Origin of the sequence: Micromonospora cremea, assembly GCF_900143515.1 — a bacterium.
In the GTDB taxonomy this organism is placed as follows: Bacteria; Actinomycetota; Actinomycetes; order Mycobacteriales; family Micromonosporaceae; genus Micromonospora; species Micromonospora cremea.
Window position 1 is genome coordinate 2175328 of sequence record NZ_FSQT01000001.1, and the last position, 56706, is coordinate 2232033.

49 protein-coding genes and 1 pseudogene (2 of these 50 cut by a window edge) are annotated in these 56706 nt (G+C 71.9%); 26 read left to right on the plus strand and 24 right to left on the minus strand.

Translation table 11 applies throughout. The features are described from left to right. Both BUS84_RS10045 and BUS84_RS10050 read left to right on the plus strand, forming a co-directional pair. Nucleotides 1–280: the 3' portion of a hypothetical protein gene (locus BUS84_RS10045; RefSeq protein ID WP_074310770.1), read on the plus strand. 125 nt of this gene lie to the left of the window's left edge; only the last 280 of its 405 coding nucleotides appear in the window; the start codon falls outside the window, past its left edge; it ends in the stop codon at nucleotides 278–280. 92 nt (nucleotides 281–372) lie between these two features. Next, nucleotides 373–1388, plus strand: a pseudogene (locus BUS84_RS10050) (methyltransferase). Nucleotides 1389–1487: 99 nt separating this feature from the next. Here BUS84_RS10050 and BUS84_RS10055 read toward each other — a convergent pair. Continuing rightward, a complete protein-coding gene (locus tag BUS84_RS10055; protein WP_074310772.1) occupies nucleotides 1488–2339 on the minus strand; it encodes an alpha/beta fold hydrolase in 852 nt (283 codons plus the stop codon). Between the two features lie 186 nt (nucleotides 2340–2525). On the opposite strand from BUS84_RS10055, the gene BUS84_RS10060 reads away from it, so the two are divergent. The 3 genes from BUS84_RS10060 to BUS84_RS10070 all read left to right on the plus strand — a co-directional run bounded on the left by BUS84_RS10060 (nucleotide 2526) and on the right by BUS84_RS10070 (nucleotide 4077). Further along, complete coding sequence (locus tag BUS84_RS10060; RefSeq protein ID WP_074310774.1) at nucleotides 2526–2846, plus strand: hypothetical protein; 321 nt, start codon at nucleotides 2526–2528, stop codon at nucleotides 2844–2846. Next, nucleotides 2840–3133, plus strand: coding sequence for a hypothetical protein (locus tag BUS84_RS10065; RefSeq protein WP_074310776.1), 294 nt, complete (start codon nucleotides 2840–2842; stop codon nucleotides 3131–3133). Before BUS84_RS10060 ends, BUS84_RS10065 begins: the two co-directional genes overlap by 7 nt. A gap of 77 nt (nucleotides 3134–3210) precedes the next feature. Next, a complete protein-coding gene (locus BUS84_RS10070; RefSeq protein WP_074310778.1) occupies nucleotides 3211–4077 on the plus strand; it encodes a metallophosphoesterase family protein in 867 nt (288 codons plus the stop codon). A 60-nt stretch (nucleotides 4078–4137) separates the two neighbouring features. Here the strand turns inward: BUS84_RS10070 and BUS84_RS10075 are convergent, their stop codons facing one another. Together BUS84_RS10075 and BUS84_RS10080 are read right to left on the minus strand one after the other, a co-directional pair. Further along, the gene (locus tag BUS84_RS10075; RefSeq protein ID WP_074312438.1) at nucleotides 4138–6525 is read right to left on the minus strand and encodes a galactose-binding domain-containing protein; all 2388 of its coding nucleotides are present in this window, start codon (nucleotides 6523–6525) and stop codon (nucleotides 4138–4140) included. A 205-nt stretch (nucleotides 6526–6730) separates the two neighbouring features. Beyond that, nucleotides 6731–8605, minus strand: coding sequence for an adenylyl cyclase (locus BUS84_RS10080; protein ID WP_074310780.1), 1875 nt, complete (start codon nucleotides 8603–8605; stop codon nucleotides 6731–6733). Between the two features lie 453 nt (nucleotides 8606–9058). Here BUS84_RS10080 and BUS84_RS39770 point away from each other — a divergent pair, with 453 nt between their 5' ends. Together BUS84_RS39770 and BUS84_RS10090 are read left to right on the plus strand one after the other, a co-directional pair. Then, complete coding sequence (locus BUS84_RS39770) at nucleotides 9059–9226, plus strand: hypothetical protein (RefSeq protein WP_244298462.1); 168 nt, start codon at nucleotides 9059–9061, stop codon at nucleotides 9224–9226. 46 nt (nucleotides 9227–9272) lie between these two features. Then, the gene (locus BUS84_RS10090; protein WP_143728312.1) at nucleotides 9273–10307 is read left to right on the plus strand and encodes a DUF7507 domain-containing protein; all 1035 of its coding nucleotides are present in this window, start codon (nucleotides 9273–9275) and stop codon (nucleotides 10305–10307) included. A gap of 113 nt (nucleotides 10308–10420) precedes the next feature. Here the strand turns inward: BUS84_RS10090 and BUS84_RS10095 are convergent, their stop codons facing one another. Beyond that, nucleotides 10421–11176: an alpha/beta fold hydrolase gene (locus BUS84_RS10095; protein ID WP_074312440.1), complete on the minus strand. Its 756-nt coding sequence runs from the start codon at nucleotides 11174–11176 to the stop codon at nucleotides 10421–10423. Nucleotides 11177–11246: 70 nt separating this feature from the next. On the opposite strand from BUS84_RS10095, the gene BUS84_RS10100 reads away from it, so the two are divergent. Then, nucleotides 11247–14288, plus strand: a complete 3042-nt coding sequence (locus BUS84_RS10100; RefSeq protein ID WP_244298463.1) for an AfsR/SARP family transcriptional regulator — start codon at nucleotides 11247–11249, stop codon at nucleotides 14286–14288. Between the two features lie 7 nt (nucleotides 14289–14295). Here the strand turns inward: BUS84_RS10100 and BUS84_RS10105 are convergent, their stop codons facing one another. Beyond that, nucleotides 14296–14850: a dihydrofolate reductase family protein gene (locus tag BUS84_RS10105; protein ID WP_074312444.1), complete on the minus strand. Its 555-nt coding sequence runs from the start codon at nucleotides 14848–14850 to the stop codon at nucleotides 14296–14298. A 104-nt stretch (nucleotides 14851–14954) separates the two neighbouring features. Beyond that, nucleotides 14955–15497, minus strand: a complete 543-nt coding sequence (locus BUS84_RS10110; RefSeq protein WP_074310784.1) for a hypothetical protein — start codon at nucleotides 15495–15497, stop codon at nucleotides 14955–14957. Nucleotides 15498–15604: 107 nt separating this feature from the next. On the opposite strand from BUS84_RS10110, the gene BUS84_RS10115 reads away from it, so the two are divergent. Further along, on the plus strand, nucleotides 15605–16231 hold the full coding sequence (locus BUS84_RS10115; RefSeq protein ID WP_074310786.1) for a GNAT family N-acetyltransferase: 627 nt from the start codon (nucleotides 15605–15607) through the stop codon (nucleotides 16229–16231). Nucleotides 16232–16344: 113 nt separating this feature from the next. Here the strand turns inward: BUS84_RS10115 and BUS84_RS10120 are convergent, their stop codons facing one another. The 4 genes from BUS84_RS10120 to BUS84_RS10135 all read right to left on the minus strand — a co-directional run bounded on the left by BUS84_RS10120 (nucleotide 16345) and on the right by BUS84_RS10135 (nucleotide 20203). Further along, the gene (locus BUS84_RS10120) at nucleotides 16345–17208 is read right to left on the minus strand and encodes a hypothetical protein (protein ID WP_143728313.1); all 864 of its coding nucleotides are present in this window, start codon (nucleotides 17206–17208) and stop codon (nucleotides 16345–16347) included. Nucleotides 17209–17311: 103 nt separating this feature from the next. Beyond that, nucleotides 17312–18073, minus strand: coding sequence for a maleylpyruvate isomerase family mycothiol-dependent enzyme (locus BUS84_RS10125; protein ID WP_074310790.1), 762 nt, complete (start codon nucleotides 18071–18073; stop codon nucleotides 17312–17314). 93 nt (nucleotides 18074–18166) lie between these two features. After that, nucleotides 18167–18769: a dihydrofolate reductase family protein gene (locus BUS84_RS10130; protein WP_074310792.1), complete on the minus strand. Its 603-nt coding sequence runs from the start codon at nucleotides 18767–18769 to the stop codon at nucleotides 18167–18169. A 162-nt stretch (nucleotides 18770–18931) separates the two neighbouring features. Continuing rightward, on the minus strand, nucleotides 18932–20203 hold the full coding sequence (locus BUS84_RS10135; protein WP_074310794.1) for an SGNH/GDSL hydrolase family protein: 1272 nt from the start codon (nucleotides 20201–20203) through the stop codon (nucleotides 18932–18934). A gap of 216 nt (nucleotides 20204–20419) precedes the next feature. On the opposite strand from BUS84_RS10135, the gene BUS84_RS10140 reads away from it, so the two are divergent. Beyond that, on the plus strand, nucleotides 20420–23704 hold the full coding sequence (locus BUS84_RS10140; protein WP_074312446.1) for an AfsR/SARP family transcriptional regulator: 3285 nt from the start codon (nucleotides 20420–20422) through the stop codon (nucleotides 23702–23704). 26 nt (nucleotides 23705–23730) lie between these two features. Here BUS84_RS10140 and BUS84_RS10145 read toward each other — a convergent pair whose 3' ends face one another. Both BUS84_RS10145 and BUS84_RS10150 read right to left on the minus strand, forming a co-directional pair. Beyond that, on the minus strand, nucleotides 23731–24213 hold the full coding sequence (locus tag BUS84_RS10145) for an SRPBCC family protein (protein ID WP_074310796.1): 483 nt from the start codon (nucleotides 24211–24213) through the stop codon (nucleotides 23731–23733). Further along, nucleotides 24210–24572, minus strand: a complete 363-nt coding sequence (locus tag BUS84_RS10150) for an ArsR/SmtB family transcription factor (RefSeq protein ID WP_074310798.1) — start codon at nucleotides 24570–24572, stop codon at nucleotides 24210–24212. The genes BUS84_RS10145 and BUS84_RS10150 overlap by 4 nt, the downstream gene beginning before the upstream one ends. A 233-nt stretch (nucleotides 24573–24805) precedes the next feature. Between BUS84_RS10150 and BUS84_RS10155 the strand changes: the two genes are divergently transcribed. Then, complete coding sequence (locus tag BUS84_RS10155) at nucleotides 24806–26884, plus strand: NACHT domain-containing protein (protein WP_074310800.1); 2079 nt, start codon at nucleotides 24806–24808, stop codon at nucleotides 26882–26884. 13 nt (nucleotides 26885–26897) lie between these two features. Here the strand turns inward: BUS84_RS10155 and BUS84_RS10160 are convergent, their stop codons facing one another. Together BUS84_RS10160 and BUS84_RS10165 are read right to left on the minus strand one after the other, a co-directional pair. Continuing rightward, nucleotides 26898–27641, minus strand: coding sequence for a hypothetical protein (locus BUS84_RS10160; RefSeq protein ID WP_143728314.1), 744 nt, complete (start codon nucleotides 27639–27641; stop codon nucleotides 26898–26900). Between the two features lie 195 nt (nucleotides 27642–27836). Then, complete coding sequence (locus BUS84_RS10165; protein ID WP_074310804.1) at nucleotides 27837–28862, minus strand: class 1 isoprenoid biosynthesis enzyme; 1026 nt, start codon at nucleotides 28860–28862, stop codon at nucleotides 27837–27839. A 175-nt stretch (nucleotides 28863–29037) separates the two neighbouring features. Here BUS84_RS10165 and BUS84_RS10170 point away from each other — a divergent pair, with 175 nt between their 5' ends. Further along, a complete protein-coding gene (locus tag BUS84_RS10170) occupies nucleotides 29038–30015 on the plus strand; it encodes an aldo/keto reductase (RefSeq protein WP_074310806.1) in 978 nt (325 codons plus the stop codon). A 47-nt stretch (nucleotides 30016–30062) separates the two neighbouring features. Here the strand turns inward: BUS84_RS10170 and BUS84_RS10175 are convergent, their stop codons facing one another. From BUS84_RS10175 to BUS84_RS10185, 3 genes are read right to left on the minus strand one after another with little or no spacing between them, the layout of a single operon-like run. Continuing rightward, nucleotides 30063–30806, minus strand: a complete 744-nt coding sequence (locus BUS84_RS10175; RefSeq protein ID WP_074310808.1) for a YqjF family protein — start codon at nucleotides 30804–30806, stop codon at nucleotides 30063–30065. 19 nt (nucleotides 30807–30825) lie between these two features. Beyond that, complete coding sequence (locus BUS84_RS10180) at nucleotides 30826–31983, minus strand: winged helix DNA-binding domain-containing protein (protein WP_074310810.1); 1158 nt, start codon at nucleotides 31981–31983, stop codon at nucleotides 30826–30828. Further along, nucleotides 31980–33113 (minus strand): epoxide hydrolase family protein, encoded by a 1134-nt coding sequence (locus BUS84_RS10185; protein WP_074310812.1) that lies wholly within the window; start codon nucleotides 33111–33113, stop codon nucleotides 31980–31982. Before BUS84_RS10185 ends, BUS84_RS10180 begins: the two co-directional genes overlap by 4 nt. A gap of 62 nt (nucleotides 33114–33175) precedes the next feature. Here BUS84_RS10185 and BUS84_RS10190 point away from each other — a divergent pair, with 62 nt between their 5' ends. The 4 genes from BUS84_RS10190 (at nucleotide 33176) to BUS84_RS10205 (ending at nucleotide 36798) form a co-directional block, all read left to right on the plus strand. After that, entirely contained in the window at nucleotides 33176–34144 is a 969-nt protein-coding gene (locus BUS84_RS10190; protein ID WP_074310814.1) for a helix-turn-helix transcriptional regulator, read from the plus strand. A gap of 99 nt (nucleotides 34145–34243) precedes the next feature. After that, nucleotides 34244–35188 (plus strand): RNA polymerase sigma factor, encoded by a 945-nt coding sequence (locus tag BUS84_RS10195; protein WP_084757313.1) that lies wholly within the window; start codon nucleotides 34244–34246, stop codon nucleotides 35186–35188. A gap of 114 nt (nucleotides 35189–35302) precedes the next feature. Beyond that, nucleotides 35303–36187 (plus strand): alpha/beta fold hydrolase, encoded by an 885-nt coding sequence (locus tag BUS84_RS10200; RefSeq protein ID WP_074310818.1) that lies wholly within the window; start codon nucleotides 35303–35305, stop codon nucleotides 36185–36187. A 149-nt stretch (nucleotides 36188–36336) separates the two neighbouring features. Next, nucleotides 36337–36798, plus strand: a complete 462-nt coding sequence (locus BUS84_RS10205) for a DUF5709 domain-containing protein (protein WP_074310820.1) — start codon at nucleotides 36337–36339, stop codon at nucleotides 36796–36798. A gap of 57 nt (nucleotides 36799–36855) precedes the next feature. Here the strand turns inward: BUS84_RS10205 and BUS84_RS10210 are convergent, their stop codons facing one another. The 3 genes from BUS84_RS10210 to BUS84_RS10220 all read right to left on the minus strand — a co-directional run bounded on the left by BUS84_RS10210 (nucleotide 36856) and on the right by BUS84_RS10220 (nucleotide 41213). Beyond that, nucleotides 36856–38436: a DHA2 family efflux MFS transporter permease subunit gene (locus BUS84_RS10210; protein ID WP_074310822.1), complete on the minus strand. Its 1581-nt coding sequence runs from the start codon at nucleotides 38434–38436 to the stop codon at nucleotides 36856–36858. A 533-nt stretch (nucleotides 38437–38969) separates the two neighbouring features. Beyond that, nucleotides 38970–39773 (minus strand): IclR family transcriptional regulator domain-containing protein, encoded by an 804-nt coding sequence (locus BUS84_RS10215; protein WP_074310824.1) that lies wholly within the window; start codon nucleotides 39771–39773, stop codon nucleotides 38970–38972. A 3-nt stretch (nucleotides 39774–39776) separates the two neighbouring features. Beyond that, nucleotides 39777–41213, minus strand: coding sequence for an amidohydrolase family protein (locus BUS84_RS10220; RefSeq protein WP_074310826.1), 1437 nt, complete (start codon nucleotides 41211–41213; stop codon nucleotides 39777–39779). A 194-nt stretch (nucleotides 41214–41407) separates the two neighbouring features. On the opposite strand from BUS84_RS10220, the gene BUS84_RS10225 reads away from it, so the two are divergent. From BUS84_RS10225 to BUS84_RS10255, 7 genes are all read left to right on the plus strand, one after another. Then, entirely contained in the window at nucleotides 41408–42544 is a 1137-nt protein-coding gene (locus tag BUS84_RS10225; protein ID WP_074310828.1) for a CaiB/BaiF CoA transferase family protein, read from the plus strand. Continuing rightward, on the plus strand, nucleotides 42529–43299 hold the full coding sequence (locus tag BUS84_RS10230) for a citryl-CoA lyase (RefSeq protein ID WP_074312448.1): 771 nt from the start codon (nucleotides 42529–42531) through the stop codon (nucleotides 43297–43299). The genes BUS84_RS10225 and BUS84_RS10230 overlap by 16 nt, the downstream gene beginning before the upstream one ends. Nucleotides 43300–43332: 33 nt before the next feature. After that, nucleotides 43333–44199 (plus strand): DODA-type extradiol aromatic ring-opening family dioxygenase, encoded by an 867-nt coding sequence (locus tag BUS84_RS10235; RefSeq protein WP_074310830.1) that lies wholly within the window; start codon nucleotides 43333–43335, stop codon nucleotides 44197–44199. Continuing rightward, complete coding sequence (locus tag BUS84_RS10240) at nucleotides 44196–44558, plus strand: hypothetical protein (RefSeq protein ID WP_074310832.1); 363 nt, start codon at nucleotides 44196–44198, stop codon at nucleotides 44556–44558. Before BUS84_RS10235 ends, BUS84_RS10240 begins: the two co-directional genes overlap by 4 nt. Further along, a complete protein-coding gene (locus BUS84_RS10245; RefSeq protein ID WP_084757314.1) occupies nucleotides 44555–45520 on the plus strand; it encodes a quinone oxidoreductase family protein in 966 nt (321 codons plus the stop codon). Before BUS84_RS10240 ends, BUS84_RS10245 begins: the two co-directional genes overlap by 4 nt. An 84-nt stretch (nucleotides 45521–45604) precedes the next feature. Further along, entirely contained in the window at nucleotides 45605–47029 is a 1425-nt protein-coding gene (locus tag BUS84_RS10250; protein ID WP_074310834.1) for an aldehyde dehydrogenase family protein, read from the plus strand. A 272-nt stretch (nucleotides 47030–47301) separates the two neighbouring features. After that, nucleotides 47302–48135 (plus strand): helix-turn-helix transcriptional regulator, encoded by an 834-nt coding sequence (locus BUS84_RS10255; RefSeq protein WP_074310836.1) that lies wholly within the window; start codon nucleotides 47302–47304, stop codon nucleotides 48133–48135. Between the two features lie 6 nt (nucleotides 48136–48141). Here the strand turns inward: BUS84_RS10255 and BUS84_RS10260 are convergent, their stop codons facing one another. Both BUS84_RS10260 and BUS84_RS10265 read right to left on the minus strand, forming a co-directional pair. Further along, the gene (locus BUS84_RS10260) at nucleotides 48142–48963 is read right to left on the minus strand and encodes an alpha/beta fold hydrolase (RefSeq protein WP_074310838.1); all 822 of its coding nucleotides are present in this window, start codon (nucleotides 48961–48963) and stop codon (nucleotides 48142–48144) included. Nucleotides 48964–49082: 119 nt separating this feature from the next. Next, the gene (locus tag BUS84_RS10265; protein WP_084757315.1) at nucleotides 49083–49940 is read right to left on the minus strand and encodes a helix-turn-helix transcriptional regulator; all 858 of its coding nucleotides are present in this window, start codon (nucleotides 49938–49940) and stop codon (nucleotides 49083–49085) included. 50 nt (nucleotides 49941–49990) lie between these two features. Here BUS84_RS10265 and BUS84_RS10270 point away from each other — a divergent pair, with 50 nt between their 5' ends. Together BUS84_RS10270 and BUS84_RS10275 are read left to right on the plus strand one after the other, a co-directional pair. Next, nucleotides 49991–50413, plus strand: coding sequence for a DUF2000 domain-containing protein (locus BUS84_RS10270; protein WP_074310840.1), 423 nt, complete (start codon nucleotides 49991–49993; stop codon nucleotides 50411–50413). Nucleotides 50414–50509: 96 nt separating this feature from the next. Beyond that, a complete protein-coding gene (locus tag BUS84_RS10275; protein WP_084757316.1) occupies nucleotides 50510–52123 on the plus strand; it encodes a ricin-type beta-trefoil lectin domain protein in 1614 nt (537 codons plus the stop codon). A gap of 52 nt (nucleotides 52124–52175) precedes the next feature. Here the strand turns inward: BUS84_RS10275 and BUS84_RS10280 are convergent, their stop codons facing one another. Together BUS84_RS10280 and BUS84_RS10285 are read right to left on the minus strand one after the other, a co-directional pair. Continuing rightward, entirely contained in the window at nucleotides 52176–54710 is a 2535-nt protein-coding gene (locus BUS84_RS10280; RefSeq protein WP_074310844.1) for an ABC transporter permease, read from the minus strand. Then, nucleotides 54707–55465 (minus strand): ABC transporter ATP-binding protein, encoded by a 759-nt coding sequence (locus BUS84_RS10285; protein ID WP_074310846.1) that lies wholly within the window; start codon nucleotides 55463–55465, stop codon nucleotides 54707–54709. The genes BUS84_RS10280 and BUS84_RS10285 overlap by 4 nt, the downstream gene beginning before the upstream one ends. A gap of 146 nt (nucleotides 55466–55611) precedes the next feature. Here BUS84_RS10285 and BUS84_RS10290 point away from each other — a divergent pair, with 146 nt between their 5' ends. After that, nucleotides 55612–56706, plus strand: the 5' portion of a protein-coding gene (locus BUS84_RS10290) for a sensor histidine kinase (RefSeq protein WP_074310848.1). Its footprint extends 102 nt past the window's final position; only the first 1095 of its 1197 coding nucleotides appear in the window; the start codon lies at nucleotides 55612–55614; its stop codon lies off the right edge, out of view.

Sequence of the window (56706 nt, forward strand, 5' to 3'; positions counted from 1 at the left end):
GCGTAGCGGCCCGTACGAGCCGTGGCAGGTGATCGGCTGCGTGCTGACCCTGGCGCTGCTCGCCGCCCTGGCCGGCACGCGGCTGAGCCCGTGGCTGGTGGCGCCGGTGATGACGGTGGCCTTCACGGCGGCCTGGTCGCGGGGGGCGTTGTCGTCCGACGACAGCGGGTTGTGGGCCGTCGGGGCGATTCTGGTGCTGATCGGGATGGCGATCGGCAGCACGCTGGTCAGCATCGGCGCGCACCGGCTCAGCCGGCACCTGGCCCGCCGACCCAGCTAGGGCCTGCTGGCCGCGGCCGGGTTCGCCCTCGGCCGTCCCCGGTAGACCAACCGCCCATAGTGGACGGATGTCAGGTGTGATCTCGTGTGGCCATGATCACTCCGACTCCCCTCATGCGCCTGGTTGCCGGCATCTGGGGGTTCAAGACCCTCGCGGTCGGCGTTGAACTCGGCCTGTTCACCCGGCTCGCCGGTGGCCGGACGATGACCGTCGAGCAGGCGGCCGCCGAGTTCGGTCTGGCCGATCGGCCGGCGGACCTGCTGCTGGCCGCGAGCGCCTCGCTCGGCCTGCTGGAGAAGGCCGGCGACGGCTACCGCAACTCGGCGCTGGCCGAGCAGTTCCTGGTCGAGGGCCACCCGTACTACTTCGGAGCCCAGGTTCGCTACTCCGACCTGCGTACCTATCTGCCCTGGCACCGCATCGGGGGAGCGCTGCGCACCGACCGGCCACTGACCTGGGACCCGCAGGCCCAGCAGTCGATGTTCGACACCACCGACCCGGAGATGCTGGCGCAGTTCTGGGACGCCATGTACTCCACGTCCAGCTTCACCGCCGGTGCGCTGGCCGAGGCGTACGACTTCTCCGCGCATCACCGGCTGCTCGACGTGGGCGGCGGGGCGGGCGCGTTCCGATCGAGTTCTGCCGCCGCCTGCCCGGGCTGCGGGCGACCGTCCTGGACCTGCCGCACGTCTGCGAACGGGCCGAGGAGCGGATCGCGGCTGCCGGCCTTACCGGGCGGATCGGCACGCTGCCCGGCGACTTCCTCGCCGACCCGGCGCTGCCGGGCGGGCACGACGTCATCCTGCTCAGCATGATCCTGCATGACTGGGACGAGCCGACGAATCGCGCGTTGCTGGCGCGGTGCCACGCGGCGCTGCCGCCCGGCGGGGCGGTCGTCGTCTGCGAACTGCTGCTCAACGATGAGCGCACCGGGCCGCCGGAAGCCGCTCTGATGGGCATGAACATGCTGGTCGAGACTGAGGGTGGCCGGAAATACTCGGGCGCCGTATACAGCGCCTGGCTCGCCGACGCCGGCTTCGTCGACGTTCGCACGGTGCCGTTCGACGCCCCCGGCGCCAACGGCGCGGTGGTGGCCCGCCGGGCCTGACCGTCGACGCCACCCGGCCCACGCGAGCCCGAGGGCCTGCGTGGGCCAGGTGTGGCGGCGGAAACGCCGCGCTGGCGTCCGATCAGATGCCGGTACGGATCAGGCCCGAGCCTTGGCCGGTTGCTTGAGGAAGTTCAACATCGCCTTGTTGACGTCGTCGGCATGTGTCCACGGGATACCGTGCGGCGCACCCTTGAGCGTGATGAGCTCGCTGGTCGGCAGCATCGGCGCGAGCCGCTGGCCGGTCACCGGGAAGGGCAGCACGTTGTCCTTGTCGCCCTGGATGATCAGGACCGGCACGTCGATCTTCGGCAGATCGGGCCGGAAGTCCTCCAGCCAGGCGTCCACCGAGTCGTGGGTAGCCTTGCCGGAGGCCATCGCGCCGATCTGCCAGTGCGCGTGGTACGCCTCCTCGCTGACCAGCTTGCCCTTGTTCTCGCTGTAGTTGAAGAACGCGTCGCAGAACTGGGTCAGATAGGCGAAGCGGTCCTTGGTGATGGCCTTCTGGAACCCCTGGAAGAGGCTCTTGTCGACGCCCTCCGGGTTGTTCTGGGCCTTGACCAGCATCGGTTGCAGCGGGCTGAGCAGCACCGCCCGGCTCACCCGCTGCGAGCCGTAGTTGCCCAGGTAGCGGACCACCTCGCCGGTGCCCATCGAGTGACCCACCAGCATCGCGTCGCGCAGGTCCAGCTCGGTCATCAGGATGTCGACGTCCGCGGCGAAGGTGTTGTAGTCGTACCCGAACGCCGGCTGCGCGGAGTTACCGAAACCGCGCCGATCGAGGGTGATCGTCCGATATCCGGCGTTGAGCAGCGCGTTGGTCTCCTTCTCCCAGGTCGCCCCGTTGAACGGGAAACCGTGGATCAGCACCACCGGCTGACCGGATCCGTGATCCTCGTAGTAGAGGTCGATGGGCGCGGAGTTCTCCGTACCCACGGTGATGAAAGGCATGTTCTTCTCCTGCTCCGGTTCGGGCTATCGGACGTCGGCGCTTTCCCGCCCGATCGCCGGATATGCCGGTTCACCGGGAGGGCCGGACCCTGGGTCGCAGGCCGGCAGGGCGGCCCACTCCATCGACATTTATCAACGTCGCTGTTAGGGTCGCCGGTAGAAAGTTTCGGCGTACGGGAGGTGGGCATGCCCCGTCGGATCCACACCGGCGTCGCCGCGTTGGCCATCGGGGCGGCCACGGCCGCCCTGGGCGCCGCGCCGGCCCACGCCGACCCGGTGGTGCCACGGCACGCCATCGTGGTCTGCCAGAGCGCCAGCTTCTACGCCAACTACGACTCCGCCGGCGGCCCCACGGGTCTGAAACGCACACTCGGGTACGGCAACAAGATCGGCCACACCCCGGGCGCGCACCCGGTCTACAGCGGGTGGGCCGCCTCGTTCGACTTCGGTCCGAACGACTGGGGCTACCTGCGGGCCGAGTGCATCGGCGGGTACGACTCATGGTGAACCGACTCGCCACCCGGGCGACGGCCGGCCTGCTGGCCGGGGTCATCGCCGCTACGCTGAGCGCGCCGGCTCCGGCGCAGGCCGCCAACGGCACCATCGGCCAGCGGGAGACGGTGTGCGCGAGCGACCTGTTCGTCCGCACCCAGCCCAACGGGGCCTGGATGGGCACCCTCTACCAGGGCCAGACCTTCCTCGTCGAGGGTCCCCGCAGCGGCGGTTACATCTACGGCTTCGCCTACGGGCACATCAACCGGCGCGGCTGGGTGCAGGACGGCTGGTTCTGCTGATCCCGTCCGCCCGGCACGCCGCGACACCGGCCGGACAGGGGTGTCCCGACCCGACCGTCGCGGCCTAGCCTCGGGGCGTGATCCTTCCGCCCCGGCTGCGGGCCGTCAGCGACCTGCACATCGGCTATCCGGAGAACCGCTCGTTCGTGCGGGAGCTGCGCCCGGGCAACGACGGCGACTGGCTGCTCGTCGCCGGCGACGTCGCCGAGCGGTACGCCGACATCGAGTGGGCGCTCGGGCTGCTCAGCAGCCGGTTCGCGAGGGTGGTCTGGGCGCCGGGCAACCACGAGCTGTGGACACCGCCCGACGACCCGGTGCAGCTGCGTGGCGAGGAGCGCTACCGCGAGCTGGTGCGGCTGTGTCGGCGGCTGGGGGTCGTCACCCCGGAGGATCCGTACCCGGTGTGGAAGGGCGAGGGCGGTCCGGCCACGATCGCCCCGCTCTTCGTGCTGTACGACTACACGTTCCGGGTGCCCGAGGCGAGCACCAGGCAGGAGTCGCTGGACCTGGCGTACGCGGCGGGGGTGGTGTGCACGGACGAGGCTCTGCTGCACCCCGATCCCCACCCGAGCCGGGAGGCGTGGTGCGAGGCGCGGGTAGCCGAGACCGAGCGGCGACTTGCCGAGCGCAACCCGGCCCTGCCGACCGTGCTGGTCAACCACTATCCGCTGGTACGCGCACCCACCGACGTGCTGTGGTATCCGCAGTTCGCCCAGTGGTGCGGCACCGTGCGCACCCGGGACTGGCACCTGCGCTTCGGCGCGGCCACCGTGGTCTACGGGCACCTGCACATCCCCCGGACGACGTTCCACGACGGGGTGCGCTTCGAGGAGGTCTCCCTCGGCTACCCACGCGAGTGGCAGCGGCGCGGGCCGGTGCCGGACCCGGTGCGCACCATCCATCCGGCGGACGACCTGCGCCGGATGCAGCAGCTGGCGGGCTGACGCACACCGTCGCGACCGGAGGCGGCCACCGGTCTTTTCCGGTGGCCGCCCGCTCGCCGGTCAGCTCGCGTAGACCTCCAGCGCCGCCAGTTGCCCCGCCGGCCAGCCGGTGTTGCCGGTGACGGTGATGCGCAGGTAGCGCGTCTGCGCGGCGGTGAAGGTGAGGGTCACCTGGTTGCCGGTGGCCGGATTGAAGGTGCGCCCGGCCGACGCGACCAGCGTGCCGAAGCTGGCCCCGTCGGTGCTGCCCTGCACCGCGAGGGTCTGCGTCCGGGTGGCCCAGGCCGCCGCCGGCGGCAGCTTGAGCACCACCCGCCCGACCGTGCGTGCCACGCCCAGGTCGACCTGCACCCACTGTGGAAAAGCGCTGTTGACGCTCTCCCAGTAGCTGTTCGGGTCGCCGTCGGCCACGTTGCCCGACCCGTAGCTCTGGGTGTGGCTGCTCTCGGCGGTGGGTCGGCCACGGGCGAGGTCCGCGTTGGCCGGCGCGTCCGTGGTGACCGTGACCGCGTTCGACGGGGCGGAGGTGTTGCCCGCGGTGTCCCGCGCCGTGACGGTGAAGCTGTATCCGGTGGACGGATTGAGCCCGCTCACGGTCGCCGTGGTGCCCGTGACGGTGGCGACCACCGTGCCGCCCTGGCGCACCTGGTAGCCGCTCACCCCGGTGTCGTCGGTCGACACCGTCCAGGCCAGCGACACGCTGGTCGCCGTCCGCCCGGTCACGGTGAGGCCGGTCGGCGCGGTCGGCGGGGTGTCCGGGGTGCCGGTCGCGGCGTACACCTCGACCTGGGCGAGCTGGCCGGCCGGCCAGCCGGTGTTGCCGCCGATGCTGAGCCGGACGTACCGGGCGGCGGTGGCCGGCAGCGTGCGGGTGACGGTGTTGCCGGTCGCCGGGTCGAAGGTGAAGCCGGCGGCCGGGGCGATGGTGCCGAAGGAACTGCCGTCGACGCTGCCCAGCACGGTGATGGTCTGGGTACGCGCCCCCCAGCCGGCGGGCAGCCGCACCACGAGCCGGCCGACCTGGTGACTGGCGCCGAGGTCGACCTGCCACCAGTGCGGGAAGGCGCCGCTGCCGCTCTCCCAGTAGCTGGAGGCGTTGGCGTCCACCGCGTTCGACGCCGGGAACGGGCTGTTCTGGCTGCTCGCCGAGGCGGGACGGCCGGCGGTGAGGTTTCCGCCGGTCGGCGGCGGCCCGCCGAGCATCGGCTGCGTGGGTCGCACCGGGGTGAGCGCGAGCTGGCCCTTGAGCATCCGTCCGCCGTCGGCGGTGATGCGCAGGTAGTAGTCGGAGGAGCAGGCCACGCCGTCCTCGTCCAGGGCCCGGATGTTCGCGCCGGCCGGGGTGGTGGCCTGGGTCTCGGACGTCTTGGCGATCTGGTTGCCCTCGTTGTACTCGTCGAACATGGACACGTAGAGGCCCTGGGAGCCGAGTCGGACCATGTTGTAGATGTGCCGCCAGTAGAAGTCGCCGTGGCGGCGATGCCCAGCGGCGAGGTCACCGGGCATCACGCAGGGCTGGTAGTCGATGCCCCGCGCCGCGCAGTCGGCCATGTCGGGAATGTTGACGTTGTTGTAGTACGAGTCGAGCCCCTCCAGCGTGGTGGTCCGGTAGACCATCCACGGCGAGATCATGTTGAACGCGTGGTAGACGTCGAGGAAGCCGGGGCGGGAGTCCTCGATCCCCTGCCGCCACCAGGTGGGCACGCCACCGATGACGTAACAGCCCTGCGCCTTGAACCAGTTGACGACCTCCAGGCAGGGCCCTGGGATGAAGGGCCGGCTGGGCTCGCTGAAGCCGAAACCCCAGATGCAGACGACCGGCTTGCCGTTCTGTCGGGCGTACGCGCTCGACGCGGTGTGCGCGGACATCTTCGTCGTCCAGTCGGTCTTGATCTCCGACTGCATGTTCAACCAGTCGGTGACGTCGTACATGATGTAGAACTTGCGGCCGTAGCGTTCGGCTGCGGAGCGCACCTTCTGCGTCATCGCGTCGCGGGTCGGCCCCTCGTCGCCCATCGGGTTGAACCGCTGCAACGCGGCGGTGTCGCAGCCGTACTCCTGCATCCAGCGGAAGTGAGTGTCCACGGTCTGCTGGTCGTACGAGGAGAAGAGGGTGGCCGGCGAGCCGTTGCCGAGGTTGGGGTAGGCGGTCGGGTAGCTACGGGTGTACTCGCGCATGTCCGGCCAGGACACGATGGTGGTGTTGCTGGGCGAGGGCGGCTGGAACCGGTCGCGGCTCCAGTGCCACCAGCCGCCGATCGGCGCCGAGTCGCCGGGGCAGCTGAACCAGCCCTGGTAGCCGACCGTCACCTTGCCGACCACGTCCCCGGGAGGACTGGCGGCGCGGGCCGGGCCGCTCAGGGTGGTGAGCAGTTCGGTGGTGGAGGCGGCGGCGAGGGCGGACCCCGCCATCACCGATGTGACGAACCTGCGGCGGGAGACCGCCATGACGACCACTCCTTCGGGACGGAAGGCATTGACGGCCATCGTGGCAGTAGCGGTTGCGGCATCGCAAGAGTTCGACTTATCGATGAAATTATTGGCCAGCAGGTGGGAAATTGGCGAGCACCCCGCCTCTGTCGACCACGCCCGGTGCGACAGCGGGGGCCGGAGCCACGCCGGCTCCGGCCCCCGTTCGATGCGCCCGGGATCCCTACGGAGTCGGGTACTGCGTGACGTAGACCGGCGCGCCGACCTTGGTCATGTCGGCCGCGTCACCGACGCCGTTGACCACGTGGTCGATCGTGCCCGCGCTGAGGTTGACGGTCATGATGTGGTGCAGCCGTACACCCGGGGTGACCGGGACCTCGAAGCCGTTCTCGGTGTGGATCGACGGGTTGTTCTGGTTGAAGACGTAGACCCCGCCGCCGTACAGGGTGTGGTGCCGCACCCGGTCGCCGACCTTGTAGCCGGCCCAACCCTCGACGCCACCGTGCATCCAGTCGGCCTGCGACGGCGGGTCGTACGGCAGCTCGTTCTGGTAGAGGATCGTCGTGCCGTGCTCGCCGTTCCAGACCGTGTTGTACCGCTGGAAGTGCTCGACGAACAGGCCGGCCGCGGTCACGTGGTCGCCGTTGATGACGGCGCCGTAGCGACCGGTGTTGGTCCGCCAGCGGTCCGTGTCACCGTTGACGCCCTCGGTGAAGCCCTCGACGCCGTGGTCGCCGCGCCACACCCAGGTGTGGTCGATGAGCACGTTGTCGCTGTTGACCTCCAGCGCCGTGTTCGCCCGGCCGATGTGCGGGCCGCCGACCCGGAAGTACACGTCGGACAGCGTGGTCGGGTTGCCCGGCGTGCTGACGTTGCGGCCGTGCTGCCGACCCACCCGCAGCAGGACCGGCGACTCGACCCGGCCGGCGTCGATCGTGACGCCGGCGACGACGACACCGGGGACACCGGCGACGTCCAGCGGGATGGCGCCGTTCACCGCGGTGAGCGTGGCGTGCCCGATGCCGAGCACCACGGTGTTGGCACGCCGGACCTCGATGCTGCGCGCGACGTCGTACGTGCCCGGGGTGAGCAGCAGGTGCTTGCCGCGCGCGAGCTGGCTGTTGATGACGTGCACCGGGTCGGACGGCTTGGCGATGAAGAAGTCGTGGATCGGGATCGTCCGGCCCGGCGTCATGCCATCGGCCCAGGAGACGCCCCGGCTGTCACGCTGCGCGGCGGGCACCCGGACGTTGTAGCGACCCTTGCCGTCGACGAAGAGGTACGGCTTCTCCCGGCTCAGCGCGGTGGTCTCCAGCGTCGTGTAGGGCGGGTCCGGGAAGGAGGCGTCGTCCGGCGCACCCTCGACCCCCGCGAAGACCTGGTTCCACACCGCGTTGGACCAGCTGCCGACCTCGCTGTTGCGGGTCAGCCACTGCTGCTGGGAGCCGTTGGTGGTGGCCGGCAGCCGCGAGTCGGCGATGAAGCCGCCGCTGGCGAACTGCGGGCCCGCGGTGCAGTAGTCCATCAGCGACAGCCCGCCACCGCTGATGTTCAGGCGGCGCATGGACACCGCCTGGGACACCGCCCAGAAGTTCGCCGAGGACCGGCAGCCGTCCTGGCCGGCCGCGTTGATCGTGAGCGAGAGGTTGGACAGGGTGCGCCAGAAGTTGACCAACGCGAGGCAGTTGCCGGTGCCGCCGTCGGCCAGGCAGCGGTTGTACACCTCGATCTTGCCGTTGACGGTGACATCGGTGGGCGAGGCGCCCAGGCCGGAGACCTCGGTGTAGTAGCCGACCTTGGCCTGCAACGGCTGCTCGGTCGTCCCGTACGTGCCCGGCTTGAACAGGTAGGCGTGCCGTGCGGTGCCCATCTCGTTGTCGACCTGCCGGGCGTGCGCCGCGTCCAGCGTCTGCTGGATCTCGGCGACCGGCATGCTGGGGTCGAAGATGGTGACGTTGGGCCCAAAGTCCGGGGCGCCGTGCGTCGGCCGGCCGGCGGTGGCGGCGGTGCTGGTCATTGTGACGGCGGTGGTCAGCACCAGCGCGAGGATGACGGTGCGACCGGTTCTCCGGCGTACCCGTCGGGGTTGGGTTGTCATGCGGTTCGTCCTCTCCGCTGGCCGGCGACTGCTCCCGGCACAGCTGGGGCGGTGAGAGCGCTCTCTGGTCCCTCCGGCCGGAGGTCGGGCCGGGACGAAGGGGTTGGCATGTTTCTACCTGGTAAATCGGCCGCACGCTATGACCTCGTACCGCGAAGTTCGGTTCGGGCGGGCGAGAATGGACGATGATGGTGGCGATGCGGGGAGGCGCTGATGCGGATCGACTCGTGCCCGCGTACAACGAACGGGCCGGCATCGTCGCCACGGTCCGTTCGCTGGTGGCCAACGACCACCGGGACATCGAGGTGATCGTGTCGACGACGGTTCGACCGACGGCACGGCCAACCTCGTCGACTCACTGGCTCGATGGCGTCCGGGTGATCCGCAAAGCCCAACGGCGGCAAGGCCGGCGCCCTCAACACCGGGCTCCTGTACGCCTCGCACGACATCATCGTGACCGTCGACGCGGACACCCTCTTCGAACCGAATGCGATCCGACGGCTGATCGAGCCGTTCAACGACCCGCGGATCGGCGCGGTGGCCGGAACCCAAGTAGTGAGCCCACCACGACGTCCACCATGTGGGGGATTCACGCCCGCTTGGCGTGACATGTTCCATTAGCGCTCGTTGCCCCCATTGTCAACGATCCACAACACGGGGGATTTACATGAGCAAGACCTCTGCGTCGCGCAGACGGGTTGGTATTCGTACGCGGCTGGGAGCTTTCGCGTTGCTGGCCGGCGCCCTGCTGCTCACGGCCGGCTCGCCGGCTGTTGCCGCGCCGGAACCGCAGGTGTATCCGAAGCTGAAGCTGACCAAGACCGGAACCCCGGCCACCGGTCTGCAAGCCGGCCACAAGGTCACCTACACCTACACGGTGAAGAACCAGAGCACCGGCACCCACGACCGGATCACCAACATCACCGTCACCGACGACACGGTCACTGGCATCACCTGCAAGGACACCACGCGGTCGGCCATCGAGAGCGAGCATGGTCTTGAGCTCGCGCCGGGAGAAAGCGCCACCTGCACCGGCAAGTACACGGTCACCAGGGCGGACGTCAAGGCCGGCAAGGTGGTCAACACCGCCACAGCGACCGGGCTGTTCCGCAAGGAGAAGGTAACGTCCAACAAGGCCGAATTCACCGTCACCATTAAGGCCAAGCGGGTGCAGGCCAGCCTGTCGATCGACAAGAAGGCCCGCGTCGAGTCGGACTGCCGCAACAAGTGCGAGAACGACGGCTTCGCCTCCAAGGGTGACAAGATTTTCTACACCTACCGGGTGACCAACACCGGCACAGAGACCATCAAGAACGTCGCCGTCGACGACAAGACCGCCGGGCCGGTGGCCTGCAAGAACACTTGGCTGGCCCCGGGCACGAGCACCGACTGCCACGCCGTCCACCCCCACGTGGTGACGTGGGCGGACGTCAAGGCCGGCAAGGTGGTCAACACCGCCACAGCGACCGGCACCTTCTACGACAAGAAGATCGTCTCCGACCCTGCCACCGTCACCGTCTGCATTCGGGACGGCAAGTTCGACCACCGGCATGACGGCAAGGACGGCGAGGACGACCAGGAGCTGCCGGTCACCGGCGATAACACCACCAACATCCTGTCCCTGGGTGGCGGCCTGCTGGCCGCCGGTGGTCTCCTGCTCGGGGCCAGCCGGCTGCGCCGCAAGGTGCTTATCCAGGCCTGATCGGAAGGGCGACAGATTCCGGGCACCGCATGCGGTGCCCGGAGTCTGTCATTTATGACGTGCTACTCAGCAGCTCGCGGTACCAATCGACTTCGCGACTGTGCTGGTCCTAGCTAGACCTCGTCCAGAAACTCGTCGATCATCGGGGCCAGCCAGTCGGCGCGCTGCGGGATCGACGTGTGCGTGGTGCCGGGCAGAACGGCCAGCCGGCAGGCTGGCAGACCGGCCAGGTCGCCGGGCACCGCGCCGCCGAGCAGCCGGAACATCCGCACCGCGTGCTCGGGCTGGACGATGTCCGCGTCGGCCAGCACGATCATGGTGGGCGCGGCCAGCGCGGCGATCTGCTCCGGCGTCCACTGCGGCAGGTTCGCGTCCAGCACCTTCATCTTGGTGACCAGATTGGCCCAGCCCGCCGGGTCCGGCGCGGTCCGCAGGTACTCCTCGTGGAACTCCGAGCCGTGCAGGTGCTCCGGTCGCAGATCCTGGATCCCGTCGAGCAGCCCGGGATGCAGACCCGCGTCGTCGAAGCTCACCGAGGCGAGCACCAGCCGGCCGACCCGGGCGGCGTGGTCGGTGCCCAGGCGCAGGGCCACGGCCGCGCCCATGCTCCAGCCGAACACGTCCGCCCGCGCGACGCCGAGCCGGTCGAGCAGCTCGACCACGTCGGCGGCGAAGTACTCCACGGTCAGCGGACGGTCGAGATCCGGCGTGTGACCGTGCGCCTGCAACTCGACCGCGATCACCCGCCGGGTCTTCGCCAGGAGCGGCAGGATTGCACCGAACGAGGTGCCGATGCCGGAGAGCGCGCCGTGGATCAGCACCAGCGGGCGGTCCTCGCCGCTGCCATGCTCTTCGTGGTAAATGTCCATGACCACACGGTGCGCCGGGGCGCTTACGGCCGGCTTCAGGTCGCCTTGCCGAGGACGGGCTTGCCCTAGGATGACCGCCGTGCAGTTCGGGGTGCTCGGACCGCTCGCCGTCACCACGGACGCCGGCGAGCCGGTGGTGGTGCCCGGCACCAAGGTGCGGGCGCTGCTGGCCGACTTGTTGACCAGCCGCAACCAGGTGGTCTCGGCGGACCGCCTCATCGACGACCTGTGGGGCGACGACGCACCCGCCAATCCCGCTGGCGCCCTCCAGGTGCGGGTGTCGCAGTTGCGCAGGGCGCTCAACGATGCCGAGCCGGGTGCCCGCGAGATGATCGAGTCCCGGCCGCCGGGGTACCTGCTGCGGGCCAGCGCGATCGACGCCGACCGGTTCGCCGAGCTCGCCCGGTGCACCGACGTCGAGCGGCTCACCGAGGCCCTCGCGCTGTGGCGCGGCGAGGCGTACGCCGACGTGGGCGCCGCCGAGTTCGTCCGCGCGGAGGCGACCCGGCTCGCCGAGCAGCGCCTCACCGTGCACGAACGGCTGGCCGAGGCTCGGGTGCTCCGGGGCGAGCACGACCTGGTCGCCGCCGACCTGGCGGAGCTGGTCGCCCGGCACCCGCTGCGTGAGGGCCTGCGGGCGGTGCAGCTACGCGCCCTGTACGCGGCCGGCCGCCAGTCCGAGGCGCTGGACAGCTACGCCGAGCTGCGCGACCGGCTCGCCGAGGAGCTGGGCCTCGACCCCGGGCCGGAGCTGGTCGCCCTGCACCGGCGGATCCTCGAACAGGACGCCGGCCTGAGCGCGCCGCCGAAGGCCGCGATCATCCGCAACAGCCTGCCGGCCCAGTTGGACGAGCTGGTCGGGCGGGCCGAGGCACTGGCCGAGCTGCGGGCCCTGCTGCCGCGGCAGCGGCTGGTCACGCTCGTCGGGCCGGGCGGTGTCGGCAAGACCCGGCTGGCCACCGAGACCGCCCGCACGCAGTCCTTTCCGGACGGTGTCCACCTGGTCGAGCTGGCCCCGCTGCCCGCCGGCGACCCGCGCGTCGCCGAGCAGGTGCTCGGCGCGCTGGACACCCGCGAGACCGCCGGTACGAGCATGTCCGCCGCAGATCGGCTCGCCGCGGCGCTGCGACACCGACACCTCCTGCTCGTGCTGGACAACTGCGAGCACGTGATCGAGCCGGTCGCCGACCTGGTGGCCGGGCTGCTGCGCGAGGCGCCCGGGGTGCGGGTGCTCGCCACCAGCCGGGAGCCGCTCGGCCTCACCGGGGAGCTGCTTTGGGAGGTACCCCCGCTGTCCGTGCCGCAGGACGGGGACCTCGACGCGGTCCGGCGCTCGGCGGCGGCCCGGTTGTTCGCCGCCCGCGCCGCCGCACAGCAGCGGGGTTTCCGCCTCGACAGCCAGACCGCTCCCGTGGTGGCTCAGCTCTGCCGCCGCCTCGACGGCCTGCCGCTGGCGCTGGAGTTGGCGGCGACCCGGGTCCGCGCGCTCGGTGTGCGCGGCGTGGTGGACCGGCTGGATGACCGGTTCCGGCTGCTCACCACCCAGCAACGGGACCTGCCGCCGCGGCAGCGGACGCTGACCGCGGTGATCGGCTGGAGCTGGGACCTGCTCGACGAGGCCGACCGGGTGGTGCTCGCCCGGCTGGCGGTGTTCAGTGACGGCTGCACCCCGGAGGCCGCCGAGCGGGTCTGCCAGACCGACCTGGACGCGCTGGCCCGGCTGGTGGACCGGTCGCTGGTGGTGCTGGACGATTCCGGCTCAGCGCCGCGTTACCGGCTGCTCGAATCGGTCGCCGCGTTCTGCCTGGACCGTCTGACCGACAGCGACGACGTACGCGCGCGGCACGCCGGCTACTACACCGAGCTGGCCGAACGCACCGATCCGCAGCTGCGCGGCGCCGACCAGCAGCGGTGGCTGGCGCTGCTCGACGCGGAGACGGCGAACCTGCGGACGGCGCTGGTCCACGGCGGCGGGCTGCGGCTGGCGATCGCGCTGAGCTGGTACTGGTATCTGCGCGGCCGGCTCACCGAGGCGCGGCGGGCGCTGGCGGTGCCCGGTGACCCGGCACAGGAGGCCGGCGCGGCGGCCTGGCGGGTCGGCTTCGCGCTGTTGCAGGGCGACCCGATCGTGCCGGCCGAGCTACGCGCCGCGCTGGCCGGCGACCCGGACGGCCGCGCCGCCTGGTTCGCGGCCAACGCGGTGATCGAACACAGCGACCTGGCCCTGGCGGCGGAGCTGCTGCCCACCGCCGCCGCCGACCCGTGGACCGAGGCCGCGGTGCTCGCCTCCCGAGCCAAGATCGCGCATGCGACGGGTGACCAGGCCGCGCTGGAGAGCGCCGCGACCCGCAGCGCCGCGCTGTTCGCCCGCATCGGCGACCGGTGGGGCCGGCTCCAGGCGACCGAGTGGGTGGGTGGGCTGGCCGACATGCGCGGCGAGCACGAACGCGCCGCCGCCCTGCACCGGGAGGGGCTGCGCTGGGCCGAGGAGCTGGCGCTGTGGCCGCAGGTGTGCACCGAGCTGTCGTGGCTGGCCTGGCTCGCGGTGCAGACCCGCGACTACGCGCAGGGCCGGGAGCTGGCCGAGCGCGCGTACCAGCTGGCGATGGAGCAGGCGATGCCCAGTGCGCTGGTCTTCGCGGAGATGAGCCTCGGGCTGGCCGCCCGCCGGGACGGCAAACTCGACGTGGCCGTCACCCACCTCACCCGCCTCGCCGAGCGGGGGCGCGGCGAGACGCAGCCCGCGCTCTACTTGCCCCTGATCCTGGTCGAGCTGGGTTACGCGGTCGAGCAGGGCGGCGACCCGGACGCCGCGCTGGCCCTGCACATCGAGGCGTTCGAGGCCGCCGAGGCGATGGCGATCCCGCGGGACGCGGTCAGCACCCTGGAGGGGATGGCGTCGGCGGTGCGCTCCCCCGAGGTCGCCGCCCGGCTGCTCGGCGCCGCGGCCGCCGCCCGGCTCGCCGTCCAGGCCCCGGCCGCCCCAGCCGAACGCGACGACACCGACCGGGTGACCGAACGGGTGCTGGCCGCGCTCGGGCGGGAACGCTTCGACGCGCTGGTCGCCGAGGGCGCGAAGCTGAGCCCGGGCGAGGCCCGGGCTCGGCTCTGATCGGTGGTCAGGCGGCCGTCTTCGGCCGGTACGAGGCGATGATCACGCCGCTCTTGTGCACCCGGGTGTCGATCAGGTCGAACGACGCCTTGAAGTCCGTCAGCGGCACCGTCAGGCTGGGGGCGCCCTCCAGCACGGGGTGGATCCAGAACCGGACCTCGTCCACCAGCCCCGCCCGGATCAGCTGTGCGGTGACCGAGCCGAAGCCGTACTGGATGATTTCCCTGCCCTCCTGTGCCTTCAGCTTGGTGACCGCCTCGACCAGGTCGCCCTGGAGCACCTCCGTGTTGTTCCAGGTGGGGTTGGTCAGGGTGGTCGAGGCGACGTACTTCTTGACGTTGTTGAAGTACGCGGCGCCGGTGCTCGGGTCGCTCTCGTCCATGCTCGGCCAGGCGACGGACATGCCGTCGTAGGTGGCGCGGCCCATCAGCATCGCGTCCGCGCGGTCGGTCTGCTCGCCGGCGAAGCTGGCGGCCTCCTCGTCGAAGTACGGCGACGTCCACATGGGGTTCTCGATGACGCCGTCGAGGGTGATGTAGGTCGAGTTGATGAGCTTGCGCATCGGAATCTCCTGGTCGGTCGTGTTCTTCGGTGACACCCAGAACTGTGCCGGCTCGCGCTTACGATTCGCTTCAGGTGCCCTTACCCGCGTCCGTGACCCGGCGGTCAGGCCGTCGGCTCCGGGTCGGTCAGAGGGATCGGCAGCGCCTGCGCGGCCGCCGTGCCGCCACCGGTGGAGTGCGCCGGCGCGGGGCGGTCGCCGGTCCGGCTGTGCAGCCGCCCGCGTCCCGTCGGACCGGCGCGCCGGGTCACCTCGCAGGTCACCATCCGCACCGGCGGAGGGGGCGCGGTGAAACGGCCGACGCCCCAGCGCACCCAGATCGGGATGCGGCCGGCGTCCCCCTCCGCACGCAGCTTCTGCACCGTCCGGGCCCGATCGGTGTGGTCGACCTCCACGACCACCGGCGGGCCGTCGGGGCGGGCACACGCCACGTCGAGGACCGAGTGCCGCTGCTCCAGCGGCGGTGGCAACGGCAGGACGCTGGGGGCGCGCCGGTAGACCCGCCAGCCCTGGGCCTTAGCCCATCGCACGACCGAATCGATCACCCGTGCGGTGACCTCGTCGGTGTCCAGGTCGACGAAGGTCAGGTCGTCCAGCCAGCCGCCCAGGTCGGCGGCCAGCCGCTCGCCTTCCGCCGTGACGTCCACCGGCGCAGGATATCGCCTCAGGCGGCGGTGGTCGCAGTCGCGGCGCTGGCGCTCGGCCAGGCAGAATCGGAGGGCGTAATCACGACGATCGTCCGGGGGGACGCGGGATGACTGAGCTGACCGGCGCTCCGATCACCGATTCGGACCTCCGGATCGTGCCGGCCAACGAGGCCTCGTGGGACGACCTCCAGGACATCCTCGGCACCGCCGACGCGGGCCGGTGCCAGTGCCAGTGGTTCAAGGTCGCCGGCTGGCTGTGGCGAGCCTCCACCCGGGAAGAGCGGATCGCGTCGTTCCGGGAGCAGACCGGCTGCGGCGAGCCGGACGCCCCGACCACCAGCGGGCTGGTCGCGTACCTCGACGACCAGCCGGCGGGCTGGGTCACGGTCGAGCCCAGGACGGCGTACCCGAAGCTGCGCAACCAGCGGGTCCCCTGGCTGGGCCGCGACGAGGACAAGGACGACGGCGGCGTCTGGGCGGTGACCTGCCTGGTGGTCCGCAGGGGCTACCGGGGTCGCGGCCTCACCTATCCCCTGGCCCGCGCCGCGGTCGACTTCGCTCGGGAGCGCGGCGCGCGGTCGCTGGAGGCGTACCCGATGCTCGCCGAGGCGGGCAAGCAGATCACGTGGGGTGAGGCGCACGTCGGGGTCCGGCAGATCTTCGAGGACGCCGGGCTCACCGAGGTCAGCCACCCCACGCTGCGGCGGGTGGTCATGCGGATCGATTTCGCCTGATCGACACGGGATCGGCGATGTCGGTGTGTCCAACCGACGCGGATACCCCAACATCGCCGACCTGGAGTCGATCACGGCAAGGCGGGACGAGCCGGTTCCCGCTGGCCGGGAGGTCAGCTCCGCCGCCACCCCCAGCGACGCGAGGCGGCCACGCCCGACGCCGACTTCTCCCGGGCCACCATCTCGGCCGCCACACGGAGGGCCTGGGCGGGCTGTGCGCCGGCCGGCCCCAGCAGCTCCACCAGCCGATTGCCGAGCCCCAGCACCATCCCGGCGCGGTCGAAATCCCGGATCAGCGCCAGGCACTGCGCGTACACGCCGTAGGTGTTGGCCATCTCCCAGAGACTCAGCGGGCGCAGCGGGTCGAGCAGCCCCTGGCGCAGCTCGCAGGCCCGGGACGCGGCCAGCGCCGCCTCTCGGATCGAGTCGTCCGAGGAGGGTCGCGTGATGGACCGGTGCAGCAACGCGACGGCCTGGTTGTGATAGGCGGTGCCCATCGCCTCCCTGGTCCGGGGCCCGGCGGACGGCGGGGATGCGACGGTGAGCAGACCCACGGCCACGGCCCGCTCCACCAGCTCCAGCCGGGTGACGGGCTGACCGGCGGCGAACGCGACCTCCGCCAGGTCCACCAGAGCGGTGATCAGCTCCGCGAGCGCCTCGTCCCACGCCGGAGCGGCCACGTCGCCGCCCTCGGCCGCCACCGCGTCATGCAACCGCTCGAAGATGGCGATGGCCTCACCGCCGGGCGTCATCCCGTCGGCGGCCCTGCCCAGCGCCGACAGCAGCATCCCGCGCCGCCACAGCGACCGGGCCAGCTGCTGCTGGTCGCGGCGGTTCACCCGGCCCGGGCCCTGCGCGGCCTGCCGGTAGGCGTCGATCACCCGCACCCAGAGCCGGTCCGCCTCCGCCCAGGTGTCCTGCCGCGTCGAGTGCTCCCGCGCCCGCTCGAACAGCCGTTCCCGCTCGTCCGGTCCCATCTCCCGCACCGCCCTCCGCGCTGGCCACCCGCGACACCGCCGGCCTACGACAGTGAACGTCATCGATTCTAGGGCGGTGGCGTCGCAGAGCCGTAGGGACGTCTCACTGGGTCGCGGTCGCGATGCAGCGGCGCAACTGCGTCACGGCCTCGGCTGGACCTTCGATCGTGACGCCGCTCGGCTGACCCGCCAACTCCCGGCCCCACACCCAGCGCAGCATCGCCGCCGGCGGGCCGGTGACGCTCACGTCGGCGGCGTCGGCCGCGCCGTCAGTCACGCGGAACACCCCCGGCCCGGTGCGTACCGACCACGCCGCGCCGTCGGTGCGCAAGGTGTACGTCCAGCCCGGCGAGTCGTCCAGGATCTCCGTGAAGAACTTGGCCCACTCGGCCACCCCGTACTCCACGAACACCTTGAGCAGCTCGTCGACGCCGTCGACGGCGAGATCATCCGGAATGGGCGCGACCGGCGCACCGACGCCCAACTCGGCGTCGATGCGGTGGATGACGGTCTCCTGCGCCATCCGCCGCATCCAGAAGCCCACGGTCTGGCCCGGCGCGTACCAGGAGCCCGCCGCGTCCTCCGGGTCGTGCGCCGCGAACTCGGCCAGCAGCCCGGCATACGCCCGGTCGAGCAACGCCAGCGGCTCCTCTGTCGCAAGCTCAGCCGGTGGCCAGGGCTCAGGCTCGGCGCCGTCGCGGATGGCCAGGGTCTTGTGGAGATAGACCTCGCCGACGTGACGGGTCAGGTCGGCGACACTCCAACCAGGGCAGCTGGGCACCGCCGCGGTGAAATCGGTCGGGGCGACGGCGCGCAGCCGGGCGAAGTCGTCCGCAAGGCAATCGAGGAATCGGGAGAGCTCCATGCCGGACAGTCGACCACACGGCGACGGGTTGCGGGAGCCCCACACGGGGCAGACGGATCGGGAGCCGGCCCGGATCGGCCGGCTCCCGGGTGGTCAGGCCGCCGCGCGTACCCGGTAGGCCAGGTGGGTGACCCCGTTGCCCTCGACGACGTTGATGGGCCCGTCCAGCTGGAGCGGCGCGATCTTCAGGTCGGCGAAGAGCGGGATGCCGTCTCCGAGCAGGACCGGCACGAGGTCGACGTGCACCTCGTCGAGCAGACCCGCCTGGATGACCTGGGTTGCGATCGTGCCGCCGTTGACGCCGACCTCCTTGTCGCCGGCGAGCGCCTTCGCCCGGTCGATGGCGCTCCCGATGCCGTCGGTGACGAAGACGAACGAGTCGTTCTCCGGGGCCCAACCGTCCGGCACGCGGTGGGTGACCACCACGACGGGCACATCCATCGGATGGCGGCCGCCCCATCCGTTGGTCATGTCGAAGAGCCGCCGGCCGACGACCAGCGCGCCGGTCCGCTCGATGAGATCGCGCAGGTGTCGCGCGCTCGCGGCGGAGGTCCGGAAGGTCATCTCGGGATGGGCCGTCGGCGTCTCGATGTCGCCGTTGCCGTACCACTGGAAGAGGTACTCGAAGCCACCGTGGGACGCGTCCGCGATGTAGCCATCCAACGACATCGTCGCCCCGGTCGTCACCTTCGTCATCGATCCGCTCCCTTGGTTGCTGGCACTCCGCCGGTGGAACCGGTATGCCCGGCCCTCACCCCATGGTCGAAGCCGGCAGCAGCGTCCTCGACGCTTGGTTCAAGATTTTTCCGCCCAGCGCCGTCCGGCGATCGCACTGTCCGGTGTGACCGCCCTTCGGGCTCAGCGGATCTGCGCGGCGACGGCGGCAGCCGCAACGGTCGCCCCGGCGTCGTTGAGGTGCAGGTGGTCCCCGTGGTCGTACGCGGGACGCAGGGCGTCCGGGTTGGCCGGATCGGCGAGGATCCGGTCGAGGTCGACGACGGCGTCGTACTCGCCACCGGTCCGGATCCAGCGGTTCAGCTCGTCCCGGACCGCCTCCTTCTCCGGCGTGTCATAGCCCATCGCGTGCCTGACTGGCGGAATCGTGGCGCCGATGACGGTGACCCCGTGGGCCCGGGCGGCCCGGATCAGCGCCCGATGGCCGTCGACGAGCTGGCCGAACGTCACCACCGCTGAGGCGCCGCAGCCGAAGTCCGGGTAGCCACCGGCACCGATGTCGTTGATCCCGATCAGGACGACCGCCGCGCGTACGCCGGGCTGCCCGAGCACGTCATGCCGGAACCGGCTGACGCCACGCTCGCCGTAGCAGGGCGAGTCGGCGAGCAACTTGTTGCCGCTGATCCCGGCGTTCACCACGGCGAGCGGACGGCCGGCGGCGACCAGATTCTCGGCCAACTGGTCGGGGTAGCGGTTGTCGGCGCCGGGCGTGGAGCCGTAGCCGTCGGTGTGCGAGTCGCCGAACGTCACCACCGTGCCCCGGGTGCGTGGCGAGCCGGCCACGTCGACGCCGGACAGGTGGTACCAGGACTGGCTGGTCTCGCCGGCGAACGCGGCGGAACGGTGGTCGAAGCGGTGGTCGCCCGAGGCGCGGTAGGTGGTGGTGAGCCCGCTCTGGTGGAAGGTCGCCGGTCCGCTGGGTCCGGCGAAGTACAGCGTGACGGACAGCGCGTCGAGCGCCCGGACCGGCAGGAGCACCGGGTCGGACGTGGCCTCCGTGCCGGCCGCCAGGGTGGTCGACAGTCGGTGGTGGAACGTGAGCGGACGAAGGGTTCCGGGCTGCACGGCCGCCCCGGACGTCGGTCGGCCGACAGTGGCGCCGGTCAGCCGCAGCGGTTCATCGCCGTACCGGTTGGACAGCCGGATCCGGAGCAGGGAGCCGGCGGCGCTGACCCGGACCACCTGTCGTACGGACTGGTCGGTGAAGCCCGGGATGGACCAGTTCGGGCCGTCCCAGTCATTGCCCGGCACCGGATGGTGGTGCGCTGCCACCCAGGCCGCCGACCAGCCGTTGGGTGCGTCAGGCTGGGCGGTCGCGGCGCTGGCCGGAACGGCCGGCGCCAGCAGGAACAGGGCGATGAGTGCAGCGAGGATGCGACCTGTCGACAAGAACACGGGATTGTCCCTTCGGGAGGTGCCGAGCCTTCGGCAGCGGGTGGTCCGGCCGGCCGCCGGGGTCGCGGCGGCCGGCCATGTGGTTCACCCTGCGCCGCGCGCCTTACGGTTTCTTTACGGTGATCTGCCCGCCACCGGCCGCAACACGACCGACAGCCGCCCACCGGTCGTGTGCGGGTCCTCGCGATGCAGGTCAGAGGTCGTATCCTGGCGACCATGCGGTTCGGGGTGCTGGGCCCGTTGACGGTGTGGACCACGCACGGCACGGTGGTCGCCGTCCCCGGGCTGAAGATCCGGGCCCTGCTCGCCGCGTTGCTGCTGCACGAGGGGCAGCCGGTGCCAGCGGATCGACTCATCGACTACCTGTGGGGCGACGCCCCGCCGGGAAACGCAGCCGGCGCGCTGTCCGCCAAGGTGTCGCAGCTGCGTCGGGTGCTCGCGGACGCCGAGCCCGGCAGCCGGGAGCTGGTGCGATCACCGCCGCCCGGCTACCGGATCCTGATCGATCGCGACGAGGTGGACGCCGGCCGCTTCCACCAGCTCGTGTCGCAGGCTCGCGGCGAACAGGACGTCCGCAAAAGGGTCACGCTGTTCTCGGCGGCACTGGAGCTGTGGCGTGGGCCGGCCTTCGCCGACTTCCACGACGAGCGGTTCACCCAGGTCGCGGCGGCCGGCCTCGAGGAGCAACGACTCGCCGCCATGGAGGACTGCCTCGAAGCCCGACTGGCCCTGGGCGAGCACGCGGTCGCCGCTGGCGACCTCGGCGACCTGCTGGCCCGACAACCCCTGCGTGAACGCGCCCGCGCGCTGCACATGCTCGCCCTGTATCGGGCCGGGCGGCAGTCCGAGGCGTTGAGCAGCTACGACGAGCTGCGCGTTCTTCTCCGTGAGGAGCTGGGGCTGGATCCGGGCCCGGAGCTTGCCGCGTTGCACCGGGCCGTCCTCGCCCACGATCCGCAGCTGGCCGCACCGCCCGTTCCGGCCGGGTCGGTCACCCTGGCGGCCGCGCCGCCCGCAGTGGCGCGGATGAACCTGCCGGTCGCGCTGACCGAACTGGTCGGCCGCGAGGACGCGGTCGACGAAGTGACGACGGCCCTGGAGCACAACCGGCTGGTCACCCTCACCGGCATCGGCGGGGTCGGCAAGACCCGGCTCGCCGTGGAGGTCGCCCGGACGCGGGCGTCCACTCACCCGGACGGCACGTCGCTGGTCGAGCTGGCGGGTCTCGACCGGTCCGATGGGCCGCAGACGGTGGACGCGCTGGCCGACCTGGTGCTGGCCGTGCTCGACGTGCGGGATGCCGCCGACCACGGCACGGCGGTCACGCCGGTCGACCGGCTCACCCGAGTGCTGGCCGATCGACGGCTCCTGCTCGTTCTGGACAACTGCGAGCACCTGGTGGAACCGGTCGCGGAGCTGACCGCCGCGCTGCTGCGGGCCGCGCCCGGGCTGCACGTGCTGGCGACCAGCCGGGAACCCCTCGGCCTCGCCGGCGAGGTGGTCTGGGCCGTCCCGCCGTTGCCGGTGTCGGATCCCGCCAGCGGGACGGACCTGGCCACCCTGGAGCGGTCCGCCGCGGTCCGGCTCTTCGTCGCCCGGGCGGCCGCGGCGGAGCGTGGCTTCGTGCTCGGTGCGGAGAACGCGCTGGCCGTCGCCACCGTGTGTCGTCGGCTGGACGGGATTCCGCTGGCGCTGGAACTGGCCGCAACCCAGGTCCGCGGGCTGGGCGTGACCGGACTGGTCGCCGGGCTCGACGACAGGTTCCGGTTGCTGGGTGCCCGGCACCGGGGCGTACCACCTCGGCAGCGGACGCTGCTGGCGATGCTCGACTGGAGTTGGCAGTTGCTCTCCGAGCCGGAACGGGTGGTGTTGCGGCGGCTGGCCGCGTACGCCGACGGCGGTCGGATCGAGGCGGTGCGGGCGCTCTGCGCACCCGACGCCGTGCCCGCCGCGAGCGTCGCGGACCTGCTGGCCCGTCTCGTCGACCGGTCGTTGGTGGTCGTCGCGCCGCGCGACGGCACGCCGCACTATCGGCTGCTGGAATCCGTCGCCGCCTTCGGCCTGACCCAGATGCACGCTGCGGGCGAGCTGCACCAGATCCGCGAGCGGGCCTACCGCTACCACGCCGATCTGGCCGTGCAGGCCCACGAGCAGCTGCGGGGCCCGGGCCAACGCCGGTGGCTGCTGCGACTCGACGCCGAGTCCGCCAACCTGCGCGCGGCGCTGGACGCGGCGGTGCGGCGGCACGATGGCGAGCTCGCGCTGCGCCTGGCCAACGCGCTGACGTGGTACTGGTTCCTGCGGGGCCGGTTCGCCGAGGCCCGGCGGTGGCTCGGCGCCGCCCTGACCTGTCCAGCGGCCGGCGCCACCGCCGCCCGGGCCCGAGCTACCGCCTGGCACCTGGGCTTCGCTCTCCTCTCGGGCGACATCGCGGACTGGCCGGCGCGCCACCGAGCGGCCATTCAGCGGTACGAGGAGATCGACGACCCGCACGGCCGTGCGCGGGCCGAGTGGTTCCTCGCCTATTCGGAGATCGACCTCGGAGAGGTGACCGCCACCGGCGCCCTGCTCGACCGGGTCCTGGCCGACCTCCGCCTGCTGGGCGACGAATGGGGGACGGCCGCCACCTTGAGCCTGCGGGCCAAGCACGCCCACACCCGGGGAGATGCGGTGGCAGTAGCGCGCGACGGGGCAGAGAGCGCGGCGCTGTTCCGTCGACTCGGTGACCGGTGGGGGCTGCTGCAGGCCACGGAGTGGCTCGGCGCCCAGGCGGGCATGTCCGGTGACTACGGGCGGGCGAGCCAGCTGTACCAGGAAGGTCTGCGCATAGCGGAGGACCTCCGGCTCTGGTTCGAGGTGTCCGGGCAGCTCTGCTGGCTCGGCTGGGTGGCGCTACAGCAGGGTGACTATCCTGCGGCGCGACAGCTCTGCGGACGTGGGCTGCGGCTGGCCACCGAGCAGGGCTCTCCGCTCGGCATCGTGTTCGCGGAGCTGTGTCTCGCCGCCGCGGCGCGGCGGGCCGGCAGCCTCGAAACCGCGGAAGCCCATCTGCGGAATCTGCTGAACGCCGCCGAGCGGCAGCAGGACGGGCCAGGGCAGCCGCTGTACCTGACCGGGGTTCTGGTCGAGCTGGGATACGTGGCCGAGCTGCGCGGCGACCCGACGGCGGCGCTGGACTGGCACCTGCGGGCCGCCGCTGCCGCCCGGGAACTCGGTGCCGACCAGGACCTGGCGCAGGTCCTGGTCGGCCTGGCTGCCGCTGGTGGCGACCGCCCGCAGGACGCCGCCCGGCTGCTCGGTGCGGCTGCGTCGGCTCGTGAGGCGGCCGCGATGCCGCTGACTCCGGCCGACCAGCCGGACGTCGACCGGGCGACCGACATGGCCAGGGCCAAGCTGGGTGACGATGATTTCGCCACGGCCTACGAGCAGGGGCGGCGCCTGTCGCCCGAGGAGGTCCGTCGCCTCGTGCACCGGTCGGGGCCGGCGGTTCTGCGCGGCTAGGCGTTCGCGGTGCCGATGTGCGCCGGTCAGTGGGCCTTCATGACCTCGACAAGCTGGTCCAGCGCGGCGCCCCAGCCCTCGTGGAAGCCCATCTCCTGGTGCGACTTCTTCGCCGACGCGTCGGCGTGGATCGCGATGGCGGTGTACTTCGTGCCGTCGCCGTCCGGCTCGATCCTGACCACTGCGGTGAACGGGAAGCCGTCCTCGGAGACCTGCGGGCGGAAACCGGCGCCCAGGGCGGAGGTGAAGACCAGCGTCCTGCCCTCCTCGGCCACCAGGATGCAGCCGCTGCTCGGGTACTCCTCGCCCTCGGGCGAGCGCATGGTGGTGTCGAACCTGCCCCCGGGCTGCAGGTCGATCTCGCAGGCTGTCGTCGACCAGGGCTTCGGCGCGAACCATTGCTTGATCAGCTCGGGAGTCGTCCAGGCACGCCAGACCAGCTCGGGCGCCACGTCGACGGTGCGCTCCAGGACGAGGTCAAGCTCGGGGTTGGCGGTGTAGGTGGTCATCGCTGTTGCTCCTTCAGGTCGTAGAGAAGCGAATCGAGTTGGTCGAGGCGCCGGGTCCACCGCGTGCGCTGGACGGCGAGCCAGGTGTCGACGCGTTCGAGCGGCTGGGTCGCGAGCCGGTAGGTGCGCACCCTGCCCTTCTTTTCCGACGTCACCAGCCCGGAGCGCTCGAGAACGGTCAGGTGCTGGGTGAACGACGGCAGCGCCATGTCGAACGGGCGAGCCAGGTCGCTCGTGGTGGCCGGCCCCTGACCGAGCCGCTCGACGACCTGGCGGCGGGTGGGGTCGGACAGCGCGTGGAACACGCCGTCCAGAGCGGCGTCGGCCGAGCCGCTTTCCTCTCCCGCACGCTTAGGCATGTGCCTAACTATTCCGGCGCACGTCACTTAGGTCAAGCCCCAACCGATGGCAGATGCGAAAGTCGGTACGCCCCGACCCTTCAGGGTCGGACGGCCCGTTGCCGCCGTCCGCTGCGCCCCGGCGCGGCAGCGTCGACTCTTTACCCACTGCGCCCGACGTGGCACGCTTCGTGTGTCCTGTGAGTACTCGCGCGCGTCGGAGCGGTGCGGACGGAAGGACGACCGGGGAGCCGATGGCGAACATGTGGCGACGCAGGACCGCTTATCCCCTGCTTCTCTGGCTCGCGCTGGCCGCCATCATTGCGGGTGCGTGGATACGGTTCGGCAGTTCCGACCTCACCACCGTGCTGACGATCGTGTCCACCCTGGTCGCACTGCTGCCGGTGATGAAGGTCGGCCCGCTGAGCTGGTTGGCGCCGGGTCGGCAGAGCACCCAGCAGCAGATTGACGACGCCGTGCAGGTGCTGGTCGTCGAGGTGCGCAACCAGTGGGACGAGGAGGCGCGCCGGCGGCAGCTTCAGGAGGCGCGCCAGATGCCGGTCCGCTGGCAGGTGGTGGACCGGCCGAACGACCGGCTGCGGTTCCCGCCGGCCGGGCAGCTACCTCGATTGATCGACGAGTTCGTCGGGCAGCCCCGCCCGCTGGTCGTCATCGGCGAACCCGGCTCGGGCAAGACGGGTCTGTGCGTCATCCTCACGCTGGATCTGCTGAGGGAGGCCTCCGGACGACTGCCGGTGCCGTTGCAGATCGCGTCCTGGGATCCGGACGAGAACCTCGACGACTGGCTGGTCCGCCGGCTGCTGGAGGACTACCCGTTCCTGGGCAACGAGGCGCGGTTCGGCGCCACCGCCTGCCGGGAGATCGTCACCCAGCGCCTGGTGCTGCCGATCCTCGACGGGCTGGACGAGATGCCTGCCGAGCTGCGGCCCGTCGCGTTGCGCGCGCTCGATGACGACTGGTCAGCCGACCGGCCTTTCGTGTTGACCTGCCGTACGGAGGAGTTCCAGGCGGCCAACGCGCAGAACCTCCTCGTCGGCGTGCTCGTCGTCCGCCTGCGGCCGCTAGAGCCGCAGGCAGCGGCGACCTTCCTGCTCGACGCCGCCGCGGACACCCGCCTCGAGGAGTGGGAGCCGGTCCTGGCGGACCTCGTCGAACACTCGTCGGACGAGCTGGCGCAGACGCTGACCAACCCGCTGATGCTCGCGCTCGCCCGCACCGTCTACGAGGCCGAGGAGGTGTCACCCCGGGAGCTGCTCGACCGGCGTCGGTTTCCCCGACAGCGCGATGTCGAGGAATACCTCCTCGACCGGTTCATCCCCAGCGCGTTCCGCACCCGCCCACACCGGGGAGTGCCCAGTCCGACCCGGGTCTCCCGTCGGTGGGATCCGGTCGTCGCGCAGCGGGCGCTGGCGTTCCTGGCCGCACATCTGCAGTCCCTGGGGACCCACGACCTCGCCTGGTGGCAGCTGTCCAGCGCGGTGCCCCGGGCGGTCCATCAGGCCGTGCGGGTGACGGTGGGCCCCCTGAGTTGCGGCCTGCTGGGCTGGGTGATCTTCGGGCTGTTCGGTCGGCCCCACCTCGGTGTGACCTTCGGCCTGCTGGTCGGCTTCTTCGCCGTTCTGTCGCTGGGCAGGCTGCGAGCCAGGAGGCCACGCCGGTTCGTACCCCGGCTCCTTCGTCGAGCGGAGCTGGCGCCGGCGTTCCTGGTGCGCGACCTCGGTTTCGGCATCATCGGCGCTCTGGTCGGCGGGCTCATCGTCGGTCTGCTGTTCAGCGTCGGGTACGGCGTGCTGATCGGCCTGTTCTACGGGCTCGTCTTCGGGCTGGTGCGCCGGTTCACGGAGCCGACCGAGCCGAAGGAACCGGCCAGTCCCAGCAACGTGTTGCGCAGTGATCGCAGCACGGTGCTGTACGGGACCGCGTTGGGCGGGGCAGCCGGTGCACTGGTCGGCGGGTTCCTGGGTGGCGTCGTCGGCGCCGAGCAGTACGGGCTCATCTTCCAGCTGAGCCCACTGCTGGAGGGGCTGCTCGGCGCGTCGGTCGGGCTGCTGCTCGGGGCGGCCGGCCTCGGGTTGATGGTGTACACCACCAGCGCCTGGTCCCAGCTCGTGGTGGCGCGGCTGTGGCTGGCGTACCGAGGGTGGATCCCGCTGCGGCTCATGGCGTTCCTGCAGGACGCGCACAAACTCGGCGTGCTTCGCCAGGTGGGACCGCTCTACCAGTTCCGGCACGCGCTGCTCCAGGAGCGGCTGGCGCAGCCCGAACCCACGTCAAGGGGCGCACCGGAAGCGCAGACGGCGATCCACGGGTGACCGGCGAGGTCGACTACGCCGCCCGCGCGGTGGTGAGTCGCACCGGCCCGACGAGCGACCAGTGCGCGGCGCGGCCCGGCCATTGGCCGCCCGCCCCACCGCTGTCGGCGACAGTCACGTAGCGGGCCTGCGGGAACCGGATGCGTGCACGTGCGATGGGCGCGTCCACGGGATGCACCTGGAGATCCCGCAAGCCCCTCCGTACGCTGTCGCTGCTCCGACCGGAGCTGTTGGCGGCCCAGTAGCCGAACTCGATCCGCGCCTGGGTCGAGACGTCGGCCCCGGGGTCGGCCTGCCGGTCCAGCAGCCAACCGACGTCGGCCGCGTCGGTGAGGTCGAGGGTGCGGACGGCGGACCCGGTCCCGTCCAACGTCACCCGTACCCGCACCGCGACCACCTCGAAGGGATGCCGGCGCAGCAGGCGTGACTGGTCGTCCAGCCATCGCCACTCGAACGCGCACTGTCGCCGCTCGACGACCACGAGGGCGACGACGCGTGCGATCGCGTACGCGACCAGCGCGGCGGCGGCACACGTCGCCAGAACGTGGGCGACGACCAGACGATCGACGATCACGGCCAGCACGGCGGCCACCAGCCAAGCCAGAGTGACGTTGCGGGCTCGCTGGAAGGACGACCGGCCGGGACCGACGGCGAGCCGGCGCAACAGCCGGGCGGGGCCGCCCAGCGGTGCCAACGGTATCGGCACCTCCGGCCGGACAGTGCCCGACTCGACCAGCACCACCTCTGTCGTCCGCACCGCCTGCCGCCTCTCCCCCGGCGCCGTGCCCGCACCGTCGCTGCCGTGCCGCGACCTGGTCATGGCGGTAAGCCCGGCCTGTCGGCCCCGAGCGCGCGGGCGACCGCCGAGCATTCGCGCCTCCGCGCTCACTCTACCGCCGGCCCCGGCGCGGCCACCGAATGTGAAGCCAGCAAGCTGGCATGATGCGCACAATCAGCCTGACTCGCGTACCGGCGCGGTGCCCGCCGCGGGATGGATGTTCCCCGCCGGCCGGAGCAGCAACCGGTGCGGTCGGCGGTCGTCCGGATCGGATCCCGTCATCCCCGCCGCGGACCGCCGCCGCGACGGGGTAGCGGGCGGGCGGCGGCGCCGATCAGCCTGATGTTGGAGCAGGGCGCCAGCCAGCATCATGAACAACATGCCGAACAGCCGGTCACTGCTGCACCGCGGGTACTGCCGGTCGAACTCCCGGCGGAGACACCTGATCCGCCGGGCGGTCTCGGCCAGAGTGACCGTACCGAGAGTCACCTCGGTGACAACTCCGGTGGCCCGGTCCAGGGACACGTCGTGGTAGTCGTCCAGCACCTGGAGGACGTCGCCGAGCTCCAGGAGCAACCGCTCGTCGTCCGGCGCCAGCGCCGGCCGGAGCAGCCCGAACAGGGCGGTCGTGCCGAGCCCGCCCTTACCGCGGGTGATCCGGCGCAGATCCGGCCCGGAGACGTCGGAACCCCGCTGCTGCCGCGACTGGATCTGAAATCTGTGCATCCGCCGCACGGCCGCGTACACCGGCTCGGACTCCTCTCGCCGCAGCGCGATCTCGATGGCGCGGTACAGCGCCAACAGCAGCGACTCCGCGTCCGACCGCGGCCGGAAAGGTCCGCCGTCGAACAGGACCGTCAGCCGCTCATCCAGCCGAGGGCTGCGGAAATTGTCGAACAGGTCGTCGTACACGCGGGTGAACGAACCGCCCAGCACGGCACGGTCGGCCTGGAACGCGATGCCGATGGCCTGTGCGTACCCGGACATGGCGAGGCACACCTTGACGCTGGTGCTGAGCAGGACTCGTGAGACCTCCCGTCGTCGGCGGGTTCCCTCGATGCTCCGATCCACGATCGGCCCCACCGTCCGGTCGAAGACGCCGATGACCTGGTCGACCTCGCGGCGCACGTACCGGTACACGCTCGGCCACCCGACGGCCAGTGGAGCGAGCCGCAGGACCGCGACGGTCTCAGCGGACACGGCCGGCGCACTCGGCCGGACCCGACCCGCGTCCCGTGACTCGCTGACGACGCTGGCGCATGCCTCGACAGTATCGAAACGTATCACCGCGAGTATCCGACCGGTGACGTCCGTATCGGCAGGGGTGCCGCCACGCGCTCGCCGGAGGCTGGAGCCCCGCCGTAGCGTGGGGCGCATGCGAACCACCACGCTCGGCAGTGCAGGTCCCGAAGTCGGCGTCATCGGCCTCGGGTGCATGGGCATGAGCCACGGATACGACATCACCGGCCCCCGCGACGACGACACGTCGATCTCCGTCATCCATGAGGCGCTCGACCTGGGGGCCACTCTGATCGACACGTCGGACGTGTACGGGCCGTACACCAACGAGGAGCTGGTCGGCCGGGCACTGGCCGGTGGCCACCGGGACCGGGCCGTCCTGGCGACCAAGGTGGGTCTGGTCGTCACCTCCCCCACCGGCGGCCCCGGCAACTCGCCGACCATCGGCAACAACGGGCGCCCCGAGCACATCCGCACGGCGATCGACGACAGCCTGCGCCGACTCGGCACCGACCACGTCGACCTCTACCAGCTGCACCGGGTCGACCCCGACGTGCCCATCGAGGAGTCCTGGGGTGCGATGGCGGAGATCGTGGCGGCGGGCAAGGCGCGGCAGCTCGGCCTGTCCGAGGTGACGGTGGCCCAGATCGAGCGGGCCCAGGCCGTGCACCCGGTGGCGTCGGTGCAGTCCGAGCTGTCACTGTGGACCCGCGACCCGTTGACCGAGGTGCTGCCGTACTGCGTCGAGCAGGGCATCGCCTTCCTGCCGTTCTCCCCGCTGGGCCGGGGCTTCCTCGCCGGCCGGTTCACCTCGTTCGACGATCTCCCCGCCGACGACTTCCGGCGTGGCCTGCCGCGCTTCCAGCAGGAGGCGCTGCGCGCCAACCTCGCCATCGTCGGCCGGGTCCGCGAGATCGCCGACCGGGCCGGCGTCAGCCCCGCACAGGTCGCACTGGCCTGGGTGGTCGCCCAGGGCCGCTACGTCATCCCCATCCCCGGCACCAAGACTCCCCGGTACCTGGTGGACAACTGCGCGGCGGGCGGCGTGCGGCTCAGCGACGAGGACCTGGCCGACCTCGACGCCCTGCCCGCGCCCGAGGGTGGCCGCTACTGACCCTCGACGCGCCATGCGATCGGCCCGGCGGGACCGGCACCAGCGGGTCAGCCGGGCCGGCGCACGGTGACCGGCGGGCCGAACTGCACCCCGACACCGGGGGAATACAGCACGCTGACCGGCGGCCCGGTCGGCGCCGGCAGCCCGGCGGCGGCCACCAGCTCGTCGTCCAGGTGCAGCAGCTCGGCGCGGTGCAGCGGCCAGCGCGGGTGCCAGTTCGGCAGGTGCAGGGTGCGCCCGTACGCCCGGGTGTGCAGCCCCCAGCGGGCCGTGACGAAATGCTCCAGGGGGGTCGGGTCGGCGATCCGCTCCCCCACCCGGACCACCATCCGGCTCGTCGCGCCGGTCGGGCCGGGCCAACGGCGCCGGCACCGGTAGGTGAGCCGGTCACCGTCGCGGTCCAGGCGCATCGACGACCACAGGTACGGCAGCCGCAGCGTCACCCGGGCGACCAGCACCGGCACCAGCCGGGACGCGTCGAGCGAGCGGAACACCACCGCCCGGCGGCCGGTGCCGTCGACGGAGTAGAGCCGGACGTTGGTCTCCCAGAAGGTGCCGAAGTACGGCACCCCCGGCCCACGGCCGAGGCCCAGCCCGACCATCCGGAAGCCGATCAGGCCGACGTGGCTGACCCCGTCGAGGGTGTCCGGGCGGGTCCCGGCCGGCAGCAGCGGCGCGACGAGCTCCGGTGCGACAGGCCAGTGCAGGAAGGTGAGATCCTGCCAGCGCTGCCGCAGCATCGCCCAGGGGAACACCCGATGGGGCGCGGAGTCGACCGGCTCGATGTCCACACCCTCATCCTGCCCCGGCTCAGGCGTGTGGACCGACATCCACCGCGCCGATGGTCAGCGACGCTGTTCCTTCCAGGATCTGACCGACCCGCTCGACCTGCTCCTCCAACGCCCGCCGTCGACGGGCGCCGAGCGTCCGCAGCGGCTCGACCGTCACGTGGATCGTGCGACCGGAGCGACGCTGGTGCCACACCCCTCCGACCGTTCCGTCGACCAGCAGCACCGGGTAGTTGCCGGCCTGCCCGCGCGCCAGCGCCCGGTCGGCGGCCGCCCCGGGGAAGAGCAGCTCGCGCGGGTGGCAGCCGACCGTGTACGCGTCGAAGTAGGGCAGCAACCGCAATCCCGCCGGCCGGTCGTCCGGGAAGTCGGCGTCGCCGGCCGCCACCCACGCCCGCGAGCCCTCCACCGTGACGGGTGCCAGGTCCAGCGACTCGAACAGCTTCGCCGCCCAGCTCGCGGGTGCCGACAGCCACCGGGCGAACTGGGCCGGGGTGGCCGGCCCGTACGCGTACAGGTAGCGCCGGACGAGTTCGGCCAGCGCGGCCCGACCGTCCATCGGCGCGAACCCGGGCAGCCACCGGGCCGGGCTGGTGTAGGTGATGGAGCGGCCCCGATTCGGGCCGAAGCAGATCACCCCGCCCCGGGTGGCGGCCGCCATCGCGGAGATCCACCTCGGCCACTTGTCCTGGAACGCCTCCATGACCCGGTCGCCGGCCCAGGGCCCGGTGCGGGCGACGACCTGCTCGGTCAACTCGGCGGTGGTCAGCTCGGCCTCGGCCAGCGCGTCCGCGATGGCCGCGAGGACCTGCTCGGTCTGCTCGGGGGTCAGCAGGCTCTGCTCGTGCGACGCGACCGGCAGCGCGGAGAGCGCGCCGGTCCACATCGGCAGGTCGGTGGCGGCGAGCAGGTGCACGGTGCCGCGCGGCCCACGGCTCTTGACCAGGGTGCGGTCCGTCCACAGGGCCTGGCGGACCACGGTACGGGTGGCGCGCGGGACCCGCAGGCCGACGGACAGCTCCGCGGCGGAGGCCACCTGGGCGTGCGCGCCGCACATCGTGGACACCACGGCGGCGACCGCGTCGGCCTCCGGCGCCGGCCCTGTAGCGGACGCCGGCACCGAGAGCGCGTGCCGCTCCAGGCGCCGGGCGCACACCTGCGCCCAGCTCAGGCGGGTCACCGCAGGCTCCCGAAGAAGGCGCGGATGTCCGCCGCGTGCGCCAGCGGCTCATCCATCGCCACGAAGTGGCTACCCGGGTTGCCTTCGGGCCAGTGGACGATGGTGTTGTGCCGATCGGCGAGGCGCCGCATCAGCGCGGACCCGCCTCCGTACACGCCGGACGGCACCCGCCGCTGCCCCTTCGGCCAGGCGAAACCGCCGTCGTCAGCCATCGTGAGGCGCTCGTACATCGGCCACGAGGACGACCCGGACGTGCCGGTGAACCAGTAGAGGCTCACGTTGGTGAGCAGGTGGTCCCGGTCGATGGCCTGCTCCGGCGTCGGGACCGTCATGGTGAACTCCTTGAACTTCTGCATCATCCAGGCCAGCAGCCCGACCGGCGAGTCGTTCCAGGCGTACGAGAGGGTCATCGGCGCGGCCCGCAGCAGCGCGTGATGGTCCACGCCGCCGCTCGTCCACTGCTGCATCTGCTCCCACTCGGCGCGTTCCGCCTCGGTCATGCCGGGCACGTCGGCCGCGGTCGGGAAGCCGAACCCGCCGTCGATGTGCACGCCGACCACCTGCTCGGGCGCCACGGTCGCCACCTCCGGCGCGATGTACGCACCGAGGTCGCCGCCCTGGGTGCCGTACCGGTGGTAGCCGAGGCGGTGCATCAGCTCGGCCCACATCCGGGCGACCCGGCCGACCGTGAACCCGGCCGGTGGCGCCTGCGAGAAACCGTAGCCGGGCACCGACGGCACCACCACGTGGAACGCCTGCCCGGGGTCCCCGCCGTGGGCGCGTGGATCGGTCAGCGGGCCGATCAGCTCGGTGAACTCGACCACCGAGTTCGGCCAGCCGTGCGTCAGCAGCAACGGCAACGCGTCCGGCTCCGGCGAGCGCACGTGCAGCAGGTGCACGTCCAGCCCGTCGATCCGGGTGACGAACTGGGGGAACTCGTTCAGCCGTGCCTCGTGCCGCCGCCAGTCGTAACCGGTCGCCCAGTGGTCGACCAGGTCACGCAGGTAGTCCACCGGCACCCCGCGGCTCCACTCGGCGCCGGGCAACGAACGGGGCCACCGGGTCCGGGAGAGCCGGTCGCGCAGGTCGTCGAGGTCCGATCGCGGGATGTCGATCCGGAATGGCGTCATACCGGCCACGCTACGACCGATATAGGTCAGGTTCTGTCACACATAGCTGGCATTCTGGAGCCATGTCCGACACCCCCGCCCGGCTGCTGAATCTGCTGTCGCTGCTGCAGACACCCCGTGAGTGGCCCGGCAGCGAGCTGGCCGCCCGGCTCGGCGTCAGTCTGCGCACCGTCCGCCGCGATGTGGAGCGGCTGCGCGAGCTGGGTTATCCGGTGCGGGCGACGATGGGCGCGATCGGCGGCTATCGCCTCGTCGCCGGCAAGGCGATGCCGCCGCTGCTGCTGGACGACGAGGAGGCGGTCGCGATCGCGGTCGGTCTGCGTACCGCCGCTGGTCATGCGGTGGCCGGGATCGAGGAGGCCTCGGTACGGGCGCTGGCGAAGCTGGAGCAGGTGCTGCCGTCCCGGCTGCGCCACCGGGTCGGCGCGCTGGGCGCGGCCACCGAACCGCTGCTCACCTGGGGCCGGCCGACGGTAGACCCCGAGCAGCTGACCGCGCTGGCCGCCGCCGTCACCAACCGCGAGCAGCTGCGGTTCGCCTACCGGCGGCGCGACGGCGCGGCCGGCGAGCGGCTGGTCGAGCCGTACAAGCTGGTGTCTGCGGGCCGCCGCTGGTATCTGGTGGGCTACGACAACGACCGGGGCGACTGGCGGATCTTCCGGGTGGACCGGATCAACGGGCTGCGATCCACCCGGGCCCGTGTCGCACCTCGTCCCCTGCCGGCCCCTGACGCCGCGGCGTTCGTGACGGAGAAGCTGCTCGAACTGACGCCGGTCTACCGGGCGGTGGTGACCCTGCACGCACCGGTCGAGCGGATGACCGGCCCGCTCGGTGGCGCCTCGGTCGACCTGGAGCCGATCGACGCCAACTCCTGCCGGTTGCGCAGTCACGCCGACACCCTGGACTGGCTGGCGTGGCGCCTGCTGACCCTCGGCTGCGACATCGAGGTGCACGAGCCGCCGGAGCTGATCGCGTACCTCCGGGAGATTGGCGCCCGGGCCACCCGGGCTGCCGGCGCGCCATCCGGGTAGGCCAGCCCGGGCGGTGGAACAGCCGTCCGCCGTAGGCTCGTACGGCCGGCGGCACCGGCTGAAACAAGCCGAAACGCCATAGAGCGGGGGAAATTGGGCGTGGCGCACGGTGACGCGGAGCTGGTCCCGCTCGCGCAGGCGGGCGAGGCGGCAGCGCTCGGTGTGCTGCTGGCCCGGCACGAGGCCGAGATGCGGGCGGTCGCGCTGAGCTTGCTCGGCTACGGTCCGGACGCCGAGGACGCGGTGCAGGACGCGATGGTGGTGGCGTTGCGCCGCATCGGCGAGCTTCGCGACCCGGCCGCGATCGGCCCGTGGCTGCGGGCCATCGTCCGCAACAACAGTCGGATGACGCTGCGTGGGCCCCGGCCCGTCCCGGTCGCCGACCCCGAGTGGTTCGCCCAGCCGGCCACCAATCCCACCCCGGAGGAGGCGCTGGAGCGGGGCGCGCTGCGCGACTGGGTGTGGCACGCCATCGGGGAGTTGTCCGAGCCCGACCGGATGGTGACCCTGCTGCGGTACTTCAGCGAAGCCTCCTCGTACGAGCAGATCGCGGCCGTCTGCGGCGTGCCGGTCGGCACCGTCCGCAGCCGGCTCAGCCACGCCCGCCGCACGCTCGCCGGCGGCCTGCGGGCGTCGGCGACCGCGGCGCACGTCGACGTCACCGCGGCCAGCGACGCCCGGTGGCGCGAGGGCCGCGACATGATCGCGACGGCGATGCGCGGCGACTTCGACCGGGTGCTGCGCGAGAGCTGGTGGCCGGACGCGGAGATGCTCGCGCCGGGTGGCCTGCGCGGCGGCACCGACCTGGCGGTCCAGGGCATGACGAAGGATCTGACCGACGGGGTACGGCAGCGGCTGCGCAACGTGGTGGCCAGCGGTGATGTGCTGATCTGGGAGACCGATCTGATCAGCCCGCCCGACGACCCGGAGCACTGCCCACCCGGGGCGCTGTGGATGCAGCTGCTGCGCGGCGGGCGGGTGCGCCAACTCACCCTCTTCCACCCCACCCCGGCACGGGCGATCCGCCAGCCGGCGCCCGTCTGAAAAGAACTTCTCCCACCGGCCGAACTTTCCGAACGACCCGCGCATCTGGTCCCCGTCAGTCACCAGTTGCCGTGTCGGCGCACGCCGCACGGGTCATGGATCGGGAGATAGTTGATGGGTTCCACCAGCCACGACGTCGGCGTCCTCGCACCGGCTGCCCACGAGGTCACCGTGGGTGGCGTTCGGCAGGTCTACCACGTCGCCGGCACCGGCCCGTTGTGCGTGGCGCACTCCGGCGGCCCCGGCATCGAATGGGCCTACCTGCGGATGCCGAGCCTCGAAGAGCACTTCACCATGGTGTACGTCGAGCCGGTCGGCACCGGCGCCTCCGGGCGACTCGACAACGCCGACGACTACCGTCTCGACACGTACGTCCGGTTCCTCGACGCCGTCGTCGAGCACCTCGGTGCGCCCCGGGTGTACCTCCTCGGGCACTCGCACGGCGGTTTCGTCGTCCAGCGGTACGCGCTCGCGCACCCCGACCGGGTCGCCGGTCTCGCCCTGTACGACACCTCGCCGGTCACCGGCGCCGAGTTCTGGGCCGAGGCGATGGCCGGTCTCACCGCGTACCCGCTGCGGCACCCCGAGCGACCGGAGGCGGCGGCGATCCCGGCCGCCTTCCAGCAGGCGGTCACCGCCACCGACGACGAGGCGCTGAGCGCCGGCCTGCGGGCGGCCCTGCCGGTCTACTTCGCGGACTTCTGGACCCGGCAGGCCGAGTTCGCCCCGTTCCAGGCCGCCGTGCGTGCCTGGTCCGCTCCGGCGGGCGCGCAGGACCCGACGCCGTTCGACGTGCGGGACAACCTCGGTGAGATCGCCGTGCCGGCCGTGGTGATCGTGGGGGCGCACGACTTCATCTGCGGCCCCCGCTGGGCCGAGCAGCTGCACGCGGGCCTCAAGGACTCGCGTCTGGTGGTGCTGGAGCGCAGCGGGCACTTCGGGCACATCGAGCAGCCGGCGGAGTTCAGCGCCGCCGTGGCGGAGCTGCTCCAGCGCTGATCCACTCCGCGCTGCTCCAGCCGCTGATCCACTCCGCGCGCCGCACCCCGAGGGCCTGCCCCGTCACACCGGGTGACCCTCGGGGGCGCGGCCCCGGCGGCCGGTCATAGGCTGGCCCCGTCGCTGCACGTTGACGAAGGGAGACCGCCGTGAGCCAGACGGAGCGGATCGATTCCGCCGAGGAGTGGAACGTGGCCGAGGACGACGGGGTGCTGGACGCCTCCGACACCCTGGACGACGACCGAGTCGGCGACCCCCTCGACACCGGCATCATCGCCGGGGACCACTGGACGGCGGCGAACCGGTTCGGCACCACGCCCGCCGAGGAGCGGGCGGGCGAGTCCTTGGAGCAGCTCCTCGCCCAGGAGGAACCGGACACCGACCCGTACGCCGAGGGCGGCGACGACGAGGACGAGCTGACCCGGCGAGGGTACGAGCGCGAGGCACGCGCGGGCCGCCTGGTCGCCGACGACGAGGGTCTCGGCGAGGACGAGGAGGCCGAGTCGGTGGCGTGGGACGTCGGGATCGATGGAGGCGCCGCCAGCGCCGAGGAGGCTGCGATCCACCTGGTCGAGGACCCGAACGGGCCCGGGGACGGGCCACTTCGCTGAACGCCGCGCCGCCGCGCTCGGCGCCACGAGGGGCGTCGAGCGCGGCGGGCGGGCCGCTCAGTGGATGACGACGGGCGCCTTGGCCAGCTCGGCCTGGTCGTCGAGCGGCTGGGCCGGCTGGCGCCGGCGCGGCAGCAGGGCGGCCGGGACGAAGGTGAGCAGCACCAGCGCGAACGCGACCCAGAACGTGGTGGCGAACGACGTGGCGGCGAAGTCGAGCCCGCGCTCGATGATCGACGGGTCCACCGGCATCTGCTGGAGCAGCTCCGGCTGCTGCTGGGAGGCGATGGCCAGCCCGGCCTCGGTGACCGGCTTGCCGCTCGGGTCCGTCACGCCGGGGATCGGCCGGGATCCGTTCAGCTCGTTGGTGAGGATCACCGACATGACCGCGGCGCCGATCGAGCCGCCGATCTGCTGGAGGATGTTGACCAGCGTCGAGCCGCGAGCCACGTCGTGGGCCTGCAGCGTCCGCAGCGCTGACGTCATGATCGGCATCATCGTGCCGCCCATGCCCAGACCCATCACGAACAGCGAGCCGCCGAGCAGCCAGTACGAGGTCTGCGGGTCGACCTGGGTGAAGCTGAAGAACCCGGCGACGATGAGCGCCAGCGCGAACGGGACGGTGCGACCGATCGGCACCCGGTCGGCCAGCATGCCGGCGATCGGCATGGTCATCATCGCGCCGATGCCCTGCGGAGCCATCAGCAGACCTGCGGTCAACGTCGACTCGCCGCGCACCTGGAGGAAGTAGCTCGGGAACAGCAGCCCGGCGCCCATGAACGCGATGATGAACACGAACAGCGTCACCGAGGCGATGGTCAGGTTGCGGTTGGTGAACAGCCGCAGGTCGAGGAGCGGGTGCCGGGGCTTGAAGGAGTAGAGCACGAACGCCACCACCAGCGCCGCGCCGGCCAGCATGGGGCCCCACACCTTGGCATCGGCGAAGGTGCCCGCCTCGGGCAGCGACGAGACGCCGTAGAGGAACAGCGCGAGCCCCGGGGAGAGCATCAGCATGCCGACGAAGTCGAACGACTCCGACGGCTCGGGTGCGTCCTTCGGCAGCGCCAGCTGCGCGTAGATCAGCGCGATCACGCCGATCGGCAGGTTGATCAGGAAGATCCAGTGCCAGCTCGCGGTGTCGATCAGCCAGCCACCGAGGATCGGGCCGCCGATCGGCCCGAGCAGCATCGGGATGCCGAGGACGGCCATCAACCGGCCGATCCGGTGCGGCCCGGCGGCCCGGGTCATGATGGTCATGCCCAGCGGCATCAGCATGCCGCCGCCGAGACCCTGCAGGACGCGGTAGCCGATCAGCTCGCCGATCGTGTCGGCGGTGGCACAGAGCCCCGACCCGATGGTGAACAGGGCCAACGCCACCATGTAGAGGCGTTTGGTGCCGAACCGGTCCGCCGCCCACCCGCTGAGCGGAATCACCGTGGCCAGCGCGAGGGTGTAGGCGGTCATCGTCCAGGCGACGCGGGCGTACGACGCGTCGAACTCGCTCTGGAACGTCGGGATGGCGACGCTGACCACCGTCACGTCGAGGATCGACATGATCGCGCCGAGGACGACGACGCCCGCCACCTTGAGCACCGCGGCGTCGAGTTTGTCCGATGTCGCGACAGATTGCTGGGTCACTAACTCTCCTGTGGTCGGTTGAGCCGGCGAATGGTGGGCGCTGCCGGCGATGCCGCGCCTACCAGGCGCGGGACGCGACGTACCGAGGCGACGACGCGCGCAGGCAGACTATCCGCCAGTTGTGACGGTTCGCCGCCGGATTTCGTGACCGTGATGGCAGCGGATCCGAACGGTCATCCGATTACGGCCAGTCGTCGGGGTGTCGATCAGCCGGTGGTCCGGCCGAGCCGCCGGTCGACAGAGTTGGCCTGCGGCTGCGGCCGGCAGGACGGGTCCGGCGTGGAGACGCGTGGGCGGTCCGTGCCCGCGGTCGTACTCCATTCGCGTCCTTTGCTCTGCTCAACCCGGCGCAACACAGAGGTGCCCGCGGTGTTGTGCCGGTGTAAGCAGAGCAAAGGACGTGAAGCGAGGGCCAAAGCCCCACGCCGAAATCGGCAAACCGGGAGAGCCGCCACCCGGGAGCCGCGAGCCGCAGGCTCAGTTCAGCCAGCCGCCTGAGGAGGTGGACGCGCCGACGGGCGGGAGGTGGGCCTTCAGGTGGTGACCACCGGGACGGCCGCGGTCAGCGCCCAGTCGTGCCCGATGTCGGCGGCCGCGCGCAGCAGCAGCGGCAGGTGGTCGTCGAGCAGCGTCTCCAACGACGTCTCCGCGGCGTGCACGGTGACGTTGATCGCGGCGATGACCCGGCCGTCGCCGTCGCGGACGCCGGTGGCGACGGAGCGGATCCCCGGGGCCAGGTCCTGGTCGGCGAGCGCCCAACCCTTCGCACGCACCTCGCGCAACACGGCGTCCAGCTCGCCGGGCGAGGGCTGCCAGCGGGGCGTGATCCCGGAGCGGCTCGGCTCGGCGAGCACGGCGGCCAGCGCCTCCGGCGGCAGCCCCGCGAGCAGCACCTTGCCCATCGACGTCGCGGGGGCCGGGAAGCGGGTGCCGATGGTCACGGCGAGCGTGACGATCTTCGGTACGGCGACCCGGGCGACGTAGACGATGTCGCTGCCGTCGAGCTGCGCCATCGAGGTCGACTCGTTGGTCTGCGCGACGAGCTTCTCCATGTGCGGGCGGGCCACGTCCCACATGTTCAGCGCGTTGACGTACGCCATCCCCAGTTCCAGCACACGCGGCGTGAGGGTGTGGCCACGGCCGACCGCGCGGACGTAGCCCAGCGACTCGAGTGTGATGAGGATGCGCCGGACCGTGGGCCGGGCCAGGCCGGTGGCGGCGGCGATCTCACTGAGCGTCATCGACGGGCAGGCGGGGCGGAAGGAGCGCAGGACGTCGAGACCACGGGCGAGAGCCTCGATGAAGTCGGGCCCGGCGCCCCTTCCGCTGTCACTCATGTCCTAATGCTTCCATTGCGCCGAGCCGGCGTCCCACTCGGTGTACTGGTAGGGGTTCTCCAGGATCGCGGTCTCGGGGACGTCCGGGTTCATGCCCCGCTGCCACGCCTCCTCCCCCATGGTTTCGCGGAGGTGGTCGATCGTGGCAGCCACCTTGACCCGGGCGGCGGTGAGGTCGACATCGACCAGGCGGCCGTCCCGCTTGACGATCCGGCCGCCCACCAGCACGGTGTGCACGTCTCCGCGCTGGGCCTGGAAGACGACGTGACCGTGCGGGTTGAGGATCGGGAACATCACCGGCGAGGCGTCGTTCTTGATCAGGACGATGTCGGCCTGCCGGCCCGGGGTGATGGCGCCGATCGTGGAGTCCATGCCGAGGGCGCGGGCGCCGCCCCGGGTGGCCCACTCGACGACCTGCTCGGCGCGCAGATGACAGTGGGTGATGGTGTCCTGCTTGGCGTGCGCCTCCAGGTGCTCCCGGGAGCGGTCGGCGCCGAGCGTGGTCCGCATCGCCGAGAAGAGATCGCCGCTCCACCAGACGCTGGTGTCGATGGAGAGCGACACCGGGATGTCGTGGTGGCGCAGCTGCCAGGTGGGCGGGTAGCCCTGCCCGGCGCTCTGCTCGCTCTCCGTCGAGACGGAGACCGACCCGCCGGTGGCGGCGATCCGGTTGTACGAGTCATGGGTGAGCGTCGCCGCGTGCACGTAGACGGTCGAGGGGGTCATGAAGCCGTGCTCGTGCATCAGCCGGATGCCGTCGTCGTTGGTGGCGCCCCACACGCCGGCGTGGGTGGTCACCGCGGCGCCCAACTCCCGGGCGACCTCGAAGGCGGCCCGCTCCGGGAAGGCGGGATCGCCGGTGACGTCGAACGCCATCTGGAAGCCGGCCAGCTTGCCGCCGTCGACGCGGCGGCGGTGGAAGTCACGGAACTCCGGCGAGGTGGCCCACTCCCACGGGCCCTGCTGGATGTTGCCGTAGGCGAGCACGAACCGTCCGTCGACCGCCTCGAGGGCGTCGACGGCCGCATCGGCGTGGTCGGGCGTCTGGAGGCCGTGCGACCAGTCGACGGTGGTGGTGACGCCCGCGTCGACCGCCTCGATCGCGGCGAGCAGGTTGCCGGCGTACACGTCTTCGGGCCGGAACAGCTTGCCGGATTCCAGGTAGTACCAGACGAAGTACTGCGTCAGGGTCCAGTCGGCGCCGTACCCCCGCATGGCGGTCTGCCACATGTGCCGGTGGGTGTCGACCATTCCCGGCATGAGGATGCCGCCGGCGGCGTCGATCTCCAGGGCGTCGTCGGGGGCGGTGAGGCCGACGCCGACCTCCGCGATCCGGTCGCCGATGACCAGCACGTCGGCGCCGGGCAGCACCGTGTGTGCGTCGTCCATGGTGAGAACCAGGCCGTTGCGGAAGATCACCGGCCGGGAGGTTGCGCTCATCGCCACCCATTCCTTTCCGGGTACGAGGGGTTCGGACCACTGTCCGCTGTGCGGTCACCCGAGTGGCGCCAGTGTGGTCCCGGTCACGAATCGTGTCAAGGACGCGTTTCGGCACAAGGAAGTGCCCGTTGACAGGTCCCGACCGGTGTCGCAAGCTGTTTCGGCGGACAGATGTCCGCAGGACGGGCGGAAACATGGTGCAGCAATCGACGGGGCCACTGGCCGGCCTGCTCGTCGCGGACTTCTCCCGGATCCTCGCCGGGCCGTACGCCACGATGCTCCTGGCGGACCTGGGCGCCCAGGTGATCAAGGTGGAGAGCCCCGGTGGCGACGACACCCGCACCTGGATGCCACCCATCCGCGACGGCGTCTCGACGTACTACCTCGGCATCAACCGCAACAAGCGGTCGGTCGCCCTCGACCTGAAGAAGCCGGACGACCTGGCGGCCGCGCAGGAACTCGCCCGGCGCGCCGACGTGATGATCGAGAACTTCCGGCCCGGCGGTCTCGCCCGCTTCGGCCTGGACTACGACACCGTCACCGCCGGCAACGAGAAGGTCGTGTACGCGAGCATCAGCGGTTTCGGCACCGGCGCCGGAGCGGACTTTCCCGGCTACGACCTGATGGTGCAGGCGATCTCGGGCCTGATGAGCCTCACCGGTGACCTGGACGGCCCGCCGTACCGCGCCGGCATCTCCGTGTTCGACGTGATGGCCGGGCTGCACGCGAGCATCGGCATCCTCGCCGCGCTGCACCACCGGGGCGCGACCGGAAAGGGGCAGCACGTCGAGGTCAACCTGCTCAGCTCGGCGCTGTCCGGCCTGGTCAACCACTCCAGCGGCTACGTCGCCGGTGGCACCGTTCCGTTCCGGATGGGCAACGCCCACCCGAGCCTCTTCCCGTACGAGCCGCTGCCCACGGCGGACGGCGAGCTGATCGTCATCGCCGGCAACGACGGGCAGTTCCGCAAGCTCTGCCAGGTGCTCGACCTGCCCGACCTGCCCGACGACCCGCGCTTCGGGCGCAACCAGGATCGCACCGCCAACCGCGAGCAGCTGCGGCCTCTGCTCGTCGAACGACTCGCCAAGCGGACCAAGGACGAGTGGTTCCGCGACCTGCTCGCCGCGGGCGTGCCGTGCGCACCGATCAACACCATCGACGGCGGTGTGGCGCTCGCCCAGGAGCTGGGGCTCGACCCGGTGGTCACCGTCGGCGACGTGCCGGGGGTCCGCAACCCCATCACCTTCTCCGATACCCCCGCCCGGTACGAGCTGCCGCCGCCCGGGCTCGACGAACACGGCGAGGAGATCCGCGCGTGGCTGAAGAGCTGAGCTTCCCGACCGGGATCGGCACGTCCGACCCGACCACCATCTCGCTGCTCGGGCAGGACCTGGCCGCCGACCTGATGGGCAAGGTCGGCTTCGGCGAGCTGGCGTACTGGCTGGTCGCCGGCCGCCGCCCCACCCCGGGCGAGGTACGGGTCTTCGAGGCGGTGCTGGTGGCGCTCGCCGACCACGGCTTCACCCCGACGGCGATCGCCGCGCGACTCACCTACCTGTCCGCACCCGAGTCGCTGCAGGGCGCGCTCGCCGCCGGCCTGCTCGGTGGCGGCTCCCGCTTCCTCGGCGTCACCGAGGACTGTGGACGCTTCCTCGCCGAGACACTCGCGCAGGCCGGCGAGGTCACCGACTACGAGGCCGTGGCGCTCGACGCCGTCACCCGGGCGAGGCAGGAACGCCGGCTGGTCCCCGGGCTCGGGCACCCCGTGCACAAGGAACAGGACCCGCGCACCCCCGTCCTGATCCGGATCGCCACCGAGGAGGGTCTGCACGGCCCGCACCTGCGACTGTTCGAGGCCATCGGACGCGTACACCCGCAGGTGCTCGGCCGGACCCTGCCGCTCAACGGCGCCGGGGTCTGCGGCGCGGCGCTCGCCGACCTCGGGCTCCCCGTCGAGATGCTGCGCGGTTTCGCCCTGCTGGCCCGCGCGGCCGGGCTGCTCGGGCACCTCGCCGAGGAGCGGCGTCGACCGCTCGGCATGGACATCTACCGCACCGTCGACCGCAACGCCGTCTACGAACCCTGATCCCCCCTTCTTCAGCCCCCGAGAGGAGTGGGAATGGCCTCCATCGTCGCGGTCATCGCCTCCACCCACCACCCCTTCTACTACAGGGCCAGCACGGCGACCGGAGAGGATCGGCCACCGTTCGCCGACGAGTGGACCCGCAAGATCCTGGCCTTCCGCGAGACGTTGACCCGGGCCCGGCCCGACGTGCTGGTGATGGTCGGCTCCGACCACTTCCACCAGCTCTGGCTGGACAACATGCCGCAGTTCCTGGTCGGTAAGGCGCCCTTCTACGACGCCAACTGGTACAACGAGGAGCGCGAGTTCGGGCTGCCCCGGATGCTGCTCACGGGCCAGGAGGACCTGTCCGCGCACATCCTGCGGGCCGGGCTCGACTCCGGCTTCGACCTGGCGTTCAGCAACGAGCTGCGCATCGACCACAGCATCACCTGCCCGATCATCACGCTGCGGCCCGAGGCCGACCTGCCGATCGTGCCGATCTACACGAACATCTTCGCGCCGCCGCTGCCGCAGCCGAAGCGCTTCGTCCAGCTCGGGCAGGCCATCCGCGAGATCGTCGAGTCGTGGCCGTCGCACCTGCGGGTGGCCGTCATCGGCACCGGTCACCTCTCGCTGGAGCTGGGCGGGCCCCGGCAGTTCGGCCCGCACGGCCCGGACCCCGAGTTCGACCAACGGGCCGTCGAGTGGATCGCCAACGGCGACCTCGACGGGTGCCTGCGCGAGGTCACTCTGGACAGCCTGCACTCGCCCGGCAACGCCACCCACGGCTTCATGGACTTCATGCTCATGATGGGCGTGGCCGGGGCCGGCGTGAAGGCCGACTACGTCGACACCCTCGACCTGTTCCACACCATGGAGGCGTACTTCACCTGGTACCCGAACGGAGCGCCGGCGGCATGAGCAGATACCTGCTGAACAAGTTCCTCTTCATGGTCGACCGGGACCCGGAGCTGGTCGAGCGCTACCGCAGCGAGCCGCGCGAGCTGGTCGCCTGGTGGGAGGCCGAGTGCGCCAACACGGTGCTGAACTGCCACGGCGGTGAGGCGAGCACCTGGCTGCGCTTCGACGAGGTGGAGCGGGAGGCGCTGGCCACCCACGACCACGTGAAGCTGTTCGAGTTGGGCGCGCACCCGTTCCTGACGCTGACCCTCTTCATCGCTCTCTTCGAACGGGACAACACCGAGCCGCTGGAGTACCAGAAGTCGTACGGCGCGCGGCTGGCCCACTTCGCCATGCCCTACCCGGACATCGCGACGTGATCCGCGCGGCCCTGCTCACCGCCTGCGGCACTCCGCCCACCCTCACCGAGCGGCCGGCGCCGGTGCCGGCCGACGGCGAGGTGGCGATCACCGTCGAGGCGGTGCCGATCACCCCGCTCGACGTGCTCTGCGCCACCGGCACCAGCTACTTCGGCACGCCGGCGACCCCGTACGTGCCGGGCGTGCAGGGTGTCGGCCGGCTCGCCGACGGCACCCCCGTCTGGTTCGGCACCTCGGCCGGCATGCAGCCCGGGATCGACGGCAGCATGGCGACCACGGTCGCGGTGCGCACCGCCGACGTGGTGGCGCTGCCACCCGACGTACCGCTGACCCTGCTCGCCGCCCTGGGCATCTCCGCGGTCGCCGCGCACGCGGCCCTGACCCACGCCGGCGGCCTGGTGGCCGGTGAGCAGGTCATCGTGCTCGGCGCCGGCGGTGTGGTCGGCCAGGCGGCCGTTCAGCTGGCCCTGCTCGGCGGCGCGCGGCGCGTGATCGCCGTGGCCCGCTCCACCTCGGCTCGGGCCCGCGCCGAGAAGCTCGGCGCCGCGGTCGCCGTCCCGCTGCTGCCGGATGACGACGTCGCGTCGATGGCCGGCCGGCTGCGCGACGCCGCCGACGGTCCGATCGACCTCGTCCTCGATCCGGTCTTCGGCGTTCCGGCCGCGGCGGCGCTGCGGGTGCTGCGCCCGGGTGGCCGCCTGGTCAACCTGGGCAGCGCCGCGGGCGCGACCGCGCCGATCGAGTCCGCCGTGCTGCGCAGCGGCGCGTTGCGGATGATCGGCTACACCAACAACGGGTTGTCGACCGAGCAGCGGGCGGCGTCGCTGGCCGTGGTGGCCGGGCAGGCGGCCGCCGGCCGGCTCACCGTCGACCACGAGATCGTGCCGTTCGCCTCGGTCGCGGACGCCTGGTCCCGGCAGGACAACGGCACCGCGGCCGGCCGCGTCGTCCTCGCGCTCTGACCGGACCCGGCCCCAGCCAGGGATCGCGAAACCCTGGATAGACCGCACCTGGTTGGGGCTCGGGGCCGGTGCCACGGTCGGTGCATGACACCTTCCACCTACACCGTCACCGGCCACTGGATCGGTGGCGAGATCGTCGCCGGCTCGGCCGGCACCCTTCCCGTCGTGAACCCGGCGACCGGCGACATCGTCGCCGAGACGCCGGCCGGCACCGCCGTCGACGTCGACCGGGCCGTCGCCGCCGCGCGGGCCGCCTTCCCCGCCTGGGCGGCGACCACCCCGCAGCACCGGGCGGACGTGCTGCGCCGCCTGGGCGCCGGCCTCGCCGCCCGGCAGGAGGAGATCGCCGGGGCGATCACCGCCGAGATGGGTTCCCCGATCGGCATGTCCCGGACCGCCCAGGTCGGTTTCCCGGCCGCCGTGATCGAGTCCGTCGCCGGCCTCGCCGACGACTTCGGCTGGACCGAGGAGGTCGGCAACTCGCTGATCGTCCGCGAGCCGATCGGCGTGGTCGGTGCGATCACGCCGTGGAACTTCCCACTGCAGCAGATCGTCTCCAAGCTGGCACCGGCCCTGCTCGCGGGGAACACGATGGTCTTCAAGCCGTCCGAGAACGCCCCGTTGACCGCGCGCATCCTCGCCGAGGTCGCCGCCGAGGCGGGCGTGCCGGCGGGCGTTTTCAACGTCGTGTACGGCACCGGAGCGGTCGTCGGCGAGGCTATCTCCGCCCACCCGGACATCGACATGATCTCCTTCACCGGCTCCACCCGGGCCGGGCAGCGGATCGGGGCGGTGGCCGCGGCGACCGTCAAGCGGGTCGCATTGGAGCTGGGCGGCAAGGGCGCGAACATCATCCTCGACGACGCCGACCTGCCGAAGGCGGTCACCACCGGCGTGCTGATGTCCTTCGCCAACGGCGGCCAGGTCTGCGGCGCGTGGCCACGGATGCTGGTGCCCGCCTCCCGGCAGGACGAGGTCGTGGCGCTGGCCGTCGAGGCGGCGAAGCAGTTCGCCGTGGGCGACCCGACCGACGAGGCCACCCGGATCGGTCCGATGGCCTCGGAGGCCCACCGGCAGAAGGTCGTCGGATACATCGAGCGGGGCATCGCCGACGGCGCCCGGCTGGTCCTCGGCGGACCGGACCGGCCCGAGGGCCTGGCGAAGGGCGCCTACGTGCAGCCGACGATCTTCGCCGACGTCGACCCGACCTCCGCGATCGCCCAGGAGGAGATCTTCGGCCCGGTGCTGACGATCATTCCCTACGCCGACGAGGAGGAGGCCGTTGCCATCGCCAACGGCACGCTGTACGGCCTGACCAGCGGCGTGTTCGGCGAGCCGGAGCACGCGCTGGCGGTCGCCCGGCGGCTGCGGGTGGGCCAGGTGGACGTGAACGCCGGCCACTGGAACCCGCTGGCCCCCTTCGGCGGCTACAAGCGGTCCGGCAACGGCCGCGAGTTCGGCCGCTTCGGGCTGGAGGAGTTCCTGGAGATCAAGTCCATCCAGCGCTGACCGCGCCGGACGCCCCGGCTCGCACCGTCGGGCCGGGCCGTCCGGTCCCGCCCGCCCTCGGTGCGTCCTTTGCTCTGCTTCAACCGGCGCAACGCCGGTTGTCCGGATAGCGGACGTGTGGTGTTGCGTGGGGTGAAGCAGAGCAAAGGACGCGGTGCAGGGTCGCCGCCGCCGGCTTACTCCGGACGCCGGAGCGGAACAGCGTGCCCCTGCTCGCCTGTTGCATCCCACGTGCCCGTTGACCGCCGGCACCAACCGATCGAGGAGTCACCGTGGACCGCGCCCAGCTCGCCAGCTTCCTGCGCACCCGACGCGAGGCGCTCCAGCCCGAGGACGTGGGGCTGCCCCGGGGCCGGCGCCGGCGTACCGGAGGGTTGCGGCGCGAGGAAGTGGCCGCGCTGAGCGGAATGTCCACCGACTACTACAGCCGGCTGGAGCAGCAGCGGGGCCCGCACCCCTCCGAACAGATGCTCGCCGCGCTGGCCCGTGGCCTGCGACTCTCCCTCGCCGAGCGGGACCACCTGTTCCAGCTCGCCGGTCACGCCGTCCCGCACCGTGCGGTCCGGGCCGACCACGTCAACCCGGGCATGATGCGGATCCTCGACCGACTGCACGACACCCCCGCCCAGGTGGTGAACCACCTCGGCGAGACCCTGGCGCAGACCGCGCCGGCGATCGCGCTGCTCGGCGACGAGACCCGGCACACGGGGCTGGCCCGCAGCCTGCACCACCGCTGGTTCACCGACCCCCAGACCCGGCGACTGCACCCGGCCCAGGACCACCAGACGCAGAGCCGGCTCCTCGTGGCGCACCTGCACGCGGCGTACACCCGCGACGGCCGGGGATCACGGGCGGCGGCGATCGTCGACGCCCTGCTCGCCGCGAGCCCGGAGTTCGCCGAGCTGTGGCGGGAGCACCCGGTGCCGGGCGGCTACTGCCCTCCGAAGCACTTCGTCCACCCCGAGGTCGGGCCGCTGGAGCTGCACTGCCAGACCCTGGTCGACCCCGACCAGTCCCAGACGCTGCTGGTCTTCACCGCCGTGCCCGGCTCTGAGAGCGACGAGAAGCTACGGCTGCTCACGGTCATCGGCGCCCAGCGCGTCTGACCCCGGTCAGCTCTTCAGGAACGCGAGCAGGTCCTTATTGATCTGGTCCTGGATCGTCGCCGTCATGCCGTGCGGTGCGCCCGGGTAGTAGATCTCCTTGGCGTTCGCGACGAGCTTCGCGGTCTTGTGCGCCGAGTCCTTCACCGGCACGATCTGGTCGTCCTCGCCGTGCATCACCAGCGTCGGGATGTCGAACTTCGCCAGGTCGTCCCGGAAGTCCGTTTCGGAGAACGCCTTGATGCTCTCGTAGGCGTTCCACATGCCGGACTGCATGCTCCACAGCCAGAACTGGTCGAGGATCCCCTTCGACACCTTCGCACCTGGCCGGTTGGCACCGTAGAACATCTGCGCCAGGTCCTGGTAGAACTGCGACCGGTCGGCGAAGAGCTGGGTCCGCAGGTCGTCGAAGGCGCTGATCGGCAGCCCCTCCGGGTTGTCCGCGCTCTGCACCATGATCGGCGGTACGGCGGACATGAGCACGGCCTTGGCGACCCGCTCCGTCCCGTGCCGGCCGATGTAGCGGGCCACCTCTCCCCCGCCGGTGGAATGACCGACCAGGGTGGCGTCCCGCAGGTCCAGTGCCTCGATGACCGCCGCCAGGTCGTCGGCGTACCCGTTCATGTCGTTGCCGCTGCGGGCCTGGCTCGACCGGCCGTGCCCGCGGCGGTCGTGCGCGACCACCCGGAATCCGTTCTGGACGAGGAAGAGCATCTGCCCGTCCCAGGCGTCGGCGCTCAACGGCCAGCCGTGGGAGAAGGTGACGACCGGCCCCTCGCCCCAGTCCTTGTAGTAGAGCTTGGTGCCGTCCTTGGCCTTGACGTAGCCCATGCCGATGCCTCCTGGTCGCGGGCCGGGAATCGGACGTACGCGCTACGGCGGGCACTACCGTGCCGACGCCGTACCTGCGGACACCATCGAACGGGTCCGGGACGGTCCTCCCCCCGATGCTAGGTGCGGCCGGCGGGCGGGACGGCTGCTTCGCCCGAATGCGGTCCATGCCAGCGCCGCGCAGCCGGGTAACGGGCCGGGCTGACGCCCAGGTGACGCCGGAAGTGGCGGGTCAGATGAGCCTGGTCGAAGAACCCTGCCGCGGCGGCGACCTCGGCGGGACGCCGCCCCTCGAGGAGCAGGCGACGCGCGAGCTCGACACGACGACCCGTCAGGTACGAGTGCGGCGGCAGCCCGTGCACGTGGGTGAATGTCCGGACCAGATGGGTCGGGTGGGCGTGCAGCAGTTCGGCGGCCTCCCGCAGCGTGACGCCCTCGACGGTGCGGGCGTCCAGCAGCTCACGCAGCCGGATTGCGAGGCCGCGCGCGGCCGGCTGGACGCTGGCCCGGGCCGGCTGGCGGAGCTGCTGGCGGAGCCGGTCCAGGATGAGCGCGAGCCGGCTGTCAGCCTCGAACTCGTCCCCGGGTGCGGCCAGCACCTGGTGCAGGTGGTGGATCCGGTGCCGCAGTTGCGGATCGGCGAGGTTCGGCCGGTCGACCGCCCGGCCAGCCAGCTCCGCACCGAGCGTCGAGGTTTCGAGGTACAGGACCCGCTTGCGGAAGCCGTGCGGCGTGGCGGCGCGGCCGTCGTGCGGCACGTACGGCGGCAGCAGGGTGACCGACGTCCGCAGCGCGCCGTGCCGGTGCCGGTCGAGGTCGAATCGGACCGCGCCATCGTCGACGATCAGCAGCGTCCACGCGTCGTGGGTGTGCGGCGGGTAGGCGTGATCCACGAAATGGGCGTGGAAGACCTCGGCGACCCCGGCTACCGCGGGTCGCCACGCGCTGACGTGTGAGCCCGTCGGCCGGGTGGCCACGCTAAGAACGTACAAGACCTGCCGGTGCCGGTTCGGGCAGGTTCGACGCCATGACCGAACCCATCCGCTTTCCCACCAAGATTGCCGTGCTGCTCCGCAACGACCTGGCGGGCTGGCAGCGGCTGAACGTCACCGCCTTCCTGGTCAGCGGCGTCGCGAACGCCGAGCCGGAGTTGCTCGGCGAGGAGTACCGCGACGCGGACGGCACCACGTACCTGCCGATGTTCCGCCAGCCGGTGCTGGTCTTCGCCGGCGACCGGGCCACGCTGGCCGGCGCGCACTCGCGCGCGCTCACCCGCGGCTTACGCCTCTCGATCTTCACGCAGGAGCTGTTCGCCACTGGCAACGACCGGGACAATCGCGCCGCCGTGCTGGCCTCCGGTCGGGAGAAGCTCGACCTCGTGGGGTTGGCGCTGCACGCCCCTCGCAACGTGGTGGACAAGGTGCTCAAGGGCGCCAGCATGCATCCCTGACCCGTCGCCCCCGCCGCGGAGACGTTGATATCGACGTGCATGACTGTAATGATTAACAGACTTTACAGTTGCAACCGCCGCCCGGAAGGACCAGACATGGCGCGACGATTGGATGGGGCAACCCCCCGCCAGCCCCGCACCCGGTTAATCACCGCGCTCGTTGCGGCCCTGCTCGCCGTACCGACAAGCCTGGCGGGCACCGCCACCGCCGCGTCCGTGGCCACGACGGGCCCCATCACCGGGTACGGCGGCAAGTGCGTCGACGTGGCCGCCGCGAACCCGGCCAACAACACCCCGGTCCAGCTCTACACCTGCAACGGCTCCGGCGCCCAGCAGTGGACGGTGGCCGACGACGGCACGATCAGGGCGCTCGGCAAGTGCCTCGACATCGCCGCCGGCAGCACCGCCAACGGCGCCCGGGCGCAGATCTACGACTGCAACGGCACCGGGGCGCAGCAGTGGTCGTCCACCGCCGGGCAACTGGTCAACCCGACGTCCGGCAAGTGCCTCGACGCGACCGGCCCCAGCTCCGCCGACGGCACCCCGCTGCAGATCTGGAGCTGCACCGGCGCCGCCAACCAGACCTGGACGTTGCCGACCGGCGGAGGCACCCCGCCGCCCCCGTCGGGCGGCTTCACGCACCCCGGGGTGCTGGTCAGCCGGGGTCAGCTCGACTTCGTCCGCGGTCGGGTGCAGGCCGGCGCGCAGCCGTGGGCGTCGGCCTACAACCAGATGATGGGCAGCCGGTACGCCTCGCTGTCGCGCACCCCGGCGCCCCGCGCGGTCGTCGAGTGCGGCTCCTACTCCAACCCCAACAACGGCTGCACCGACGAGCGTGAGGACGCGATCGCCGCGTACACCGACGCGCTCGCCTGGTACGTCACCGGAGACGCCCGGTACGCGCAGAAGTCGATCCAGATCATGGACGCCTGGTCGGCCACGATCACCGCGCACACCGGCAGCAACGCGCCACTGCAGACCGGCTGGGCCGCCTCGGTCTGGCCCCGGGCCGCCGAGGTCATCAAGTACACGTACACGAGCTGGCCCAACGCCAACCGGTTCGCCACGATGCTGCGCAACGTCTATCTGCCGATGGTCCGCAACGGCTCCGGCAGCAACGGCAACTGGGAACTGACCATGATGGAGGCGACGGTCGGAATCGCGGTCTTCCTGGAGGACCGGGCCGTCTACGACGCGGCGGTCGCCCGCTTCCTCAACCGCACCCGGGCCTTCGTCTACCTGCCCAGCGACGGCGCGCTGCCGTACACGATGCCCGGCAGCGGCCTCGACACCAGTGCGGAGATCATCGGCTACTGGCACGGCCAGTCCACCTTCGTCGCCGGCCTCGCCCAGGAGACCTGCCGCGACTTCGTCCACACCGGGTACGGGATCTCCGCCATCTCACATGTCGCAGAGACCTCCCGCGTCCAGGGACGGGACCTGTATCCCCAGGTCGGTGAGCGGCTGCGGCAGGCGCTCGGCTTGCATTCGCGCTACCAGCTCGGCGAGGCGCCGCCCTCCTGGCTCTGCGGCGGCAGCCTCACCCGGGGCCTCGGCCCGATCACCGAGGTCGGCTTCAACGCGATGAGCAACCGGCTGGGCAACGTCATGACCAACACGCAGACTCTCACGCTGCAACAGCGTCCCGCCGGCAGCAACAACCTCTTCGTCGCCTGGGAGACGCTGACCCACGCCAACAACCCCAACTGACCGTGCCACCGTGGGTCGGCGCCGAGTTTTCGGCGCCGACCCACAGCGGTGTTCAGCCATCGGCCCCCAGTGCCACCACCGGGCTGACCCGCGATGCCCGCCGGGCCGGCAGCACCCCGGCCAGCGCGGTCAGGACGACCAGCGTCACGAAGAGCCCGACCAGCGGCAGCACCGGCACGCTCAGCGGTGCGTTGATCCCGAGGGTCTGGACCGCCAACCAGGCGTACGGGACGCCGAGCAGCAGACCGATGGCCGCACCGATCACCCCGTAGAGGCCGGACTCGACGGTCAGCATCGTGCGCAGGCCGGCCCGGGACAGGCCGATCGCACGGAGCAACCCGGACTCGCGTACCCGCTCCACGACCGACAGCGCGGTCGTGGAGCCCACGCCGACGACCGCGATCAGCACGGTCAGGCTGACCAGGCCGACCGCGATCCAGAGCAGGGTGCTCATCAACGAGTCGTTGCGGTCCCGTTCGTCGGCGAGCACCGACAGGCCCACCCCGTCGCTGCCTCCGATCGCCTGCCGCAGCGCCCGCACGCCGGCGGTGCGGCCGTCCTCGCCGGAGCCGGCCGCGTCGGCCAGCAGACCGGTGTACGCCGGCGGCACGCCGAGCCGGTCCAGGTCGGCCCGGTCGACGAGGATGCCGGCGTGCAGCGGGCCGTCACCGGGCAGGACCGCGGCGACCCGCACGTCAGTCGTGCGCGCAGCGATGGCGAGCGTGACGGTGTCGCCGGCACGCAGGCCGGTGTTCCGGGCAACCCGGCTGGTCAGCACGATCCGGCCGGGGCCACGGTCGGCCAGCGTGCCCTCTGCCACGTCGAGATCGCCGGTGGTGGGCAACGCCGCCACGTCCAGGTCGTTCGTCGGGTAGCCGGGCTCGACGTCGCCGAGCTTGTCGGCACCGCGCATCAGCGTGACGTCGTCGATCCGCCGGTACGGCAACACTCGGGCCAACGCGCCGCGCGCTGCCTCGGCCCGGGTCACGACAGCGGCCGGCAGCGTGCCACCGTTGCCGGTGACCTCGAAGTCGGCCGGTGCGGAGAGCGCCATCTCACGGTCGACGAGGACCTGCAGCGACGCGCTGCCGATGACCACCCCGGAGATCAGGGTCACGCCGAGCGCGACCACGACGGAGACCGCGGCCGCCCGGCGCGGCGCCCCGCCGATCCCGCCGACCGCCATCCGGCCGAGCGGCCCGAGCTGGCGCAGCGGCCAACCCAGCACGGCCAGCACCGGACGCACCAGCAGCGGCCCGAGGGTCACCAGCGCGAAGAACGCGAGTGCGCCGGATCCGACCAGGAGGAGCAATGGCTCCGTCGGGTCGTACGACGGCTGCTCCGGCTCCGGCAGCTGGCTGATCGTCGCGACTGCGGCCAGGACCGCGCCGGCGACCAGGAGCAGTCCGAACACCAGACGCAGTACCCCGATGCCGCGCCGACCGGGGGTGGTGCTCGCGGTGCGCAGCGCCTCCAGCGGGGAGACCCGGGCGGCCGAGAGTGCCGGCGCCAGGACGGCCAGCACGGTGATCACGACGGCGCCGGTCACCACCGCGACCGCCGCCGCGAGTGGCAGGCCCGGCGACGAGACGGCGTGCCCGGTGGAGCGCAGGATCGCCGGCAGCGCGTACCCGAGGGCGAGGGCGCTGGCGACCCCGACGACGCCGGAGACCAGCCCGGTCAGGGCTCCCTCGGCGGTCAATGCCCGGACCAGGGTGCCCCGACTCGCGCCGACCGCGCGCAGCAGCGCGAGCTGCCGCATCCGCTGGGCGAAGACGATGCGGAAGGTCGAGGTGACCACCAGCGCTGCCGCGACGACCGCGATCGAGACGAACATGCCGACCAGGATGAAGAGCCCCCCGACCTGCTCTGCCGCCGCGTTGGCCTCCGCCTCGCGCACCTCGGCGCCGGAGCGGATCGGCTGGTTGGCCGCGACCGCCGCGGTCAGGCGTTGGCGGACGGCCTCCGCCGACTCACCAGGGGCCACCCGCACATCGACGTGCTCCACGGCCGTCAGGTGCGCCCAGGAGGTCACGAGGCTGTCCGGGGCGTACGCGTCGACGCCGGCGTCGGCGGCGGTTTCGACCACGCCGGTCACGGTGAGCCGGGTGGGTGTGGTGAGTTCGCCGGCCGTGCCGTTGGTCGTGGCGCCGACCGCGAGCCCGAGCCGCTCGGCGGTGCGCGGGGTGATGGCGATTTCGCCGGGCTGGTCCGGGTAGCTGCCCTCGATCACCCGGACCGTGGACAGCGGCCCGGTGCCGGGATCGGCCTGCAGGTTGAGGTACCCCTCGCCGAGGGAGACCCCGATCGCCATCCGGCCCACCGCCTCGGCCACACCGGGCACGGCGCGGACGCGCTGCAACTCCGCCACGGTGGGCGGCGGCTGCTCGGGGTCGCCGATCACCAGGTCCGTGGTGGCCGGGGTGCCGCTGAGGTTGTCCCGCACGGTCCGTTCGGTGATCTGCTGCACCAGGACGGCGCCGAAGACGACGAACGACGCGACCAGGATCGCCAGGCCGGTCAGGACCAGCCGGCCGGGCCGCCGGGCCGCGGCGCTCGTCTGGGTACGCAGCACCGTCGCCCTCATGCGCCGACCGCCAGATCACGCAGCGCGTCGGTGACCGACACCTGGTCCGGCTTGTCGATCTCGCCGGCGACCCGGCCGTCGGCGAGCAGCACCACCCGGTCGGCGTACGCGGCGGCGATCGGGGCGTGGGTGACCATGACGACGGTCTGCCCCAGGTCGCGCACCGAGTCGCGCAGGATGGTGAGCACCTCCGCGCCCGAGCGGGAGTCGAGGTTGCCGGTCGGCTCGTCGGCGAAGACCACCTCGGGCCGTGCCACCAGCGCCCGGGCCAGCGCGACCCGCTGCTGCTGGCCCCCGGAGAGCTCGCTGGGCCGGTGGCCGAGCCGCTGGCCGAGCCCCAGCACGCCGACCAGGTGCGTGAAGAGGTCAGCGTCGGGCTGCCGGCCGGCGAGATCCAGCGGCAGGGTGATGTTCTGCGCGGCGGTGAGCTGTGGCAGCAGGTTGAAGGACTGGAAGACGAACCCGATCCGCTCCCGGCGTACCCGGGTCAGCGTCCGGTCCGACTGGCCGGTCAGCTCCGTTCCGCCGAGCAGGACCCGGCCGGAGGTGGCCGTGTCGAGACCGGCGAGGCAGTGCATCAGGGTCGACTTGCCGGACCCGGACGAGCCCATGATCGCGGTGAACTCGGCCCGGCCGAAGCCGACCGAGACCCCGTCCAGGGCACGGACCGCGGTGTCCCCGCTGCCGTACACCTTCACCAGGTCGACCGCGGCGACCGCGGCCTGGCTGGTCTCCGGCGGGGCATGCGTTGTCATTGTTCCTCCAGTGGCTGCGATGTGACGTGGGAAGCGTCGCTGCCGCCAGCCGATGCGCGCATCGGCCCGGGGCCAGGTATCACCGGCGTCGGGTCTGCCTTTCGGCTGATCTGCCAGTCCCGCCTGGCTGGCTACGCTGGGTCACCATGAGCCCGCCGGATCTTCGACGTTTGTGGGTACGCCTGGCCCAGGCCGCCGGCCTGGTGGCCATTGGCCTGCTCACCCTCTTCGACCTGCGGTTCAGCGCGTCCGGAAACATGAGCGTGGCCGCTCTCCTGCTCCTGCTGGTGCGGCTGGGGCTGGCGGTGGCGACGGTGCCGCTCTGGCTGCCGGTGCACCGGCTGGGTTCCCGTCGACTGCCACTTGCCGCGCTGGCGCTCGCCACCGCCTCACTTGCCGTGACCGCGGCGATCCGGGTCCTCGCCGACAGCAGCTACGTGCTCGGCGGCAGTTGGGGGCTCGCCGAGTCGGCCGGGCTGCTGGGGGTGGTCTTCGTGGTGGCCCGCTGGGGCGCGCCCCGGCTGGCCCCGTGGGCGGCGGTGGCCGCCGGCCTCGCCGTGGCCGCGTTGCCGCTGCGGGCCGGCACCGACAGCCTGCTCGTGATCTTCGGTCTGCTCCAGGTGCTCGCCGCGGCCGGCGCCGCCGGGGTGGGGCTCTACCTGCGGATAGTCGCCTCCGGTCGGGAGCGGGCGATCGCGTTGGTCCGGGCCGAGCAGCGCGCCGAGTTCGCGCGTGACCTGCACGACTTCATCGCCCACCACGTGACCGGCATCGTGGTGCAGGCGCAGGGTGCCCGGTTCGTCGCCGAGCAGGACCCACAGCGGGTGATCGTCGCCCTGGAGCAGATCGAGCGGGCCGGCGCGGAGACGATGGCCTCGATGCGACGAATGGTGGGGATCCTGCGCAACCCAGACGCACCGCCGGACGCACCGCTGGCCCCGCTGGCCGGTGTGACCGATCTGGCGCCGTTGCTGACGGGGTTCAACGGCACGGCGAGCGCCCCGGCGCGGCTGCACGTCGACGGCGATCTGGACGGGCTGCCGGTGGAGGTCTCGACCTCGGCGTACCGGGTGGTGATGGAGGGGCTGACCAACACCCGCCAGCACGCGCCGGACGCCCGGTCCGTGGACGTGGCGGTGCGACGTACTCCGGACTGGTTGCTGGTCCGGGTGGCCGACGACGGCGCGTCTCCGCGCACCGCGCCGGCGCGGGGGCACGGCTTCGGCCTGATCGGCCTCACC

What these genes read in the sequence shown, in the direction of transcription:
- BUS84_RS10055 (WP_074310772.1), bottom strand. Translation starts at nt 2,339, where the DNA reads ATGCCTTTCATCACCGTGGGTACGGAGAACTCCGCGCCCATCGACCTC.
- BUS84_RS10060 (WP_074310774.1), top strand. Translation starts at nt 2,526, where the DNA reads ATGCCCCGTCGGATCCACACCGGCGTCGCCGCGTTGGCCATCGGGGCG.
- BUS84_RS10065 (WP_074310776.1), top strand. Translation starts at nt 2,840, where the DNA reads ATGGTGAACCGACTCGCCACCCGGGCGACGGCCGGCCTGCTGGCCGGG.
- BUS84_RS10075 (WP_074312438.1), bottom strand. Translation starts at nt 6,525, where the DNA reads ATGGCGGTCTCCCGCCGCAGGTTCGTCACATCGGTGATGGCGGGGTCC.
- BUS84_RS10080 (WP_074310780.1), bottom strand. Translation starts at nt 8,605, where the DNA reads ATGACAACCCAACCCCGACGGGTACGCCGGAGAACCGGTCGCACCGTC.
- BUS84_RS10090 (WP_143728312.1), top strand. Translation starts at nt 9,273, where the DNA reads ATGAGCAAGACCTCTGCGTCGCGCAGACGGGTTGGTATTCGTACGCGG.
- BUS84_RS10095 (WP_074312440.1), bottom strand. Translation starts at nt 11,176, where the DNA reads ATGGACATTTACCACGAAGAGCATGGCAGCGGCGAGGACCGCCCGCTG.
- BUS84_RS10100 (WP_244298463.1), top strand. Translation starts at nt 11,247, where the DNA reads ATGACCGCCGTGCAGTTCGGGGTGCTCGGACCGCTCGCCGTCACCACG.
- BUS84_RS10105 (WP_074312444.1), bottom strand. Translation starts at nt 14,850, where the DNA reads ATGCGCAAGCTCATCAACTCGACCTACATCACCCTCGACGGCGTCATC.
- BUS84_RS10115 (WP_074310786.1), top strand. Translation starts at nt 15,605, where the DNA reads ATGACTGAGCTGACCGGCGCTCCGATCACCGATTCGGACCTCCGGATC.
- BUS84_RS10120 (WP_143728313.1), bottom strand. Translation starts at nt 17,208, where the DNA reads ATGGGACCGGACGAGCGGGAACGGCTGTTCGAGCGGGCGCGGGAGCAC.
- BUS84_RS10125 (WP_074310790.1), bottom strand. Translation starts at nt 18,073, where the DNA reads ATGGAGCTCTCCCGATTCCTCGATTGCCTTGCGGACGACTTCGCCCGG.
- BUS84_RS10130 (WP_074310792.1), bottom strand. Translation starts at nt 18,769, where the DNA reads ATGACGAAGGTGACGACCGGGGCGACGATGTCGTTGGATGGCTACATC.
- BUS84_RS10140 (WP_074312446.1), top strand. Translation starts at nt 20,420, where the DNA reads ATGCGGTTCGGGGTGCTGGGCCCGTTGACGGTGTGGACCACGCACGGC.
- BUS84_RS10145 (WP_074310796.1), bottom strand. Translation starts at nt 24,213, where the DNA reads ATGACCACCTACACCGCCAACCCCGAGCTTGACCTCGTCCTGGAGCGC.
- BUS84_RS10150 (WP_074310798.1), bottom strand. Translation starts at nt 24,572, where the DNA reads ATGCCTAAGCGTGCGGGAGAGGAAAGCGGCTCGGCCGACGCCGCTCTG.
- BUS84_RS10155 (WP_074310800.1), top strand. Translation starts at nt 24,806, where the DNA reads ATGGCGAACATGTGGCGACGCAGGACCGCTTATCCCCTGCTTCTCTGG.
- BUS84_RS10170 (WP_074310806.1), top strand. Translation starts at nt 29,038, where the DNA reads ATGCGAACCACCACGCTCGGCAGTGCAGGTCCCGAAGTCGGCGTCATC.
- BUS84_RS10185 (WP_074310812.1), bottom strand. Translation starts at nt 33,113, where the DNA reads ATGACGCCATTCCGGATCGACATCCCGCGATCGGACCTCGACGACCTG.
- BUS84_RS10190 (WP_074310814.1), top strand. Translation starts at nt 33,176, where the DNA reads ATGTCCGACACCCCCGCCCGGCTGCTGAATCTGCTGTCGCTGCTGCAG.
- BUS84_RS10200 (WP_074310818.1), top strand. Translation starts at nt 35,303, where the DNA reads ATGGGTTCCACCAGCCACGACGTCGGCGTCCTCGCACCGGCTGCCCAC.
- BUS84_RS10215 (WP_074310824.1), bottom strand. Translation starts at nt 39,773, where the DNA reads ATGAGTGACAGCGGAAGGGGCGCCGGGCCCGACTTCATCGAGGCTCTC.
- BUS84_RS10220 (WP_074310826.1), bottom strand. Translation starts at nt 41,213, where the DNA reads ATGAGCGCAACCTCCCGGCCGGTGATCTTCCGCAACGGCCTGGTTCTC.
- BUS84_RS10225 (WP_074310828.1), top strand. Translation starts at nt 41,408, where the DNA reads ATGGTGCAGCAATCGACGGGGCCACTGGCCGGCCTGCTCGTCGCGGAC.
- BUS84_RS10235 (WP_074310830.1), top strand. Translation starts at nt 43,333, where the DNA reads ATGGCCTCCATCGTCGCGGTCATCGCCTCCACCCACCACCCCTTCTAC.
- BUS84_RS10240 (WP_074310832.1), top strand. Translation starts at nt 44,196, where the DNA reads ATGAGCAGATACCTGCTGAACAAGTTCCTCTTCATGGTCGACCGGGAC.
- BUS84_RS10250 (WP_074310834.1), top strand. Translation starts at nt 45,605, where the DNA reads ATGACACCTTCCACCTACACCGTCACCGGCCACTGGATCGGTGGCGAG.
- BUS84_RS10260 (WP_074310838.1), bottom strand. Translation starts at nt 48,963, where the DNA reads ATGGGCTACGTCAAGGCCAAGGACGGCACCAAGCTCTACTACAAGGAC.
- BUS84_RS10270 (WP_074310840.1), top strand. Translation starts at nt 49,991, where the DNA reads ATGACCGAACCCATCCGCTTTCCCACCAAGATTGCCGTGCTGCTCCGC.
- BUS84_RS10275 (WP_084757316.1), top strand. Translation starts at nt 50,510, where the DNA reads ATGGCGCGACGATTGGATGGGGCAACCCCCCGCCAGCCCCGCACCCGG.
- BUS84_RS10280 (WP_074310844.1), bottom strand. Translation starts at nt 54,710, where the DNA reads ATGAGGGCGACGGTGCTGCGTACCCAGACGAGCGCCGCGGCCCGGCGG.
- BUS84_RS10285 (WP_074310846.1), bottom strand. Translation starts at nt 55,465, where the DNA reads ATGACAACGCATGCCCCGCCGGAGACCAGCCAGGCCGCGGTCGCCGCG.